The organism is Acerihabitans arboris (genome assembly GCF_010131535.1).
Lineage (GTDB): Bacteria > Pseudomonadota > Gammaproteobacteria > Enterobacterales > Enterobacteriaceae > Acerihabitans > Acerihabitans arboris.
This window is the reverse complement of sequence record NZ_WUBS01000008.1, coordinates 230,687-279,065: the sequence shown is the minus strand read 5'-3', so window position 1 is coordinate 279,065 and position 48,379 is coordinate 230,687. Positions and strand designations below refer to the sequence as shown.

General features: G+C 55.6%; 39 protein-coding genes and 1 pseudogene (1 of these 40 only partly in view). 16 read left to right on the top strand and 24 right to left on the bottom strand.

Annotated elements, in window-relative coordinates:
• Positions 1–203: pseudogene (locus GRH90_RS13285) on the top strand (galactonate dehydratase); the annotation flags it as partial.
• Between the two features lie 303 nt (positions 204–506).
• Positions 507–1,796 carry an MFS transporter gene (locus tag GRH90_RS13280; RefSeq protein ID WP_162366442.1) on the top strand — a complete coding sequence of 430 codons (1,290 nt, stop codon included), beginning with the start codon at positions 507–509 and terminating at the stop codon, positions 1,794–1,796.
• A gap of 171 nt (positions 1,797–1,967) precedes the next feature.
• Here GRH90_RS13280 and GRH90_RS13275 read toward each other — a convergent pair whose 3' ends face one another.
• Positions 1,968–2,345, bottom strand: coding sequence for a winged helix-turn-helix transcriptional regulator (locus GRH90_RS13275; protein ID WP_162366428.1), 378 nt, complete (start codon positions 2,343–2,345; stop codon positions 1,968–1,970).
• Between the two features lie 98 nt (positions 2,346–2,443).
• Between GRH90_RS13275 and GRH90_RS13270 the strand changes: the two genes are divergently transcribed.
• Positions 2,444–3,175: an SDR family NAD(P)-dependent oxidoreductase gene (locus GRH90_RS13270; RefSeq protein ID WP_162366427.1), complete on the top strand. Its 732-nt coding sequence runs from the start codon at positions 2,444–2,446 to the stop codon at positions 3,173–3,175.
• A 93-nt stretch (positions 3,176–3,268) separates the two neighbouring features.
• Here the strand turns inward: GRH90_RS13270 and GRH90_RS13265 are convergent, their stop codons facing one another.
• Positions 3,269–3,571: an RpnC/YadD family protein gene (locus GRH90_RS13265; RefSeq protein ID WP_162366426.1), complete on the bottom strand. Its 303-nt coding sequence runs from the start codon at positions 3,569–3,571 to the stop codon at positions 3,269–3,271.
• Between the two features lie 348 nt (positions 3,572–3,919).
• On the opposite strand from GRH90_RS13265, the gene GRH90_RS13260 reads away from it, so the two are divergent.
• The 6 genes from GRH90_RS13260 (at position 3,920) to GRH90_RS13235 (ending at position 9,734) form a co-directional block, all read left to right on the top strand.
• On the top strand, positions 3,920–4,723 hold the full coding sequence (locus GRH90_RS13260) for a MipA/OmpV family protein (protein WP_162366425.1): 804 nt from the start codon (positions 3,920–3,922) through the stop codon (positions 4,721–4,723).
• Between the two features lie 14 nt (positions 4,724–4,737).
• A complete protein-coding gene (locus GRH90_RS13255; protein ID WP_162366424.1) occupies positions 4,738–5,418 on the top strand; it encodes a response regulator transcription factor in 681 nt (226 codons plus the stop codon).
• Between the two features lie 102 nt (positions 5,419–5,520).
• A complete protein-coding gene (locus tag GRH90_RS13250; protein WP_246236025.1) occupies positions 5,521–6,834 on the top strand; it encodes a HAMP domain-containing sensor histidine kinase in 1,314 nt (437 codons plus the stop codon).
• 92 nt (positions 6,835–6,926) lie between these two features.
• A complete protein-coding gene (locus tag GRH90_RS13245; protein ID WP_162366422.1) occupies positions 6,927–7,844 on the top strand; it encodes a nucleoside hydrolase in 918 nt (305 codons plus the stop codon).
• Between the two features lie 288 nt (positions 7,845–8,132).
• A complete protein-coding gene (locus GRH90_RS13240; RefSeq protein ID WP_312857185.1) occupies positions 8,133–8,768 on the top strand; it encodes a transglycosylase SLT domain-containing protein in 636 nt (211 codons plus the stop codon).
• Between the two features lie 177 nt (positions 8,769–8,945).
• Complete coding sequence (locus GRH90_RS13235) at positions 8,946–9,734, top strand: pyrroline-5-carboxylate reductase family protein (protein WP_162366421.1); 789 nt, start codon at positions 8,946–8,948, stop codon at positions 9,732–9,734.
• A 61-nt stretch (positions 9,735–9,795) separates the two neighbouring features.
• Here the strand turns inward: GRH90_RS13235 and GRH90_RS13230 are convergent, their stop codons facing one another.
• Both GRH90_RS13230 and GRH90_RS13225 read right to left on the bottom strand, forming a co-directional pair.
• Complete coding sequence (locus GRH90_RS13230) at positions 9,796–10,740, bottom strand: DMT family transporter (RefSeq protein ID WP_162366420.1); 945 nt, start codon at positions 10,738–10,740, stop codon at positions 9,796–9,798.
• A gap of 1 nt (position 10,741) precedes the next feature.
• Entirely contained in the window at positions 10,742–12,334 is a 1,593-nt protein-coding gene (locus GRH90_RS13225; RefSeq protein ID WP_162366419.1) for a B12-binding domain-containing radical SAM protein, read from the bottom strand.
• Positions 12,335–12,470: 136 nt separating this feature from the next.
• Between GRH90_RS13225 and ftrA the strand changes: the two genes are divergently transcribed.
• Positions 12,471–13,505 carry a transcriptional regulator FtrA gene (gene ftrA / locus GRH90_RS13220; protein WP_162366418.1) on the top strand — a complete coding sequence of 345 codons (1,035 nt, stop codon included), beginning with the start codon at positions 12,471–12,473 and terminating at the stop codon, positions 13,503–13,505.
• On the opposite strand, the gene GRH90_RS13215 is transcribed toward ftrA, so the two are convergent.
• Positions 13,464–14,372: a LysR family transcriptional regulator gene (locus GRH90_RS13215; protein WP_162366417.1), complete on the bottom strand. Its 909-nt coding sequence runs from the start codon at positions 14,370–14,372 to the stop codon at positions 13,464–13,466. The two genes, ftrA and GRH90_RS13215, sit on opposite strands and share 42 nt — an antisense overlap.
• A gap of 104 nt (positions 14,373–14,476) precedes the next feature.
• Here GRH90_RS13215 and GRH90_RS13210 point away from each other — a divergent pair, with 104 nt between their 5' ends.
• A complete protein-coding gene (locus tag GRH90_RS13210; protein ID WP_162366416.1) occupies positions 14,477–15,544 on the top strand; it encodes an SDR family oxidoreductase in 1,068 nt (355 codons plus the stop codon).
• Between the two features lie 23 nt (positions 15,545–15,567).
• Here the strand turns inward: GRH90_RS13210 and GRH90_RS13205 are convergent, their stop codons facing one another.
• From GRH90_RS13205 to GRH90_RS13115, 19 genes are all read right to left on the bottom strand, one after another.
• Positions 15,568–16,533: a D-2-hydroxyacid dehydrogenase family protein gene (locus GRH90_RS13205; protein WP_246236023.1), complete on the bottom strand. Its 966-nt coding sequence runs from the start codon at positions 16,531–16,533 to the stop codon at positions 15,568–15,570.
• Positions 16,534–16,740: 207 nt separating this feature from the next.
• On the bottom strand, positions 16,741–17,886 hold the full coding sequence (locus GRH90_RS13200) for an iron-containing alcohol dehydrogenase (RefSeq protein ID WP_162366415.1): 1,146 nt from the start codon (positions 17,884–17,886) through the stop codon (positions 16,741–16,743).
• 258 nt (positions 17,887–18,144) lie between these two features.
• Entirely contained in the window at positions 18,145–19,758 is a 1,614-nt protein-coding gene (locus tag GRH90_RS13195; RefSeq protein ID WP_162366414.1) for a methyl-accepting chemotaxis protein, read from the bottom strand.
• A gap of 280 nt (positions 19,759–20,038) precedes the next feature.
• Entirely contained in the window at positions 20,039–21,709 is a 1,671-nt protein-coding gene (locus GRH90_RS13190; protein WP_162366413.1) for a methyl-accepting chemotaxis protein, read from the bottom strand.
• A 455-nt stretch (positions 21,710–22,164) separates the two neighbouring features.
• The gene (locus tag GRH90_RS13185; protein ID WP_162366412.1) at positions 22,165–23,199 is read right to left on the bottom strand and encodes a pyridoxal-phosphate dependent enzyme; all 1,035 of its coding nucleotides are present in this window, start codon (positions 23,197–23,199) and stop codon (positions 22,165–22,167) included.
• Positions 23,200–23,317: 118 nt separating this feature from the next.
• Positions 23,318–24,361 carry an iron-containing alcohol dehydrogenase gene (locus GRH90_RS13180; RefSeq protein WP_162366411.1) on the bottom strand — a complete coding sequence of 348 codons (1,044 nt, stop codon included), beginning with the start codon at positions 24,359–24,361 and terminating at the stop codon, positions 23,318–23,320.
• A 165-nt stretch (positions 24,362–24,526) separates the two neighbouring features.
• On the bottom strand, positions 24,527–25,573 hold the full coding sequence (locus tag GRH90_RS13175; protein ID WP_162366410.1) for a DMT family transporter: 1,047 nt from the start codon (positions 25,571–25,573) through the stop codon (positions 24,527–24,529).
• A 9-nt stretch (positions 25,574–25,582) separates the two neighbouring features.
• Entirely contained in the window at positions 25,583–25,960 is a 378-nt protein-coding gene (gene arnF / locus GRH90_RS13170) for a 4-amino-4-deoxy-L-arabinose-phosphoundecaprenol flippase subunit ArnF (RefSeq protein WP_162366409.1), read from the bottom strand.
• Complete coding sequence (gene arnE, locus GRH90_RS13165; RefSeq protein WP_162366408.1) at positions 25,957–26,307, bottom strand: 4-amino-4-deoxy-L-arabinose-phosphoundecaprenol flippase subunit ArnE; 351 nt, start codon at positions 26,305–26,307, stop codon at positions 25,957–25,959. The genes arnF and arnE overlap by 4 nt, the downstream gene beginning before the upstream one ends.
• Positions 26,304–27,968, bottom strand: coding sequence for a lipid IV(A) 4-amino-4-deoxy-L-arabinosyltransferase (arnT, locus tag GRH90_RS13160; RefSeq protein WP_162366407.1), 1,665 nt, complete (start codon positions 27,966–27,968; stop codon positions 26,304–26,306). Before arnT ends, arnE begins: the two co-directional genes overlap by 4 nt.
• Positions 27,969–27,972: 4 nt before the next feature.
• Entirely contained in the window at positions 27,973–28,869 is an 897-nt protein-coding gene (arnD, locus tag GRH90_RS13155) for a 4-deoxy-4-formamido-L-arabinose-phosphoundecaprenol deformylase (RefSeq protein WP_162366406.1), read from the bottom strand.
• Positions 28,866–30,848: a bifunctional UDP-4-amino-4-deoxy-L-arabinose formyltransferase/UDP-glucuronic acid oxidase ArnA gene (gene arnA / locus GRH90_RS13150; RefSeq protein WP_162366439.1), complete on the bottom strand. Its 1,983-nt coding sequence runs from the start codon at positions 30,846–30,848 to the stop codon at positions 28,866–28,868. The genes arnD and arnA overlap by 4 nt, the downstream gene beginning before the upstream one ends.
• Positions 30,848–31,828, bottom strand: coding sequence for an undecaprenyl-phosphate 4-deoxy-4-formamido-L-arabinose transferase (arnC, locus tag GRH90_RS13145; protein ID WP_162366405.1), 981 nt, complete (start codon positions 31,826–31,828; stop codon positions 30,848–30,850). The genes arnA and arnC overlap by 1 nt, the downstream gene beginning before the upstream one ends.
• On the bottom strand, positions 31,815–32,969 hold the full coding sequence (arnB, locus tag GRH90_RS13140; protein WP_162366404.1) for a UDP-4-amino-4-deoxy-L-arabinose aminotransferase: 1,155 nt from the start codon (positions 32,967–32,969) through the stop codon (positions 31,815–31,817). The genes arnC and arnB overlap by 14 nt, the downstream gene beginning before the upstream one ends.
• 290 nt (positions 32,970–33,259) lie before the next feature.
• Positions 33,260–33,883 carry a TetR/AcrR family transcriptional regulator gene (locus GRH90_RS13135; protein ID WP_162366403.1) on the bottom strand — a complete coding sequence of 208 codons (624 nt, stop codon included), beginning with the start codon at positions 33,881–33,883 and terminating at the stop codon, positions 33,260–33,262.
• A 129-nt stretch (positions 33,884–34,012) separates the two neighbouring features.
• The gene (locus GRH90_RS13130) at positions 34,013–35,422 is read right to left on the bottom strand and encodes an efflux transporter outer membrane subunit (protein WP_162366402.1); all 1,410 of its coding nucleotides are present in this window, start codon (positions 35,420–35,422) and stop codon (positions 34,013–34,015) included.
• Positions 35,415–38,555, bottom strand: coding sequence for an efflux RND transporter permease subunit (locus GRH90_RS13125; RefSeq protein ID WP_162366401.1), 3,141 nt, complete (start codon positions 38,553–38,555; stop codon positions 35,415–35,417). The genes GRH90_RS13130 and GRH90_RS13125 overlap by 8 nt, the downstream gene beginning before the upstream one ends.
• Before the next feature lie 10 nt (positions 38,556–38,565).
• Entirely contained in the window at positions 38,566–39,705 is a 1,140-nt protein-coding gene (locus tag GRH90_RS13120; RefSeq protein WP_162366400.1) for an efflux RND transporter periplasmic adaptor subunit, read from the bottom strand.
• A gap of 268 nt (positions 39,706–39,973) precedes the next feature.
• A complete protein-coding gene (locus GRH90_RS13115) occupies positions 39,974–40,471 on the bottom strand; it encodes a DUF1003 domain-containing protein (RefSeq protein WP_162366399.1) in 498 nt (165 codons plus the stop codon).
• 1,034 nt (positions 40,472–41,505) lie between these two features.
• Here GRH90_RS13115 and GRH90_RS13110 point away from each other — a divergent pair.
• The 5 genes from GRH90_RS13110 to GRH90_RS13090 all read left to right on the top strand — a co-directional run.
• Positions 41,506–42,426: a LysR family transcriptional regulator gene (locus GRH90_RS13110; protein WP_162366398.1), complete on the top strand. Its 921-nt coding sequence runs from the start codon at positions 41,506–41,508 to the stop codon at positions 42,424–42,426.
• 363 nt (positions 42,427–42,789) lie between these two features.
• Positions 42,790–43,758, top strand: a complete 969-nt coding sequence (locus GRH90_RS13105; RefSeq protein WP_162366397.1) for a hypothetical protein — start codon at positions 42,790–42,792, stop codon at positions 43,756–43,758.
• A gap of 117 nt (positions 43,759–43,875) precedes the next feature.
• Entirely contained in the window at positions 43,876–44,823 is a 948-nt protein-coding gene (locus tag GRH90_RS26045) for an Ig-like domain-containing protein (protein WP_218586242.1), read from the top strand.
• A gap of 142 nt (positions 44,824–44,965) precedes the next feature.
• Entirely contained in the window at positions 44,966–45,886 is a 921-nt protein-coding gene (locus GRH90_RS13095; RefSeq protein ID WP_162366395.1) for an Ig-like domain-containing protein, read from the top strand.
• Positions 45,887–47,056: 1,170 nt separating this feature from the next.
• Positions 47,057–48,379, top strand: partial view of an Ig-like domain-containing protein gene (locus GRH90_RS13090; RefSeq protein ID WP_162366394.1) — the start only. It continues 2,352 nt past the right edge of the window; 1,323 of the gene's 3,675 nt are visible here — the first part of the coding sequence; its start codon is at positions 47,057–47,059; the stop codon falls past the right edge of the window.

Below are 48,379 nucleotides of genomic sequence, written 5' to 3'. Positions count from 1 at the left end.
ATTATAATAAAGGCGCCGAACTGCTGGATTACGTTATAAATAAAGACGACTTCAAAATGACCGACGGCTATTTTTATCCGCTAAATAAACCGGGCCTGGGCGTGGAGATTAATGAAGAGCTGGCGATTGAACGCAGTAAAAACGCCGGCGACTGGCGTAATCCGGTGTGGCGTTACCCTGATGGCGCGGTGGCCGAATGGTAACATCTTATTTATCGACAAAAAAATGGCCTTAACCCTGTTTGATATTGAATAGTTTTTATATTTTCAAACGAATCAATAACAATATTTTCGTCTGAGAAATCAGAACAATTTTTTAATTTTATCATTAACTTTATCTTATTAAATTTATCATAAATCTTTAATTATTATTTGACAGCGTTAATTTTCAATTTTCCGATAATGGCTGACTATTATCGCAGAATTTTTCAGCTTTAATTGAATAGCCGATCAACTGACTACCGACCTTACCTTACATGTTTTATTTTACTGAACAGGACGAACAAGATGGATATTTCAGTAACCACCGCGCCCTCCAAACGGCGCTATATTACACTGCTAATGATCTTTGTTACTGTGGTGATTTGTTATGTTGACCGCGCCAACCTGGCGGTAGCGTCAGTGCATATCCAGCAAGAGTTCGGCATCAATAAGACTCAGATGGGATATGTCTTTTCGGCATTTGCCTGGACTTATACTCTCTGCCAAATACCGGGAGGCTGGTTTCTCGATCGCGTCGGCTCAAAAATGACTTATTTCATTGCCATTTTTGGCTGGTCCGTGGCTACGCTCGGCCAAGGATTTGCCAACGGCTTGATTTCACTAATGGGTTTACGTGCCATTACCGGGATGTTTGAAGCGCCCGCGTTTCCAACCAATAACCGGATGGTGACAAGTTGGTTTCCCGAGCAGGAACGGGCATCCGCGGTCGGTTTTTTCACCTCGGGGCAATTTGTCGGTTTGGCTTTTCTGACACCGTTGCTGATCTGGGTTCAGGAAATGCTGAGCTGGCATTGGGTGTTTATTCTCACCGGCGGGGTGGGCATCATCTGGTCGCTGATTTGGCACTTCGTTTATCAGCCGCCAAGAAAAAGCAAAGGTATCAACGCGGCCGAATTGCACTATATTGCAGCCGGTGGCGGCATGATTGACGGGGACGCGCCTACGACCAAGGCGAAACGCATTCCTATGACCGTTGCCGACTGGAAATTGATATTCAACCGCAAGCTGGTCGGCGTTTACCTGGGTCAGTTTGCCGTGACGTCCACGTTATGGTTCTTTTTAACCTGGTTCCCCAATTATTTGACTCAGGAAAAGCATATCGGCGCCTTAACCGCCGGTTTTATGACTACCGTACCCTTCCTGGCGGCATTTGTTGGCGTATTGCTGTCCGGTATCTTTGCCGATCGCATGGTGCGCAAGGGTAAATCAATCGGGTTTGCACGGAAAACGCCAATCATCTGTGGTCTGTTACTGTCAACCTGCATCATGGGCGCGAATTATACCGACGACCCTTTTTGGATTATGGCGCTGATGGCTTTAGCCTTTTTCGGTAATGGTTTCGCTTCAATCACCTGGTCGCTGGTATCGTCACTGGCGCCGGTACGGCTTATCGGACTGACCGGCGGCGTGTTTAACTTCGTCGGCGGATTAGGTGGCATCACCGTTCCACTGGTGGTCGGCTACCTTGCCCAGGATTATGGTTTCGCACCGGCGCTGATCTATATCGCGGCGGTAGCCCTGCTGGGCGCATTATCGTACATATGCCTGGTTGGCGAAGTAAAACGGGTTGGCTAATGTCAAGGCCCATTAAACCCGCCGCCTGGGGAAGGATCCCCAGGGAACCATCAAATCATTGCAATCGACCGGCGGCTGGTTATCGGGTTTTGGGCAGTGCTTGCGCCACGCAGCGAATCACCTATCATCATGCGCAGCAATGATTTTACCCTCAAGAAGCGTGGGCGCGGATCAGGCCGGGCTGCTGATATGCAGGTCGAAATCCCGCTGCGCCCGTTCGATATCGGATTGATGCTCGACGGCCCATGTATAAAGCGCGGCAAACGGCACTTGTAACGTATGCCCCAACGGCGTGAGCGAATATTCAACCGCAATCGGCGAGGTAACGATCACGCGTCTCACGACCAGCCCGCTTCTCTCCAGCCGGCGCAGGCTTTCGGTCAGCGCCTTTTGCGTGATCCCCGCCAGGCGCCGCTGCAACTCATTAAACCGAACCGGCTCCGTACAGATAGCCGTCAGGATCAATACCGACCACTTGTTGGCGATTTGATCGAGGATGGGACGGGTTGCCGATGCTATATCAAGGGTATCGTTAGCGGCCTGGCACATGGTGGTTTCCTTGCGTATACCTACGCGACTCAAGGTGCGTTATTGACAGTAGGTATACAAGATATACTATCATGGCTCAAATTCAACGGAGTATTTTTATGTCGAACTTAAATGGGAAAATCGCCGTGGTCACCGGCGGCAACAGCGGAATCGGCTTGGCTATCGCGCAACGTTTTGTGCGGGAAGGCGCCTATGTTTTTATCACCGGGCGTCGCCAGGAGGAACTCGACAAGGCGGTCGCGCTGATCGGTAAAAACGTCGAGGCGGTGCAAGGCGACGTTACCAAATCGGAAGATCTTGACCGGCTGTACGCAACGGTAAAGGCGAGCAAAGGCAGGCTGGACACGCTAGTGTTATCCTCGGGCGTTTCCGAATACGCTACCCTGGCCGAAATCACGCAAACGCATTACGATCGCATTTTTGATCTTAACGCCCGCGCCGCGCTGTTTACGGCGCAAAAAGCGTTACCGCTGATGACCCACGGCGGCAGCATGGTATTAGTGGGATCCATCGCCGGGTTTATCGGAACCGCCGGTTATGGCGTTTATGCCGCGTCCAAGGCCGCCATGCGCTCTTATGCCAGGACCTGGACCAGCGAGTTCGCCGATCGCGGCATTCGTGTTAACACGATAAGTCCCGGGCCGATTGAGACCCCGATGTTTGATCAGGTTACGGATGAAATCAGGCAATCGCTGACCGCCCTTATTCCGTTGGGGCGCATGGGCAAGCCGGAAGAAGTCGCCGCCGCCGCCCTATTCCTCGCATCTGACGAAAGCAGCTTTATTGCCGGCGCGGAATTATGCATTGACGGCGGGATGGCTCAAATCTAATGGGCGCCGGCGACGGCGCATGTTTTTTTGCCTCAAGAGAACCTGCGGGGGCATGTCAGGCCGTCAGGCGCAGGTCCGGGCAGCCGTTCTTCGTCAGACCAGACGGTCCAGCTCTTCATCGGACATTTGGGTGGAGGCTTTGACCAAAGCGCGATCAGCACCACTATGCAGCAGATGCCGGGCAACCATATATATACCTTCCTGCCGGCCTTCATTCCGGCCTTTCTCGAGACCTTCCCGCAGGCCTTCCTGTCGGCCAATTTGTGCTAATTTTTGCGCTATGGTCATCATGCTCTCCTGATAGCGCGGTGCCTGGTGCGCCAGTTGACTAAAAAAACCCTTGGCATCTTCGGTATCCCCTGCCTGGGAAATATAATATATCAGGCTAGTAATCAACCAAAATAACAACCATTGAAATTAAACAATGAAATATAAAATTTAATTACAGGAATGTTTATTTGGCTGTAGATCAACACCAGGAAGGAATGGGTCTAATATAGATGTAACAGCCATAATCTCGCTCTGCAATTTATATAGGCTGTTTTTGTTATATAGGCTGTTTTTGGCATGGCTATTCCAAATATATATCCCCCCGGCGCATTACCCACCGGTGCCGGCTGACCGCCGTTACGATCAGTGTTAATCGGCATGCTGTAAGTCGGCTGTAAGCCTGCGGGACTTAGAGTGATCCCGTCTTGATCACCTTCTCCTGGCACTATCCAGGCAACCACTGCGAGAAAATCCATGCAACATCGGCTCAGGGTATGGCATGCGTTAGCATCAATCGTGTTTTTTACCGGCACCGCTTGCGCCGCCGATCCCGTCCCGGCAACGGCCGGAAGCGACGTGTCGGGTTTTACGTTTTGGAACGATGCGCCCAACGTCACCCGCTGGGGTCTGGGGGTTGGCGTAGGTTACCGACAGTCGCCCTATAAAGGGGACGATGCCAGCTTTTCTCCCCTGCCCCTGGTCTATTTCGATAATAAATGGATCCATTTGTTCGGTAATAAACTCGATATCAGTATCGGCCGTTGGGACAACGTCAGGTTTACCCTGCGTGGGGAATATGCCCTGGGCGACGGTTATAAGGAATCGGACGCGCCAATACTCGACGGCATGCAGAAACGAAAAGGCGGCTTTTGGATCGGGCCGGCCCTGGCCTGGGATACCGGGTATGGCACGCTCGCGGCAAGCTTCCTGACGGCGGGGAATAAAGGGCAAAAGGCGGGTGTTGATTACAGCAACGCCTTCGACTATGGTGACTTTGCGCTGGTACCCCATGCCGGGATTGACTGGTATAACAGCCGATATGTGGATTATTATTACGGCGTGGAGGATAACGAGGCGCGCGCCGGGCGTGATGCCTACGCAGGCAAAGCCGCTTATAACCTGACGGCGGGAGTACGTTTAGACTATCGGCTCACGCCGCACCAGAGCCTGAGTTTTGACGCCGGCGTCACCCGTCTGGGCGGCGGAATTACCGACAGTCCGCTGGTCGGAAGGACGGTGATCCCCGCAGCCAAATTCGGCTACCTCTATAGTTTTTAACTGGGTAAAAATTGATGCCGCGTGTCGCAGTGATCGAGGATAACCAGCGTCTGGCGGCAATGATCGGCCAGGCGTTGTCGGGTGCCGGGGTGGAAACCGATTTTTTTTACACCCTGTCGCAGGCAAAATACGGTGTTACCCAGGCAAGTTATGCGGTGCTTATCGTCGACCGCGGTTTGCCTGACGGCGATGGCCTGGATTTTTTGCGTGAGCTGCGGGCAACCGGCCATATGACGGCATGCCTGATGCTGACCGCCAGGGATGCGCTGCACGACCGGATCGACGGCCTGGAGAGCGGCGCGGATGATTACGTCACCAAGCCCTTCGCCATGAGCGAACTGGTGGCGCGCGTCAGGACGCTGATGCGACGGCCGGTTGAAACCGCCGGGCTGATCTACGCCTTCGCCGATATTACCGTTGACCCGCAGGAGCAGACGCTGCGCGGCGCAACGCTTTCCGTCCAGCTGGCGCCCACCGAGCTGCAGATCCTGCTGGCCCTGATTAAGGCGCGTGGACAAACGGTCCGTCATTCGGCGCTGGAGCACGCGGCCTGGGGATTAGGCGAGGCGGTCACCCCGAATGCGCTGGAAGTGACGGTTCACCGGTTACGCAGAAAAATGTCCTCGGCGGGCGTGGCGGCCCATATTGCCAATGTTCGCGGTGTTGGCTTCGCGCTCCGGGCGCTGGGGCAATGAAGGTTGACGCACGCGGTAACGACAGGCCTGTAGATGCTTAATCAATATCGTCTTACACCCCGGGTGCGCTATTGGACACATAGCCTGTCGGCAAGGTTGTGGTTGACCAGTATCGCTGTTTTGGCGGTCAGCCTGTCGCTTATCGCGGCGCCCTTCCTCTATGCGCTAAATCAATACCCCCTGGAAATGTGGCAACAGAGCAATAATCAAAGGATCGCGCAACGCGTTGCCGCCGGATTGACCTATAACGAGCGGGGCATGCCGGTTTCAGCCATGGTGGATGAACAGACGGCCTGGCTGTTTGATGTCGCCCCCACGGAGGTGATGTATCGGGTATTTGATAACGCCGGCGGCATCATCCTCAGCGCCGGAAAAGATCACGACGGCCATCCATGGGGCAAGGTCCGGCTGGCGGAGCTGGCGGGAACCCACCAGCAGGTATCCATCAACGGCCAGCCGTTTGATATGGCTACGCTGGAAGTCCTTCACCAGGGCCGGCTGTTCTATGTGCAAACCGCCACCAGCAACGCCTTCGGCGACACGGTGGTAGATATGAAATTCGGGCCGCTGCCGGAGATGATCGCAGTCAGCATTTTAATTGCGACCATAGCGTTCGGCTTGGCGTTTCCCTTTACCATACGCCGTGTGCTTCACCCCCTGAAAGTGGCATCGGACGCCGCCACATCGATTACCCCGGCCAATTTACAGACCCGGTTATCCGACCAGCATGTCCCAAGCGAGATCAAGCCCCTTATCGTCGCCTTCAATGATGCCCTGGCGCGGCTGGAAAAAGGCTTCACGGCGCAGCAGGAGTTCCTGGGAGCCGCGGCGCATGAGCTGCAAACGCCGCTCACCCTGCTGCGCGGACAGATTGAACTCCAGACCGAAATCGAGAATAAAGATCTGCTGTACCGGGATATTGACCTGATGGCCCGGCAGGTACGCCAGCTTCTGCATCTGGCAGAAGTCAGTGAATCGCAGAACTATAGCTTCGGTGAGATTGACAGGATAGCCGTGGTGCGGGACGTCCTGGCCTACCTGGAACGAAAAGCCGGGGGGAACCAGATTACATTACGTCTTCAGGCGCCGGATACCCTGCCGTTGCTCTATGCCGATAAAAGCGCGCTGTTTATTTTGCTGAAAAATATTGTCGAGAATGCTATCCATTATACTCCCGCCGGCGGCACCGTGTTCGTCGTGGCCGACCATACCTCTGTTCAGGTTACCGACAGCGGGCCGGGCATCAAGCCCGGCGAATTGCCTTTGGTGTTTGACCGGTTCTGGCGCGCGCCCGATGCGGTACAGGGAGGCACGGGATTGGGCCTGGCCATCTGCAGGGAAATTGCCGTGGCCCATCGCTGGCGGCTCAGCGTGGAGGCATTGCGGCCCGGCACCCGCTTTATCCTGTGGTTTTGACCGTTTACGTCCGCGAAAAATTTAACGGGGATGACGACCGGCAAAATTGGGTATCATGTCACCTGTCTTCCCTTTTCACCCAAGGCGCGATCGTGGCAACACATAACATTATTATCGACTGTGATCCCGGGGTTGACGATGCCGTGGCAATCCTCCTGGCCCTCGCTTCCCCCCGGGAGATCGAGCTGGCGGGTATTACCACCGTGGCGGGAAACGTGCCCCTGGCACGGACCGAATATAATGCGCGGCGCATATGCACGCTGGCCGGGCGCGAGGATATCCCGGTTTATGCCGGTTGCGCCCGCCCGATGCTGGAAAGCAGCGGCGTCGGCTCAACGGTGCATGGCGATGATGGACTGGGCGGCGTGCTGCTGCCTGAGCCGGGGTTTGCCCTGCGACCAGGACATGCCGTGGACTTTATTATCCGGGCGGTGCTGGATGCGCCCGGTGAAATCACCCTCTGCCCGATAGGGCCGCTTACCAATATCGCCCTGGCCATCGTCAAGGAGCCGGCCATTGCCGGCAAAATAAAACAAATAGTGTTCATGGGCGGCGCCGCCTTTTGTCCGGGTAACGTTACGCCGGTGGCCGAATTCAATATCTATGCCGATCCCTGGGCGGCGCATATCGTACTCAGCGCGGGCATCAGGCAGGCCATGTTTGGACTTGACGTCACGCTACAGGCCACCATCACCGCTCCCTACCTGGATCATCTGCAGAGCCTTGGCCCGCGGCTGGCGAAGATCGCCGCCATGATGCGCGGCTACCAGGCCGGCGACCCCTGCCTGCACGATCCCTGCGTCATCGCCTGGTTAATCGATCCAACCCTGTTCGACGGCGTGCCGGGCCATGCCATGGTCTGCCATCAGGAGGATGCCCTGCGCGGCAATACCATGGTGGCGATAAAGGCGCGGCACCTGCAAAAGACGCCGGCTAATATTACCCTGATGACCGGGGTGGACAGGCCAAGGCTGCTGGCTTTATTGACCGAAAGGTTATCGCATTACTGACCGATAACAACATTTCTTATCGGCTGGCGGATTTCAATAATATTATTATTTTAAAACCCAATATCAGCGTATTCCAGGCGCGGTATTATCCTTACATTTTTTTGATTTTTTGCATATTAATTTAGGACGCGTCTTAGAGACCCAGCGGTGATTTCGCCGCGGCTGGGGAAAGACTGACGAAACGGCGGCAAAAAATGCAAAATGCCCAGCAATTTTAAAAAAAAACATTCAGCTGTGGGAAAAACCTGTATATGCTGAGGGTCGCTCCCGTCGCCTGAGGCATACCCTGTGAAATTAAACTCCCTTTTCCTGATAGCGGGTTTGCTGTTGGCCGGGTGTGCCAAACAACCCATTGACCGGCCCGTCGCCCTCGTCACCCCGCCCCAACCGCAGCAAATGCTGTTGGAGGAAGCGCCCAAGGGGATCTATGGCGGCTATATTCATGACTCCGCCAGTATCTACGGCGTCGATGAAACGCTGGTGAAGGCCATCATTCAGGTTGAGTCGGGGTATAATCCCAGTGTGGTCAGTAAATCCAATGCCGTCGGACTGATGCAGCTCAAGGCCTCCACCGCCGGGCGCGATGCCTATCGCTTAAAAGGCCGTTACGGCCAGCCGAGCGTCCGTGATTTAAAAGATCCCGCCACTAATATCGATCTGGGCACCGCCTATATCAGCATCCTGCAGCGTCAATTGTCGGGCATAAAGAACCAGGAAACCCTGCGTTATGCCATTGCCGTCGCCTATGTAAACGGCGCGGGCGCGCTGCTGCGCTCGTTCTCAAGCGATCGGGACTATGCCATCACCAAGATTAACCAACTGACGCCGGAACAATTCTCCCGGCATATCCAGGAAAAGCATCCCCAGCCGCAGGCGCCCCGCTACCTGTGGAAAGTGAAAAATGCCTATCTGGCCATGCGCTGAGGCCGTCAGCCACCTGCACAAGGTTTGCGGCTCCGCATGATTTCCCCTAGAGCCGCAGCTTGTTCTGCCGGCCTGCGACGGCCGGGATCTTGCCGGCCGCCATTCTCTGCGCCAGGATAGACCACTTCTTCCCCGCCAGGGGCGGTTCAACGGGGCTGTCCATAAAAAAGAGAGGATGTGATGAAAGTACATTTTATCGGCGCGGGGCAGATGGTTGAAGCCATTGTCCGGGCCGCCGTCAACAACGGCAAACTGCGCGGCGGCGACATCAGCATCGAGGATATCGATCCGGCGCGCGTCAGCCTGTTAACCGGGAAATATGGCGTAGCGGCGTCAAAGTCATTGGCGGGCGCGGATCTGGTGGTGATCGCGGTTCGGCCCCAGGACAACCTGGGCGCGGTGGCCAAAAGCATCGTCGACCGCGCCTCCGACGACGTCATCGTGGTGTCTATCGTGGCGGGCGTGACGCTGGCGCACCTGGATACGCTGCTCGGCGCCGGACGTCCGGTTGCCCGGGTGATCCCCAATACCCTGACCGATACGGGTTACGGTTTCAGCGGCGTGGTGCTTAATGAACGGGTCAGGCCCGACGATATCCAGGATTTTCTCGAAAGCTTCGGTAAGGTGCTGTACCTGGAGGAACGCATGCTGGATATTTTTACCGGTTTTGCCATCGCCGGTCCTAACTATATTTATTACTTTATCGAGTCCCTGACCGATGCGGGCGTATTGGCCGGACTGCCCCGGGCCCAGGCCACCGCCGTGGTCATGGAAAACCTGGTTGGCGCGGTGGAGATGTTAAAACGCAGCCAGCTGCACCCGCGCCAATTGCTTGATATCAACAACTCGCCGGCGGGCGTCGGCATGCACGGCTTGTATGAACTCAATAACAGCGATTTCGCCGCCGGACTGCAGCGCAGCGTGCTGGCCGCGGTAAAACGCACCACCCAGCTGGCTAATGAGTAACGGACGCGCCCCACGCCGGGTAAGCCCGCCGGCGGCGCGCTGAGGCCGGGCGTGTTAAGGGTTACCGGATGGGCCCCTGCCGGATCGGTAATTTCGGTTGGATGGCGGATTTGTCCGTCTTCACCCGGTTCGACAGCATTACACCGGAAATAATCACGACTGCGCCTATCCACTGCACCAGGCCGGCCGGTTCCTTCAGCACAAATACCGACAGGAATACCGTGATGAAGGGGACTAAATTGATAAAAGACGCTGCTTTGGTCGCCCCGATTTCATCTATACCTTGATTGAAAAATAAATATGCCAGCACCGAGCCGCCGATCGACATAAATATTATCGAGGCAATGCTGATAAGGGTGATCGTCCGTCCGGGATAACAAAAGGCCACCTGGTGATACGCATCGGTAAATACCCAGGGCAAAAAAGCCAGGCTACCGTACAAGAAAAGAAAAAACATACGCACCATGCCCGAAATGGGAATGTTCCATCTTTTGATTAACACATTATAAACACCAAAGCATAAGGTACTGATTAACAGCATAATATCTCCGATATTATAGGACGAGTCCTTAACACTATGCCAATTACCGCCGCTGATGGTAATCGCCACCCCGAGGTAGGCAACAATCAATCCCAGCAGTTGCCAGGGCTTGACACGTTCCATGCCGGATAAAGAAGCAATCAGCAGCGTAATCAACGGAATGGTCGCCTCGATAATACCGGCATTAAACGCGCTGCTGGTATTCAGGCCGTTAAAGTAAAAATAATAACACAAGGTCACGCCAAAAATAGCCGTCACCAGCATACGCACATGCGTAACCCAATTGATATGCAGCAGCTGTTTTTTATTATCAATTAAAATAAAGATTATCGCCGCGGCCAGGAAAAAACGGATAAAGGTGACGAACGAAGGAACGAATACCGCCAGGGCATATTTACCCGCTATTGCCGAGCCGCCCCAAAAAAAGGCGGAAAGGGATAAGGTAATATAGACTTTCATACGCATGTTATTTTGTCCCATAAAACATGAACAGCTTCTTCATGTTTTGTTCCAATCGTGCAATATAGGCATATTCAGCCCGCAGCAAACGATCGGAAATAATATCCTCGGAGGATAATTCGCCAATCAGGCCCACGATAAACTCCACCGTATCGCCCTGGATCGTGCTGATGTGCTGATCGAAGGCCTTCTCCCGGTGGGAATAACCGGTGATGCCGCAGTAAAATTGCGCCACTTTTATTGAATCGCGGATCTCGCGCAGCATGCGGTCTTCCAGGCGAATAATTTCATAGCGGTCGATTATCCGACGGATGAAAGCATAGAGCGTGGCCACTTTGTCATCCTTGAAGTGATAATTTTCCACATCCCAGGGCACATGCCGATCGTGCATGCGCGTCTGGTTATTAAGACGAATGCCGGGCAGCGTTTCGGCGCGCGAGGCGATATTCCATAACGACGCCAGCCCGACGCCGTACAAAAACAGCACGGTATTTTGTATTTGCCGCAGCGTTACGTCCTGGAAGAACGTAATACAGCCGTTGGTAGACCCGGTCATGCCCAGGGATTTAAGGTAGTGGAAAACCCTGCTTGATTCGGACGGGACAATTTTTTTGTTATACAGATCAAGCTGCTCGTTATCACCGGCCTCCAGGCCAAGATAGGTGCTGATAAGGCCGACGCTTCTTAAACGCAGCAGCAGGTCCCGGTCCCTGGGTTTGTTGATGTCAAAGCTGTCGGCGCGGATAAAGGCGTCCAAAGGCAAGGATAACGATCGCCGCTCCATCTCGTCGCAAAATTCCTCAATCCATGCGCGGTTTTCCCTGGCAGGCGTCACAAAGGTGGCATCGTAGATATGCAGATACCCGCGGGTTTGCTTCACCAGCGATTGCATCGAGGCGATCTCTTTCACGACGTTGGCGGGCGAGCGCGACCGGATGCCCGTGGACTCATTGCCCAGAAAACGCTGCGCGTTGCAAAATACGCAAGGGTAAGGGCAGCCGCGTTTAATTAAAATGCCGGTTTTAACCGGCCTGGCGGTGCGTACGCTTTTCAGCGCAATATCATGGGCCGCGAAACACAGGTTATCGAGATTATTATTCGCCGCCCGATTGGCGTTAATATGGATCTCGCCGGTCGCCCGGTCCCGCCAGGTGATGCCCTCGATATCGTTGAGTGGAAAGTCGTTGCTGATGGCGTCGACCACCCGGTGGAAGGTAATCTCCCCCTCTCCCCGGCAAATGGCGTCTATGGACGGATAGGCCGACAGAATGCCGACATCTTCATACGACACATGCTCGCCGCCCAGGACGATAAAAGGCTTGGGATCGGCAAACAGCGCCAGCCGCTGGCTTATCCTTAACGCTGAATGCAGGGTGGCGTAATTAACGCTAAAGGCGATCAGGGCGAATTTTTCCCTGGTAATCAGCTGGGCCATATCGCTTTCCGTTAAACCGTCCACCCGCAGATCGTAGAGCTCCACGCTGTGCCCGACCGGTCGTAGCTGGGCGGCAATCAGTGCCAGCGCCAGGTTTTCATATTGATCATACAGTTCGCGCATCCCCACCGTTTCCGTCTCCGGATTGATCAGAGCGATCCTCATGCCACCTCCCCTATGCAACAGCAATAAAATGCCAGTGAGCCATACCCTTTAAAACGGGTTTATCTTCTATACGGCCCACTAATAGGGATATTATGTAATTATACCTATGGGTCTTGATAGGATAGGAAGGGACAACATGCGTATAAATCATGCCAAAAAAGGCCACCATGTCGTGGCGGTGGCCTACGATCGGCTGCGGACCTTCGAGTTTGGCTGCGTGGTGGAATTTTTTGCCGTGGAACGGCCTGAATTGAACGTCGACTGGTATCGATTTTCGGTCTGTACCGCCGATAAGCACCTGATTCATGCCGTCGGCGGCATCCGCATGGAGATAGAAGCCGATCTGGATTTGCTGGCCGCCGCGGATACGATCATCATCCCGGCCTGGCGGGATATCAACGAAACTCCCCCAGAGCGCCTGTTGCAAAGCCTGCGTGACGCCTACCGGCGCGGCGCGCGCATTTGCAGCATCTGCACCGGGGTGTTTGTGCTGGCGGCGGCGGGCCTGTTGCATGGCAAAAGCGTCACCACCCATTGGCATCACGCCAGGCTGCTGGCGCAACGTTATCCCGACACCATCGTATTGCCCTCGGCGCTGTATGTCGATCAGGGGCAAATCATGACCTCGGCCGGGTCGGCGGCCGGGCTGGATATGCTGCTGCATCTGGTCAAGAACGACTACGGCCACCGGGTCGCCAATATGGTGGCGCAGCGTCTGGTGATCCCATTCCACCGGGAAGGGAGCCAGCAGCAGTTAATCAAAACCAAGGTGGTGGAAAAAGGGGAAAACCGCATTTCCACCCTGGTGGACTGGCTGCGGAGCAATTTGATACTGACCCATACGGTATCCTCGCTGGCAAAACGCGCCATGATGTCCGAACGGACGCTGCAACGTCATTTCCAGGAAGCCATGGGACTGCCCGTTATGCAATGGCTGGCGCAGTGCCGATTGGATTATGCCAAGGAGCTGTTGGGCGCCGGGTCGCTGTCCATCGCCAGGATAGCCGAAGTCTCCGGCCATAGCTCGGAGGCTACGTTTCGTCATCAGTTCAGGCTGCATGAAAATATCTCGCCGACCCAGTTTCGCCGCCAATTCGGGCAAAAGTACGGCGACGTCTCCGCGCATGCCCTAGCGGATGCGCAACTGTTCGGCGAAGGTTTGCAGCAGTAAGTCAATCTTGGGCGTCAATTGCTTGTTCTTGGGCCAGATAATGTGCAACGGCAGGCCGTCAACCGAGACCTCGGGCAGGATCCGCACCAGTGTCCCGCGGTTAAGGCTATCGTTCACCAGCCAGGTGGCCATTTGCGCGATGCCCGCTCCCGCCTCAAGGGCCGCCACCTGCGCTTCGCTATCGCCGAGCATCATATGATGCGCCACCGCCAGCGGCTCGGCCCGTTCGCCGTCCGCCGGCAGCGACCATCGCGCGCCCGCGCCGTCGCCTTTGCCATAAACCACGCAATCATATTCACCCAGTTGATCCGCGCTGAGCGGCACGCCCCGCTTCGCCAGGTAAGACGGCGCGGCGCAAAAAACCAACCGTTCGGTGCCCAGGTAACGATGGCCGACCGTGGGCGGTAAATCGCCGATACCGCCGATACGCACCGCGACATCCACCCCTTCGTCCGCCAGATCGACAAAACGATCGGTAAAGGTGATATGCGGACGCAGATTCGCATGCCGCCGGCAAAATTCAATCAGCACCGGCATCACGATCATACGGCCGAACGAGGCGGGCAGATCGATGCGCAGCCGCCCCATCGGCGTATGGGCGTGCGACGCCAGCACCGCCTGCGCCTCGGCCAGATCGTTTAATACCCGGGTACAGGTTTCATAAAACGCCTGCCCGGCGTCGGTAAGCCTGAGCCGGCGCGTGGTGCGCTCGAACAGCCGCGTGTCCAGCCGCTGTTCGAGACGCGCCACGCTTTTACCCACCGCCGAGCTGGTGAGGTTAAGCTGCTCGGCGGCAGAGGCAAAACTGCCGTGCCTGGCGGCATAGACAAACGCGGTCAGGCCTTTGAGGCGTTCAGTAGGAATCATAGGATTATGGAAAAAAAGTCCTTAATATCGATAAATATTAGCCGGGATAAGAATTAAATTCCAGCTTAAGCTAAAGGCCAACATAGTCGAGAGGAGGTTACCCCATGCAACATAACGCATTAATCGTAGGGGCCAGCGGCGTTATCGGCAGCGCCCTGGCGGAGAGATTGCTCAACGGCCAATGGCGGGTATACGGCCTGTCACGCGGGCGCACGCCGGTGCCGGCGGGATGCGAATCCATGGTGGCCGATCTTGCCGACGCGGAGTCCGTGGCGTCGGCGTTAAAAAATCTTAAGGTCGATCGGGTATTTTTTACCGCCTGGGCGCGCCAGGATACGGAAAGAGAGAATATCCGCGTTAACGGCGCCATGGCCAGCAACGTGCTGGACGCGCTGGGCGGCTCGCTGGAGAACGGTCACGTTGCGCTGGTCACCGGGCTGAAACATTACCTGGGGCCGTTTGAATCCTATGCCACCGGCGCGGTTCCCGCCACGCCTTTTCGCGAAGAGCAGGGACGGCTGCCGGTGGACAATTTTTATTACGAACAGGAAGATCGGCTGTTCGCCGCGGCTAAACGCCATGGCTTCACCTGGAGCGTCCACCGCCCGCACACCATCGTCGGTTACGCCATCGGCAACGCCATGAATATGGGCGTGACCCTGGCGGCCTATGCCACGCTGTGCAAACACACCGGCCGGCCGTTTATTTTCCCCGGCTCCGCCACCCAGTGGCATGGCATGACCGACGTGACCGATGCCCGGCTGCTGGCAAGCCATCTGGAATGGGCCGCCACCCACGGCCAGGGGCAAAACCAGGACTTTAACGTGGTGAACGGCGATGTCTTCCGCTGGCAGTGGATGTGGTCGCAGATTGCGGACTATTTTGGCCTGGACGCGGCCCCGTTCCCCGACCAAATGTCGCCGCTCGGCGATCGCATGCAGGACGCGGCGCCGCTGTGGTCGGACATCGCCGGCCACTTTGGCCTGCGGGAAGCCAATATCGACAAGCTGGCCTCCTGGTGGCATACCGATGCCGATCTCGGACGGCCGATGGAAATCCTTACCGACATGGGTAAAAGCCGCAAGGCGGGTTTCCTTGAGTATCAAAATACCCGCGACGGTTTTATCGATCTGTTCGATCGGCTTAAGGCGGAACGGATCATCCCGGCGTAATGACCCGATCCCCGCCGCCGGTTTTATTGCAGCAGCCTGATCGGCCGGCCCGCGTGCCAGGCCAGGATGTCCTCGATCATGTTGCCGAAGAACAGGGCATAGCTCTCGCGGGTCACGTAGCCGATATGCGGCGTCGCCAGGACATTATCCAGGGTGCGAAACGGATGTTCCGCCGGCAGCGGCTCCTGGTCAAAGACATCCAGCGCCGCGCCGGCGATACGCCGCGCGCGTAGGGCGGCAATCAATGCCGCCTCGTCGACAATCGGCCCTCGCGCGGTGTTGACCAGGTAAGCGGTGGGCTTCATCAGCGAGAGCAATGGGGCGTCCACTATCCCGCGGCTGCGCCCGCCCAGCACCAGATGTATGGACAATACATCCGATTGTGCAAATAAAGCCGGTTTTTCGACGTAGGCCACGCCATGCTGCGCCGCCCGTTCGACGGTCAGGTTTTCGCTCCAGGCGATGGTGCGCATGCCGAATGCCTGCGCATAGCGGGCCACCTTCTGGCCGATCTTGCCCAATCCCAGGATGCCGAGCGTCCGGCCGTGCAGGCCGACGCCCAGCCCATGTTGCCAGCCGCCCGCCTTCAGTTGATTAGCCTCCGCCAGCAGATTACGGGTCACGCTCATTATCAGCGCCCAGGCCAGCTCAGGGGCGGCATGGGGATTGCCATCGGTACCGGCGACGCTTATCCCCAGTTCCCCGGCGGCGGCAATATCGATGGCGGCGTTACGCATGCCGCTGGTCACCAACAGCCGCAACCGCGGCAGCTGCGTCAGCAGCGCGCGGTCAAAACGGGTACGTTCACGCATCGCGCAGACAACGTCGTAGGATTGCAGCCGTTCGGCCAAACGCGCGGTGTCGGCGGGATATTCGTGCAAAAAGCTCACCTCGCCGACCGGCGCCAGCGCCGACCAGTCGGCGACCTGACCGGCAACGGATTGCCAATCGTCGATAACCGCGATGCGTATAGGGAACATTTGGCTCATTTTATCTCCTCGAGTGGAAACTGACGGGGGCAGGAAAATATCATCGGCCTTTCCGGCCGGTCATGCCAGTTGAAATAAGGCAGGCGGCACGGGGTGGCAACGCGGGAATAAGCAGGCGGTCGGGCGACCGCCTGGATTTGATGGCAAAACGGCGCTGGCGGCTACCCGCCTCAGGCCCGTGCGCGGCTTTGACAACCGCGCCGTCGGTCAATCACCATAATAAACATGCTGATACAATGATTTAACATCGGCCACCGTCGGCTTGCCCGGGTTGGTCAGGGTGCAGGGGTCCGCAAAGGCGTTGCCGCTCATGCGATCCAGCACGGTATTGAATTTAGACTCATCAAGCTCCACCTCATGACAGTCCTTTAAGGTGCGCGGAATATTCAGCCGGCGGTTAAGATCGTTGATGGCGCTAATCAGGCTGCCGATGCCCAGCCGTTTTTCCAGGCGACGATACTTATCGGTAAAAAGACTATTATATTGAATAATATACGGCAGCATAATGGCGTTGGCCAGGCCATGGGTAATGCCGAACTCCCCGCCGATTTTATGCGCCATGGAATGCACCAGGCCCAGCGACGCGTTGGTGAAGGCGATGCCGGCCAGCGCCGAGGCGTTATGCATATTATACCGCGCCGATATATTAGCCGGCTGCAGGTAGGCGGTTTCCAGGTTCTCGAATACCAGTTGGATGGCTTCCACCGCATAGGGGTCGGTAAACGAGGTGGCCGCCGTGGAAACATAGGCCTCAAGGGCATGGGTCAGCACATCCATGCCGGTATGGGCGGTAACGGCGGCAGGCATGGCCGCCGGCAGGCGGGGATCGAGAATGGCGATATCCGGCACCATATCGGCCGCCACGATCGGATACTTAATATGCTTTTCCGTATCGGTGATCACCGAAAAAGCGGTAATTTCCGAGCCGCTGCCGCTGGTGGACGGGATGGCGACAAAGCGCGCCTTATTGCGCAGCGGCGGCATGGAGCCGACCGGGATGATATCCGCAAAATCCAGGTGCGGGTGTTCGTAAAAGCACCACATCACCTTGGCGGCGTCGATGGCCGAGCCGCCGCCGATGGCCACGATCCAGTCGGGCTGGAATTGTAGCATCGCGCCGGCGCCCCTGCGCACGGTCGCCACCGAGGGATTCGGCTCCACGTTATCAATAATCAGGCACTCAAACCCGGCCTGTTCCAGCAGTTCACGCGCGCGGGCCAGGAAACCCAGGCGTTTCATGGAACTGCCGCCGGTCACCAATGCCGCTCTTTTACCGGTTAACCGCGCCAGGTGATCGAGCGAATTCTCCCCGTAGATAATGGTGCGTGGCAGGGCAAATGTGGATATGGTCATAAGAGACTCCTCAAGGATTAGATGCAAAGATTGTTCAACGCTAACGTGACCGGACATCCGCCCTTTTCGGGCCTGATGACGATCGCTTCTAATCCCAGCATACTCCTGTCATCTGGCCAAAAATGACTGAAGGTAGACACAATTGGCTATTTGGTACTGCGGCAACTAACGGTTTGCGCGGCGGTTGCGTCTTACCGCCGCCCGACAGACCGCGTACTGGCGGCATCAGGCGGGGAAGATAAACATCGTCGGGATAGGTCAGGCCAGGGCGAACTTACTGACGCTTTGCCGCAAACGTTGGGAATGGCCGATAAGCGAATCGGACGCCTCGGCGCAGGCCACGGTCAGCAGGCTACTTTGCGCGATTTGCCCGTTGAGCCGCTTGATTTCATCGGCGATGGCGTTGACCTGCTCGCTTTGCGTCGCGGCATTGCGCTGCAACTCGTCCAGCAACAGCGCCACTCCCTGCACCGCATGGATAATATCGTGATAGACCGCGTCCAGCGCTTTTACCCGGCTGAAACCGCTGTCGATATGCCGATGGGTCGATTGAATCAGCGTATCGATATCCCGCGTCGAGCTGCCGCTCTTTTGCGACAGCAGGCCCATCTCCCTGGCCACCACGGCGAAAGTATTACCGTATACCCCGGCGTGGGCCGCCTCGATGGCCCCGTTCAGCGACAGCAGTTTGGTTTGCATGGAGATGCCGTCCAGGAAGGTGACGATGCCGGCTATTTTTCCGGATTCAGCCACGATCTCGTGCATTTTCTTATCGACCTCGGTCACCATCTCGCCGCAGCGGCGGGTCAGCGCCTCGGCGTCGCTCATTTGCCGCGTGGCATTGCCGGCAAACAGCGCGCCGTTTTCCGCCTCCTGCGCGACGGTGTTTAAGCGGTCGCCGATGATGTGGAACGCCCGCGTCTGATGCCGGTTATGTTGGCTAACGCGCTGGTTATGCCCGGCAATATCGCCGGCGCCCTGCATCACCAGACTGGAGATTTCATTGATTTCATTGACGATATGCTGCAAACCCAGCTGCATCTGGCCGATGCCCTGGTTCAGGGCCAGGATTTCCCGCGACTGCCAGCGGGAAGCCGGCACAGGTCCGGCGATATTGCCGGTGGCAATCTGCGCCATATGGCGCAGGGCGCGATCGAGCGGCATGATAACGGCATAGGAAAGGGCCAGTCCGGCCAGCGCCAGCAAACCCACCAACAGCGCCGAAACCCCAAGCGACAGGTTGCGGCTGGCGGTCAGGGAGCTCAGTATCGACTGGTTAAAACGTCCGGCGTCGCCGGTGTCCTGGTTCAATTGCTGATAAAACGCCGCGTTGAATTGTTCCTGGAACGCCTGGATGGGCACCATGAAAAAAGAGTCGAGATTATCCGCGCGCAGGCCTTTTAGCTGTTCGTTTAGCCCGTCGGACACCAGGGCAAAATTTTGCCGGAGAGCGGCGTCGTTATCTTGCGCCGTCCCCAGTTGCTGATATTCGGCAAAAAAAACCCGGGCGGATTTCAGCGCGGCATCGGCGCTGTCCGCCAGCGCCTGCCAGCTGTCGACGGAGCCGCTTTGTTTATCCTGCATAAAATAGATGCCGGCGCGGTTGATATTATCGCTGGCGGTCAATAACTCTATTCGGGATTTATTCATTAACGACTGACGTTCCGTCATCGCATGGGCGGTGGCGATATTGGTTTTGGTATGGGCCACCAGATGTGACAACAGCACGACGGCGGCGCATTGCAGCAGGCAAAACAGCAGCAGGAACAGGATAAAGCCGCCGCGCAGGCTGGTCATCCAGTACGGCAGGATAAACGGCGGCACCCGCCATGTTTTACCCTTAAAAAATCCCCGGCCGATAATCAACATCATTTTATCCATAATAAATAAAATGCAGTATTCGGTAGCTTGATGTCACTTGTGTTACAGCCGCGCAATCGGCAGGGTAAATATGCGTTTAACCGCCGCTAAGTCAAATAAACCACAGGATATGCGGCTGGTTTGCCGCGCTGATATGCGCTAACCAGGCAGTATCTTCGGCGCCTGACGCTAACAAGATGGAAGGAGCGACGTCGGTCGCGGGGTTGTGCGCGCCTGCCGGCTGCCGGTGAGGTTCCCGCGGCCAACAGGCGTTACCGGGCAGGGATTGGCGTTAAAAGGTTTCCCAATTTTCGTTAAGCTTATCCCGGCCGGCCGGCGTTTTAACGACGGCTACCGGCGCGCCGGCGGGAGGAAGCGGCGACGTATCGGGTCTCTCCAATCGGCTTGCCCCGGCCGGCAGTTGGAACACCGATACGGTTTCCGTTAGCAGTCGGGCCTGTTCTTCCAGGGACGCCGCGGCAGCCGCGGATTCCTGCACCAGCGACGCATTCTGCTGGGTCACCCCGTCCATTTCCGCCACCGCGGTGCTGACCTGGCTGATACCCCGGCTCTGCTCTTCCGAGGCCGATGAAATCTCGCCCATCAAATCCGTTACGCGATTTACCGCCTGCACGATGCTGTGCATGGTCTCGCCGGCGCGGGAGGCCTGGACGGAACCGGTGCTGACACGTTCAACCGACTCCGCAATCAGGCCTTCGATTTCTTTCGCCGCCTGCGCGCTACGCTGGGCCAGGCTACGGACTTCACCGGCCACCACGGCAAACCCCCGGCCCTGCTCTCCCGCCCTGGCCGCTTCCACCGCCGCGTTTAACGCCAGGATATTGGTCTGGAAAGCGATGCCGTTGATCACCCCGGTGATATCGGCGATTTTTTTCGAGCTGGTGGTGATGCTGCTCATCGTGGCCACCACTTCATCGACGATCTCACCGCCTTTCCTGGCGGTATTGGAGGCTTCCTGCACCATTTTGTTGGCCTGGAATACATTTTCGGTGTTTTGTTTCACCGTTGCGCTTAACTGCTCCATGCTCGCGGCGCTCTCTTCCAAGGCCGCCGCCTGCTGCTCGGTGCGTGAGGAAAGATCGGTATTGCCCAGGCTGATTTCACCGGCGCCCTGATAGATGGAGGCGGAGCCGTCGCGTATGGCGGTGACCGTGCGTATCAGGTTTTGCTGCATTTCCTGCAGATAGGGAATCAGCAGGCCCACGTTGTTACGGCCGAATTCGGTGATGGTATCGCCCAGTTGACCGGCGGCAAGCGTATGCAGCTGTAGCTTGAACCGATCCAAGGGTTTAATCATATAGCTGACCAGATAACGGTCGGTCATGGCCAGGATAATCAGCCCGGCAACGATGGCCGCAATCAATATTTTTTTGCACAGGTCGACGACCACCGCCACCTGCTGCGCGCTTGCTTGCGACATGGCTTCGTCTTTGAATTTCTCCGCGGCGACGCCGAAGGCTACGCTAAACGGCGGCGATATGGTCCGGTATATGCGGCGATATTCATCAAGGTTTTTGGCCTGGGCCGCCTGTAATAAGGGTTCCATGCCCTGGTTGATAAGCTTCGACCAGCTGCTGATGATATTTTCAGTCACCGCGGGGTCAATGGCCGGATGCTGGCGTAATTTAAACTCGTCAAGGGCCGCTTTGGTGCTCTGCATCGAGGCGACAGCCGTGGCCAACACCTTATCGGCATCCGCCACTTCGCCGGTCTGAATATAATCCATGGCCCGGGCCAGACGCGTGACGGTGCGGAAATACTGGTCGTTGCCGTGGGTGACAATATCGATATCTTTTTTCTGGTCTTCACTGATCGCTAATAAATGGTTCACTTGATTAAGCGAGGACAGGGTAAAAGCGGAAACCCCACCCCACAGCACCAAAAAAAAACCAAGCGTTATTAATAGTATAACTCGAATACTGGTATTTTTTAGAACACGCATAGGTACTGCTCCTGTTGATTATTTCTATGCTGGCTTCTGCGCATATGTTTGGAAAGCATGGAGGATGGGAGGACCGTAAGAAATTTTTGTTGCACCATTCATGCCCAGTCAAAACCTGAGATGATTTATGCGCTCTGATCTGCACGTACGTTGGAATCAAATATCATCCACGCCCTGTGAAACGACTTATCTGAGATTTAAGGGTTATCGGTCAGCATTGACAAAACTTTAATTGAGCGGGGAGAAAAATCAGATCAAAAACAGAGGCTTAGATTGGCGTTCCGCCAGTCATGAATAGTGGATGAATGAGTAAAACAGGGTGCCGATTACCAGCATTGGAAACTGCTATTCAATTCATAACACTAATAAATAAGGGGTTTAATGGATAATTTCCCTTGTTTTACGTAGCAACAGTATACGTATTATCTTATATCCTGAAACAATGGGCGGTGGTTTTACCCTCTCAACGCCAACGGCCGGCGCTGATGAAAAAAGACCTCGCCTTTCTCACGATCGCCATCGCTTCCGGCGTCGGCAAACAGCGTCACCACCTGTTCATCGGAACCCAGCGTTTGCGCCAGATGACAGGCGCCCTTCCAATTGGCGGCCGAAGAGGCGCCAATGCGTATGCCGGTAAGGTGATAAAATTCATACATCGCCGCCAGCGATCCCTGCCAGTCAAGCTGATAAAACGGCAACCTATCGACTCTCATGCGGGAGATGAACGGCTGGCGAAAACCAAAACCCATCCCGCCGGCGCCGGCAAACTTATCCAGGCCATTGGGCGGCGCCATGGTGCCGTAGGGCAGTTCCTTCGGCGTGACGCCCAGTACTTTTAGCGCCGGATTATCCTGCGCCAACGCCGCGTACACGCCGGACAAGGTCCCGCCGGTGCCTACCGCAGACACCCAGCCGCCGGCCTTGCCGCCACGCAGCTGATGGCGGATTTCCTGACCGGTGCCGTACTGGTGCACCGCCACATTCACCAGGTTCAGGTGCTGCGCAAGCAGCGTCCAGCCGGGATCCGCCAGCGCAATTTCCTGGGCGCGGGCAATTAATCCCAGCAGGAAATGCCGGCAATCCACCAGGGTTAACTCGCCGTTTGCCTCCCGCAAGGTCCTGACCAACGCCTCCGGCGAGGAGTCCGGGATCACCAGGTGCACCGGGATATCACACATATTGCCCAGCATTGCCAGCGCCCGGCCCATATTGCCGCCCGAGGCATCCAGTAATTTCAGCGGCCGCAGATTAAAATCGTGGCCATTAATCGCCTCGCAGAACATGCCGAAAGCGGTACGATCCTTTACCGAGCCAAACGGATTCTCAAACTCGAGTTTTGCCAGGATCCTGGCGCCCCCCTGGGGCCCCGGCACCGGTAATAAGGTGGTTTTACCCAATGAATAATAAAAGGCGGACAGTTGGGGAAACATGTCCAGCGCTTTTGCGGGGTCCGGCGCGCGGTCAAGATGGTTAAATAAATCCAGGTTCATTATCGTTCCTTGAAAGGGTTGATCCTTGCTAAGGGCATAATTATCCTGTGATCCAGGTGTTGGTCAATGTAGATTTAATCAATAAGTTATTTAATTAATTACCGTCACCGCAAGGTTTTTATCGAATACCATCAATGATCCGTTTTATAAATTTGTCCGACATTGCATTAGAATAATCATCACCGAGGGTATTTGTCCACAGGGCGGATGAGCAGTCCCGGGTAGCGTTCATCACCGTCAGTATCCTTTGCCGATCGACGGCACCCGTGATGTTTAGAGTGTAGTCAACCTCATGCTGACTGCAGAATGTGAACGCCGTCTGGGTGTATTTGCCATAAAATTCCATTAACTGTTCCAGTGCGGCAAGATTAGCCTTGGAATGACAGATACCCATGGCGTTCGACACCCCATAAGATAAGGCATGGACCGCGCCTAACGACCCACCGAGTAATGAAAATGCGCTGATGTAATTTGCATAATAGGCTAATTGGCACCATTTGATATCTTCAGGATGATAGCCGCTTTTAACGATTTCGTTGAAGATTGCCACCACATTACGGCAAGAGGCGCGCGAGGTTTCCGTTCCGATGATGCCCTGGAGACATTCAATTGAATGGATATAACCGTCCAACAGGACCGGAATGCCGATATCGGCCTTCAACGAGGCAAAAAAATGTGGATCCACCAGGGCTACCTCCGGCCGAAGGTAAGGCGAATGAATGCCCAGCTTGTAGCCGTCACCGTTTAACACCACGGACGCGCTAAACTCCGCGGCCGTGCCGGGTATGGTGGGCGCGACGATAATGGGCAGACCTGGGCGGGTAACCGTATTCCGGCCGCGCAGCTTTCCCGCGTCGCCGCCGTTGGTCATGGTCACCGCGATGGCTTTGCCGAGATCCATGGAGGATCCGCCGCCCACGGCGATAATATTTTCCGTTTGCGGATATTGTTTCACCGCCGCATTAACATCCGCCACCGTCGGTTCCCTGTCTACCAAAAGGACACTTTTCTGTTTAAACAGACGGAGAGTTTCTTTGATAATTGCATTATTAACAACATTTACATCAATTAATATCAGTGTATTTTTTAGCTCATTTTTGAAGAAATAACTTTGTAATATACCGATGTCCATTAATACATTTGTGGTAATATTCAAATTCATCACGCACCTCTTTATCTCCAATAATAAATAGGGTTCGTCATCCCATCAGAGTCATCATTTATTCTACTGTTTGTTTTTAAAACACACGAACAATGGGTTTTATTAATATAAATATTTATTTACCGTGAAATAAAGTGCTATGAATTAATTTGGACAGAGTCCGGCTCAATGATCGTGCCGGTGATGGGCATCGGGGAAATGAGGATGGGAATGGGTGATGGGGTCATGCCGGTGCCAGTGCCGGTGGACGGTATCCGGCGCTATCGCTTCGTCATGGGGGTGTTGGTGATGTTCATCATGGCGGTGCTGGTGATCGTGCTCCATCGGCTGGTGTACATGCGGATGGTGATGGCGCTCGGTAAGATGCAAACCGATGCCGATGGCCATCAGCGCGCCGGCGCTAAGCATTTGCGCCGTGATCGGATCGCCCATGATGACCGCCAGCAGCGTGCCGAGAAACGGCGCAATGGAAAAGTAAGCGCCGGTGCGGGCGGTGCCGAGATGGCGAAGGCCGATCACAAACAGCGCCAGGCTCACGCCGTAGGCCAGGAATCCGAGCACCAGCGCGCCGGCAATATCAGGCCAGGCGGGTAAGGCAACACCAGCGATAAACGCCAGGGACAGGTTAACCAGGCCGGCGGCCAGGCCTTTCACGGCGGCAATCCAGGTCGCGTCGGTCAACGATACTTTGCGGGTGAGATTATTATCGACGCCCCAGGCGAAACATGCGCCTAAAATAGCCAGCGACGGCCATAATCCCTCAAACCTGGCCTCGCCCGGCCAGCTCAGCACCAGGGCGCCGGCGACGATCGCCGCCATGCCCAGCGCAATACGGCGATCGACGTTCTCCTTAAAGGCAAGCCATGCCAGCAATGAGGTAAATACGCCCTCGGCGTTGACCAGCAGGGAGGCGCCGGAGGCGGGCATGGCGGAAAGCCCCAACATCAGCAGCACCGGGGCGATAATCCCGCCCGCGACAATCGCTCCGGCAAACCAGGGTGCTTCACGGCGCGGCAGGCGCGCGGCCGGGGCGCGCCTGATGATACGGTACAGCGTCAACCCCAATCCTGAACCCAGGTAAAGCAATCCGGCCAGCAGCCAGGGATTGACGCTATTTAACAGCAATTTTGCCAGGGGAGTTCCCGCGCCGAATAATATGGCGGCGCCAAGCGCCGCCAGTACGCCGGGGTGGCGCAGCCCATTTTGCATCATGGTCCCGACCTAAAGTTTATGGCGGTTGACGAGCCATACGCCAAATAAAATAAATCCCACCCCAAGGGTCTTCGACAGGCTGGCCGCCTCGTTAAACACCGGCAGCCAGATCGCGGCGAAGTAAACCAGGGGGTAGCTGATGCTGAGCAGCGGATACGCCAGGCCGAGCGGCAGATAGAGCAACGCGCAAAACCAGCACAACATCGACAGGACGTAACCCAGGATGCCCAGGGCCACCGCCAGCAGAGGTATAACGTAATGGATGGCGAAGGCCGGCGTCAATACGTTTAGCGCCAGCAGGGGGATCTGCTGCATACCCCATTTCATCAGCAGCTGCGCCAGGGTGACCAGCAGCACGCTGGCCGCCGCCCAGGCATATCCCCTCATGGATTGAGACTCATCAGCAAGATCCCCAGCATGATGGATGCCACCCCCCACCAGTGGCGGGGCGTAATGGGCTCGTGGAATATGCCATACGCGGCCAGGGTAACCAGTACAAAATTCACGCTGAGCACGGGGTAGGCCAGGCTAAGCGGCAGGCGTTGCAAAACGTTGAGCCACAACGCCAGCGCCAGCGCCAGCAATATTAACGCCGCCAGCAGCCAGCCCAGCGTCGTCGCGCGCCGGTTTTGCCGCGCTTGAAATTGCCGCCAACGCAGGGCGGCCAGCTTCTGGCATAATTGACCCGCGCAGGTGAGGACGCTGACCACAAGTATCAGCAGATATCCGGTCATGGCCGTTGCCGGTACAACACCAACGCCTGGTGGCCGGTACGCTGCATGATATCCGGCGCGGGCAGGTAAGCGGGCAACCGATTATCATCGGGCAGGCGCAGGATCAGCGCCACGTCCCCCAGCCGGCGGGACGAGGCCAGCCAGGAGGGGAAATCCTGCTCACTGACAAACTGCCCACGCGCATCCGGATAAGATAATCCATAGGTCAGCTCGCCGCGTTCGCGGTACATTTTCACGTCGTCGCGTTTGAGCTCCCAGGCTACCGCGGTCGCCAGGCCCACGCTGTTGCTCAGCACGTATTTGCTGTGGCGCAGCACGTCGGCATTGGCGCGAATCATCTGCTGCGGCAGTTTGTTGTCGATAACGCGCTGCGGGATGGCGTATCCCACCAGCAGGCTGAACAAAATCGGGCATGCCGCCGCCCATAGCCAACGCTGCCCGCCACGGTGCCAGGAGACGGCGGCAAATATCACCCAGCCGGCAAATCCCACTACGGCCAGCGCCACCTTCGGCCATTCATCCCGGTCAAGTATGATGACGCTTGGCAATAGCCCAGCGCCCAGCGCCGCGACGGCCGCCATGCCCAGCAGGCCGAACGCGCCGTTGGCCAGCGCATTGATGCGGAAAATCCGCGAGCGGCCGGACGCGATGCAACCCCGCGCATAGGCGGCCATTAACAAGGCCAGCGGGGCCATACAAGGCAGGATATAGGTTAATAGCTTGCCTTTGGCCATGCTGAAAAACAGCAGCGGCATCAGCACCCAGCTTAGCAGGAAGAACAGCTCCGGCCGCGCCGCACGCTCCCGCCAGCCCTTGAGCAACGACCCCGGCAGCAGCGCCAGCCAGGGCAGCGCCCCAAGGATAAGGATCGGCAGATAGTACCAGGCCGGCGCTTTATGCTGGGCATTGTCGTCGGCAAAACGCTGGATATGCTCGATCCAAAAAAAATAGTGCCAATAATCCGGTTCATGACGGGCAACGGCCAGCGCCCAGGGCAGGCTCAGCGCTATCGCGGCCAGCACCGCCGCCGGGCCAAAAATCAGCAGATCTTTCAGCCGGCGCCGTTGGAGGGCGACGGGCAGCGCGGCAATTACCGGCACCACCAGCGCCAGGAAACCCTTGGTCATAAAGCCCAAGCCGCAGGTGAGCCCCAACAGGATATACGCGCCCAGCTTGTCGCGGGTGCCGGTGGATTCCACCGCCAGGTAAAAACTGGCCATTGACGCCGTGAGCCACAGCGAGACCATGGGATCAATCACGCTATAGGTGCCGACGCCGAACACCAGCAGCATGGAGAGGAACATCAGCGCGGCCAGGCTTGCGGTCCGGCGATGGTTCCACATCATCATGGCCAGGACATAAACCAGAAGCGCGCTGGCGCCGGTACTTGACACCACCCCGAAGCGCACGGCGAAGTTGGAGTCGCCAAACAGTAGCTGGCTGATATTGTTAATCCAATAACCCGCCACCGGTTTTTCAAAATAACGCACGCCCAGCAGGCTCGGCACGATCCAGTCGCCGCGCTGCAGCATTTCGCGGCTGGTCTCGGCGTAGCGGATCTCGTCGGGCTGCCATAATAAGCGGCCGTTCAGGGGCAGCAGATATACCAGCGCGTAAAACAGCGCCAATATCGCCGCCCAGCACCTTTTCACTGGTTTCATGGATTTACTCTACCGGTGCCTGGCAACCCAGCCAGCCTTCCCGCCCGGGGAAAGAAGCGCGGACCACGCGTCCCAGCGGCAGCGAAGACACATCCGCCGGCAGTAAGGCGCTTAATGGGCAAAACGCGATGCCTTGCCCGCGCGCGCGCTTTAATAATTGGGCAAACAGCGCCGACTGCGATCGCCCTTCCACCTCGCTATGGATGGTGTAAACGGGAACCCCGGTATCCAGGGCGATCCGGTTCAGGATATAGTCGTTAAAATCCTGCCGCCGGACCTCCTTGCCGACGACCTCGTCGAAGGTCGGCAGGGTGACGGGAATCTGTACCGTGCCGATATGCTTGCCGTCCAATACCGGCCTGAAAGGATGGCTGCCGCGACAGTCGCTATTGTAATAAAAGCCAAAGCCCTGTTTCGCTTCGAGCACCCGGGTATCGGCGCGCCATCCCGCCGCGGCGGAGCAGGTTACCGGTTGACCGGTGCTGGTCTCCAGCGCCTCCACGCCGCGTTGGATTTGCCGCTCCAGTTCAGCCATGGGCCAGCGGCCAGCCCTGGCTTGCCACCCCTGGTGATCCCAGGCATGCAGGCCGACCTCATGTCCTGCCCCGGCGGTCTGTCGCATCAGCGCCCCCAGGGACGCTGCGATATGCCTGCCCGGCCAGGCGGTGCCGGCCAGCAGGATATCCCACCCATAGAGGGACGCCGCCTGGGAGCGCAGCATTTTTCCTAAAAAACGCGGACGCAGCAGCCGCCACAGATGGCGGCCCATATTATCCGGCCCGACGCTGAAGAAAAAGCTGGCCTTGATATCATGTTGATCAAATAACTCCAGCAGACGCGGCACCCCGTCCCGGGTGCCGGTGAAGGTGTCCACATCAACCCGCAGGCCGACGTTCCTCATGCCGGCAGGCCCTCTTTGACGGTACTGCGCAGGAAGAAATCCAGCGTCTGGTCCACGGTATGACGCATCTCGACGGCCGGCTGCCAGTCAAGCAGGCGCCGGGCATTGTCGATGCTCGGTTTACGATGTTCGACGTCCTGGTAGCCCTTGCCGTAATAGCTTTTGCTTTCGATATCCTTGAACCCGGCGAACGGCGGGAAATGATGGCGCAGCGGATGATGTTCAAAGCTCTCCAGCAGCATTTGCGCCAGTTCGCGGATGCTGGCCTCGTTGGTGGGATTGCCGATATTGATTATCTGGCCGTCGCAGCGATCGTCGCGGTTTTCGATAATACGGTACAACGCCTCGATGCCGTCGCTGATATCAGTGAAACAGCGTTTTTGCCCGCCGCCGTCCACCAGCTGTATCGGCGAGCCTTCCACCAGGTTCAGGATCAGCTGGGTAATGGCGCGGGAACTGCCGATACGCGCCGCATCCAGGTTATCCAGGCGGGGTCCCATCCAATTAAACGGCCGGAACAGGGTGAATTTCAGCCCCTCCTTGGCGCCGTAGGCCCAGATCACCCGGTCCAACAGCTGCTTGGAGACCGAATAAATCCAGCGCTGTTTGTTGATCGGCCCGACAATAAGCCTGGAATGATCCTCATCGAATTCCTTATCATCACACATGCCGTAGACCTCCGACGTGGACGGGAAAATAATGCGCTTTTGGTATTTCACGCAGTCGCGCACTATTTTCAGGTTTTCCTCAAAGTCCAGTTCGAACACGCGCAGCGGGTTGCGGGTATATTCGATAGGCGTGGCGATGGCGACCAGCGGCAGCACCACGTCGCATTTCTTGATATGGTATTCAACCCACTCGGAATGGATGCTGATATCCCCCTCCACAAAATGAAAGCGTGGATTATCCAGGAAACGGCTGATGGCGTCGGAGCCGATATCCAGCCCGTAGATGTCGTAACGATCCTCGCGCAGCAGGCGTTCGGTAAGATGGTTGCCGATAAAGCCGTTTACTCCCAGGATCAGGACGCGGGTCCTGCGCCGCTGCGCGGCGCAGGGTTTGGCCGCCAGGCGCACGCCGGTCATTATCCCGAGATCCCGCGCCAGCCGGCAGCCCTGCATATACAGCCCGTCACCGCTCTGGCCGGCGATAATCTCCAGCGCGCCGTCGCCGCAGGCAATGACGAGCGGATCGGTGGCCAGTACGGTGCCCGGCGGCTTATCGTGCAGGATGTCCCGCGCCCGCGCGCTCCAGACGATAAGCTTGCGCTGGCCGAGGTAGCTGAACGCGCCGGGGTACGGTTCGGTCACCGCGCGCACCAGGTTGGCGATATCACGCGCGGAGTTGTGCCAGAAAATTTCGCCATCGGCGGCGGTGCGGCGGCCAAAACAGCTGGCCTTGCTTTCGTTTTGCGGCGTCAGTCCGAGCGTGCCTGTCTTCAGCGTCGGTAATAGATCCTGTAATAGCCGTCCCGCCGCTTCGCTGAGTTTGCCATGCAGCGTTAACGCGGTGTCGTCCGGCGCGATGTCAACGGCGCACTGGCCGGCGATATCCCCCGCGTCCGCACGTTTGACCATCCGATGCAGCGTAACGCCGGTCTGCGTTTCGCCGTTGACCAGCGCCCAATTTACCGGCGCGCGGCCGCGATATTGCGGCAGCAGGGATCCGTGCAGGTTAAAACCGCCCAGGGGCGCCAGCGATAAAATCGCCTCGCCCAGCATCTGGCGATAATAAAACGAGAAGATGATATCGGGTTTCAGGTTGCGGATACTTTCGACCCACAGCGGATGGTTTACGTCCTCCGGTGCGTAAACCGGCAGTTCCAGGGCCGCCCCGAGGCGCGCTACCGAGGAGAAAAACGTATTCTCGCCGGCGTCGTCGGTGTGGGTAAATACCGCCTGCACGTCATAACCGGCGTCCACCAACGCGTTTAAACCGACGCAGCCAATATCATGGTAAGCAAATACGATAGCTTTCATCATTCTTCTTCCTGGGTAGACGGGGACGGCCTGGCGCCGATAACCTGCTGTACGAAATAACGGGGCCGGGCCCGGACATCGTTGTAAATCCGGCCGATGTATTCACCTAGCAGGCCCATGCCGACAAACTGGGCGCCGATAAAGGTGAACAGCACCGCGAACAAGGTAAACACGCCCTCCGCCGCCCATTCCGGGCCGAGGATCAGGCGCATGGCGATCAAGATGACCGAGAGGGTGAAACCGGAAACGGCAATCACGCTGCCGACCACGCTCAGCAGCCGCAGCGGCGTCGTGGTCAGGCAGGTCACCAGGTCGTACATCAGGTTGATCAACTTCATCAGGCTGTATTTGGAATCGCCAAACTCCCGCTCGGCATGGGCCACCTCGATCTCGGTGGTGCGCCGGGCAAAGGAATTGGCGAGGATCGGGATAAAAGTGCTGCGCTCATGGCAATGCAGCATCGCTTCCACCACCTGGCGGCGATAGGCGCGCAGCATGCAGCCGTAATCCCCCATCGACTTGCCGGTGGCCCGCTGGATAAGACGGTTAATGGCGCGCGAGGCGCATTTACGAAACCAGGAATCCTGACGTTGGGCACGCACCGATCCCACCACGTCGTAGCCCTGCTCCGCGACGCTCACAAGCCTTGGGATCTCTTCCGGCGGGTTTTGCAGGTCGGCGTCCAGGGTGATAATCAGATCGCCGGTGGCCTGGATAAAACCGGCCATGATGGCCGAGTGCTGGCCGTAGTTGCGGTTGAGCAGCACGGCAATAAGATGGTTTTCCGCCGCCCGCGCCGCCGCCGTCATCAGATTGACGGAATCGTCGCTGCTACCATCGTCCACCAGGATGATCTCATAAGGCTGGCTTAGCCGCCCGCAGGCGGCCACGGTGCGCGTAATAAGCGCGGGCAGGCTCTCTTGCTCGTTAAATACAGGTATGACCACCGAGACTTTATTAATGGGTTCAACGCGCGACAAGGTTCAGCTCCACAACAGAAAATAATGCATCGACCACCCGATCGACATCACCGTCGGCCATATCCGGAAATAGCGGCAGGGTGCACAGCCGGGCCGAGTTCCATTCGGTTTCAGGCAAAGACACCTGCGGATAACGTTCGCGGTAATATTTTTGCGTATGGGCGGCGCGAAAATGTAGGCCGGTACCGATGCCCTTATCTTGCAAACGCTTCATTAGTTCGTCGCGATCCAGGCCGCAGCGTTCAGGGTCGACCCGCACCATAAACAGGTGCCAGGCGTGCTCATGATCGTAATCGGGCTGCCCCAGCGGCAGGAAAGGCGAACCGGCCAGGGCGCTGAGATAACGTCCTGCCAGCGCCCTGCGCCGCGCGTTTAATGCCGGCAGGCGGGCCAGTTGCACCACGGCGATGGCCGCGTGGATATCGGAAAGGTTATATTTATAGCCCGGCTCCACCACCTCGGCCTGCGGCTTGCGCCCCTGCTGCAGGCGATCGAAGGCGTCGACGCCCAGGCCATGGAATTTCAGCCGCCGCACGCGCTCCGCCAGGGCGTCGTCGTCCGTGGCGACCAGGCCGCCTTCGGCGCAGGTGATATTTTTGATGGCATGGAATGAAAAAACCGCCGTGCCGGCGGCGCCGACCCATTGGCCCTTGTAACGGGCGCCCACCGCGTGGGCGGCGTCCTCGACCAGCGGTATGCCGTGGCGACGGGCGACGGCGCGCAGCGCATCCATATCCAGCGGCGCGCCGGCGTAATGTACCGGGATGATGGCCCTGGTGCGGGGGGTGACGGCCGCTTCGACAGCCGCCGCGCCGGCCATCAGGGTGTCGCGATCGACATCGATCATCACCGGCCGCGCGCCGAGCAGTTCGATCATATTCAGCGTGGAGACCCAGGTTTGGGACGGGGTGATGACTTCGTCGCCGGGACCGATGCCCAGCGCAGCCAGGACGACATGCATGCCCGCAGTGGCCGAACAAACGGCTATTGCGTGTTTGCAGCCGAAGGCGGCGCAAAAATCAGCCTCCAGCCGCTGGTTTTGTGGACCGGTGGTAATCCAGCCGGAGCGCAGCACCCTTTCCACCGCCGCGATTTCGTCTTCACCAATGGAGGGACGGGAGAAAGGTATTGGTTGACTCATAATTAAGATGGAATCCAATAATGCATTTTAAAGCACTATAATCTCCAATAATTAAACGAAGATTAAATCTGCAAAAGAAATGTCATTGGAATAGTGCGACTGATGCCATATCCTTGGTTGTTAAAACCGGTAAATAAATATGTCATCCCATCATGGTTTTATTTACCGACCATAGGAACTTATAACCATATTAAAAAATGAAATTCTTCATATGGATTTACAGCATTTTTTTATTTATATAATGCCAGTTTTCCGTTAATTATCCGTAGGTAAAATGATTACATATCATATTAGCCGTCCGCCGGTCCTGAGGGAAATACCGTGGTAAAAATACGCATATACAGCTGATAAAGCTGCGCGCGGTCGGTTTTCTGCTGATGCGTCAGCACCCGCAGGGCGGTGCCTTCGCATAATACCGCCATCATTTCCGCCAGCACCGCCGCCCGATCGGCGCTCATCTGGGGATAAACCCGTTGCAGCATCTCGCAGCCCTGGCGATATAACATGGCGTCCGCTTCGCATAAAATCCTTGCCACCCGCGGGTTGCGTGTCGCCTCGGCGGCGATTTCCAGCATCAGGCCCTGGTTGATATCGGCATCGGCGCCGTCCAGCAGCCCGTCGTTGGTCAGGTCGTCCGCCATGCGGCTCAGCTCATTGCCGTTATCCAGCATCAGCTGGATGCGATGCTTGACGATGCGATGGACAATCTCTTCAATAATCGCCTCTTTATTGACAAAATAACGGTAGATTTGCCCGACGCTAAGCTGCGAGAGCGACGCGATCTCGGCCATACCCGCGCCATGAAAGCCATGCCGCCGAAAGCAAATCCTCGCGGCTGCGATTATTTGACCGCGCCGCTCGGCGATACGCTGCTGCTTGCCCGAGAGGGCCCGGCCGTTATCAATCACCTGCATACCGACTTTTCACCAATAAACCCGGCGCTCATGCGCCGGTTGATTAAGAGTTCACCCATTGTGCCTGTGCGCATAGCGTGAAATAGCGCCGCCACAGGCGACAATTAATGCCGCCATGGGTGCCGATGTTTATTTCCAACCGCCCCCCAGCACTTTATATAAGGTTATCTGCTGGTTTAACAGCCCTAATTGTGTGGTGATCTGCGATTGCTGCGCTTCATACAGCGAACGCTGCGCCACCAGGACCGTCAGATAATTATCCACGCCCTGCCGATAGCGCAGGTCTGACGCGGTATAGTTTTGTTGATTAGCCGCCGTATCGAGCGCGCGCGCGGCCAGTTCATCCTGATAGGTAGACTGGCCGTCCAGCGCGTCGGAGACCTCCTTGAACGCCTGCTGGATGGCTTTCTCGTAATCGGCCACCTCGATTTTTTCCGACGTTTTGGCGATATCCAGGTTGGCCTGGTTGACCCCGCCGTCAAAAATCGGCAGCGTCAGCGTGGGCACAAACGACCAGGCCCCGGTGCCGCCCTCCAATAAATGGCCGAGGCTGCTGCTTGACGAGCCGCCGGACGCGGTCAGGGAAATACTGGGGAAAAAGGCGGCCTTGGCCGCGCCGATATTGGCGTTCGCCGCCTTCAGGCTATGTTCCGCCGCCAGGATATCCGGCCGGCGGGTCAGCAGATCGGAAGGCAAGCCGGCCGGCACGGCCGGAAAACGCCAGCCTTTATCCAGCCGGGCGTCGGCCAGCAGGTCGGCGGGCAGTTGCGTACCGACCAGCAACGCCAGCGCATTGACGTCCTGGCGCACCTGGCGGGTGTATTTGGCGATATCGGCCTCGGCGACGCGCACCGTGGTTTCCGCCTGCGCCAGATCCTGGATCGAGCTGACGCCCGCATCATAGCTGCGTTTGGTCAGTGAGTAGGATTGGCGCTGGCTGTCGGCGGTTTGCCGCGCCAGGGCCAGCAGATCGTTGTCGGCGCACAAGGTCAAATAGCCGGAAGCCACCTCAGACACCAGGCTGATTTGCGTCGCCCGCTGCGTCGCTTCGGTGGCGAGATAGCTTTCCAGCGCCTGGTCGCGCAGACTGCGCACCCGGCCGAAGATATCCAGCTCCCACGAAGTGACTCCCAGGCTGGCGTCATACTGATGATAGGTTGCCGGCCCGGTCGACTGGGTACTGTACAGATTGCCCGGCAGATGCTGCGACGTCTGGCTGGCCGACAGATCCACCGTCGGCAACAGCGCGGCGCGCTGAATGCCGAACTGCGCGCGCGCCGTTTCCACGTTCAGCGCCGCCACGCGCAGGTCACGGTTATTGTCCAGCGACAGTCCGATAAGCCGGTTCATGACCGGGTCGGTAAAAAACCGCTTCCAGCCGATATCCCCGGCGGCGACCGTTCCCGTCGCGGCCGGGGAATGCCAGCTGGCGGCCACCGGCAAAGCCGGGCGATGATAGTCGGGCTGCAGCGTGCAGCCCGCCGCCATGGTGGCGAGCAGCCAGGGGATCATGCATCGCAGGATTTGTGGATTATTCATGGGTCGTTACCTCGGTTTGGCGTTCGGCCTGACGGTTTTTCCTGCGACTGAACAGCCGTACCACCACCACGTAGAACATTGGAACAAAAAAGATGGCCAGGAAGGTAGCGGTCAGCATGCCGCCCACCACCGCCGTGCCTATGGAATGCTGGCTGCCGGCGCCCGCGCCGTGGGAAATCACCATCGGGAACACCCCGAGGATAAAGGCCATGGACGTCATGATGATCGGCCGGATACGCAGCCGGGCGGCGTCAATGGCGGACTGCACCAAATCCTTGCCCTCTTTTTCATGCAGATCCTTGGCGAACTCGACTATCAGGATGGCATTTTTGGCCGCCAGTCCGACGGTGGTCAGCAGCCCGACCTGGAAAAATACGTCGTTCTGCAGCCCGCGCAGCAGCACCGCGCCGATGGTGCCGAGTATGCCGAGCGGCACCACCAGCAAGACCGAGATGGGAATGGACCAGCTTTCGTACAGCGCCGCCAGGCATAAGAACACCACCAGCACGGATATGCTATACAGCGCCGGCGTCTGCGAACCGGAAAGCTGCTCTTCAAAAGAGAGCCCATGCCACTGCACCTGGAATCCTTTCGGCAGCTTGGCCGCTATTTCACTTACCGCCTTTACCGCATCGCCCGAGCTGTAGCCGTCCGCCGGCGAACCCATGATCTCCATGGCCGACGAGCCGTTAAAACGATCGTAGCGTGGCGATCCGTAAACCCATTCGCCGCTGCCGAAGGCCGAGAACGGCACCATCTGTCCGCTGGAATTGCGGAAGTACCATTGGTTGAGATCTTCCGGCGTTACGCGCGCGGAGGCGCGGCCCTGGATATAGACCTTTTTCACCCGTCCCTGGTACATAAACTGGTTAACGTAGCTGGAACCCCAGGCGCTGGACAGGGTATCGTTGATATCCTCAAGACTCAGGCCCAGCGCGCGGGCGCGTTCATCATCAATATGCAGTTGGTATTCCGGCTCGTCCTCCATGCCGTTGGGACGCACCGCCGACAGACGCCGATCCCGGGACGCCAGTTGCAAAAACTGGTTGCGCGCCGCCATCAGCGCCTCATGGCCCTGGCCGGCGGTATCCTGCAGGTAAAAGTCAAAGCCGGTGGCGTTGCCCAGTTCCATTACCGCCGGGGGGATCAGGGCAAACACCTTGGCATCCTTCAGGGTGGCGAAATGTTGCATCGCGCGTCCGGCCAGGGCTTGCACCGTTTGCTGCCGGGTGCGCGCGCTCCAGTCCTTAAGCTTGACGAAGGCCATGGCCGAGTTTTGCCCGCGGCCGGAAAAGCTAAAGCCATTGGCGGCGAATACCGAGCTAACCACCGACGACTCGTTTTTCAGCAGGTAGGCGCTCATATCCTCCAGCACCGCCTGGGTACGCTCCGCAGAGGCGTTGGACGGCAGAGTCACCTGCATCATCATCATGCCCTGATCCTCATCGGGCAAAAAGGAGGCCGGCACGCGGCTGAACATATAACCGGTGAGCAAGACAATCACCAGGTAAACCAGCAAAAACAAGCCGCGACGGGAAATTACCGTGCCGACGCTTTGGGTATAGCGCAGGGTGCCGGCATCGAATTTACGGTTAAACCAGCCGGAGAACCCACGATTTGAGCGCTCGCCGGCCGATGCCTTCAGAATGGTGGCGCATAACGCCGGGGTAAATATCAGCGCCATCAGCACCGACAGCGCCATGGCGGACACGATGGTAACCGAGAACTGACGATAAATAATTCCGGTTGAGCCGCTGAAAAAGGCCATGGGCACCAGTACCGCCGACAGCACCAGGGCGATCCCGAACAGCGCGCCCTGGATCTGGACCATGGATTTGATGGTAGCCTCTTTCGGCCCCAGCTTTTCCTCCGCCATGACGCGCTCGACGTTTTCCACCACCACGATGGCGTCATCCACCAGCAGGCCGATGGCCAGCACCATGCCGAACATGGTGAGGGTATTAATCGAGTAACCGCAGGCCGAAAGGATGCCGAAGGTGCCGAGCAGCACCACCGGCACCACCATGGTGGTGACCAGCGTGGCGCGCAGGTTTTGCAGGAACAGCAGCATCACGCAGAACACCAGGGCAATGGCCTCGAACAGGGTCTTGACCACTTCTTCAATAGAGGCGCTCACCACCGGCGAGGTGTCGTAGGGATATTCGACCTTGACCCCCTGGGGTAAGGCGGATTGCAGGCCGGCAATGGTGGCGCGCACCGCTTTGGTGGTATCGAGGATATTGGCCCCGCTGGCCAGGCGCAGCGCCATGCCCGACGAGGGTTTGCCGTTAAACACCGAGGAAATGCTGTAATCCTGCGGGCCGAGGTCAACCCGCGCCACATCGCTCAGCCTGACCTGGGAGCCGTCGGCATTGACCTTAAGGAAGATATTTTCAAACTGCTTAACGCTTTCCAGCCGGGTCTTGCCGATGATGGTGGCGCTGATTTTGCTGCCTTGGATGGTCGGCAGGCCGCCCAGCTTACCGGAGGACACCTGCACGTTCTGCTGGCTGATGGCGGTGGACACATCGCTGGGAATCAGCTGGTATTTATACAGTTTGGCCGGATCCAGCCAGATACGCATGCCGTATTCGGATCCCATCACCATAAAGTCCCCCACCCCTTTGGTGCGGGCGATGGGATCTTCAAGTTTGGACACCAGCAGGTTGCCCAGATCGGCGTCGCTCAGCTTGCCGTCCTCGGAGATAAGGCTGACCACCATCATAAAGTTAGTCTGGTACTTGGCCACCCGCAGACCTTGGGTCGTCACTTCGTCCGGCAGTTGGGATTCCGCCAGGGAGACCTTATTCTGCACCTGCACCTGGGCGATATCCGGGTCGGTGCCCTGGTCAAAGGTGACGATAATGGTGGCGCTGCCGTCGCTGTTGCTTTGCGATTCGATATAACGCAGGTTATCCAGCCCGTTAAGCTGTTGTTCAATCACCTGCACCACGGTATTTTGCACCGTTTCCGCCCCGGCGCCGGGATAGGTTACGGTAACGGAAATGGCGGGCGGCGCGATATTGGGATACTGGTTGATGGGCAGCGACATAATCGACAGTCCGCCGGCCAGCATGACGATAATGGCAATCACCCAGGCAAAAATCGGGCGTTCGATAAAAAACTTCGACATCTGATGCCCCTTATTGAGCCGACGAATCGGTCATGGATGATTTGTTTTGGATCTCGGCGACGGTGGCCGCGGGGCGTTCAGCGGCGGTCACTTTCGCGCCCGCCCTGACGTTTTGCAGCCCATCGGTAATCACCCGTTCCCCTGCGGCAAGTCCCTTGGTGACCAGCCACTGGCCGTTGATCATCTCGCCGGTGCCGATGGCGCGTTGTTCGACGGCGCCGTCGGCTGTTACCACCATCACGTAAGGCGCGCCCTTGATGTCATGGCCGACGGACTCCTGCGGTACCAGAATGCCGTTTTCCTGCACCCCTTGTTGCAGCACGGCATGGACAAACATGCCCGGCAACAGTTCGTTTTGCCCGTTGGGGAATACCGCGCGCATCGTAACGGAGCCGGTGCCTTCATCCACCGTGACTTCCGAGAACTGCAGTTTGCCCTCATGGGCATACTCGCCGCCGTCCTCAAGCGTCAGACGCGCCGCGGCGGCGTTATCGCCGGCGGCCTTCAGATGGCCCTGCGCCAGCGCCTTGCGCAGCTGCAGCAGATTCTGCGAGGACTCGCTGACGTCGACATAAATGGGATCAAGCTGCTGGATAGTGGTGAGGTAAGCGCTTTGGCCGCTGGTCACCAGCGCCCCTTCAGTGGATAACGAACGGCCGATGTGGCCGGAAATCGGCGCGATAACCTTGGTGTAATTAAGGTTCACCCGCGCGGTTTCCATGTCCGCCGCCGCTTCCTTGGCGGTGGCGACCGCGTCGTCATAGAGCTGGCCGCTGATGGCATGGGCCTCGGACAGCGGTTTATAACGCCGCACCACCGCATTGGCATTGTCGAACGTGGCCCGCGCCCGGTCATACGCGGCCTGGTAGGTGGCGGGATCGATTTGATACAGCTGCTGGCCGGCCTTGACTTCGGCGCCTTCGGTGAACAGGCGTTTAAGGATAATGCCGCTGACCTGCGGACGTACTTCGGCGCTCTTCACCGCCGTCGTCCTGCCCGGCAGGCGGGTGGACAGCGTCACCGGCTGCGTGCGCAGAGTGACGACGTTGACGGATACCGGCGGCGGCGCGGCCTGGTTTTCGGCGGACGAGTTCCGGTCACACGCGCTCAGCAGGAGAATCAAACTAATAACGGCTATTTTACGATGCATAATTGACTCGCGTTAAAAATGAGAATGATCGTTCTCGAAACGCCGTTACTATAGCAGCATGCGCCGCGGCGCAAATGTCCGGATTCGGTTAAGAATTATTTCACCGGGTGTGATACGGCAGGACGCGCGGACAGTAAAAAAGCAGCCGGAGGGCTGCTGGGGTTTGCAGGCAATGTTATGCTCGCGGCATGCGGGCGAGGCTAGTCAAAAAACATGCCGCCGGCCAAGCGTAATACAAATTATATCGTCGCGCGGCCCGGATTTATCATCAGCCCTGCTTTTGCCTGATCTCCTCCAACTGCTGGGAAATCTGCGCTAACTGTTCTTTTAATGACCTCATGATGTCCCCTTCCAGGTAATCAATCTTATCGTGCAGCGCATACATTTCCAGATCGGACTTGACATTGACGTTGGAGGCAATCTCGGCGCGGTAGCGGTCAACCTCTCCTTCTCTTTTCTGGCTCATCATAATGGCCGGAGCGGTATAGGCCGCCTGAAATGATAAGAACAGATTGAGTAAAATAAAGGGATAGGGGTCAAAGCCGCTTTTACCGACAGACAGGTTATACCCGGTCCAGCCGATGATGATAATGGTTTGCGTAATGATAAAGGTCCAGGTGCCGATAATGGCGGTAATCCGGTCGGCCAGGCGCTGGCCCAGGGTCCTGGGCGCGGCGGAATCGGAGGACGGCATTAACAGCGTGGCATGTTCGCTTCTGCTGCTGGCGCGTAGTTCCTCAAGCTGTTTTTTTGATCTGGCGTCCATGGTGCTTTCCTTTAATATATACACTTAATTTAGTCATTATATAAGAAAAAATTATAAGTCACTTTTAGTGATTTACCACCGCCGCCCAAGTAGAAATGTATATAAAATTGTTTCCGGGAAAACGCGGATTAGCCCCGGGCAATATCATGAAACGGCCGCATCTGGCCGTCGCCACGCCGGATGTCACCCCCCGGTCATCATTAACGGCGTTCACCGGGCATATTTTTTATCTGCCGGCAACATCGGGCACGGGTTAAGCGAAAAAATCAGAGCGGCTATTAGCCTTATTCCTATTTATAGCGCGTTATAGCGCGGCATCAGTACTTAACTTAAATAAAACTTTACAATTAAGCGTAACACCGCAGTAATGTAAGACGCTGAAATTATTATTTTTATATTAAATTATCGACCATAAATCCATGCCGGGCTTAAAATATTATCCCCTATACCAGACCCGCGGCACTAATAATAGCGCCAGGGATGGCAATGCTGAAAATGAGCATTGCCTTTCACGCAATAAGAGCATTAGGATTTTAACCCAATGCTAATCGTGAGCTGGTTAACATTATCTGCCAATTTCCCTAATTAATCTAATCTTAGGACTTGTCAAATACTATACTAAAGTCGTAACGTTTAAACATACAGTTGCCACGGCCATCCCGCCGGGTGATGGGTCGCTGTCGACCCGATTTTTTATAGGATAAAAAGTATTTATCGCCATCAGGATAATCTTAATCAAGGACAGTTCAACCTATGATATTAAGCACATGACACCTAAGCAAAACAAACGCCTTGCGGTGATTACTATTCTATGGCCGGCCATGCTGGCTGCTCATTGGTAAGATTATTTTTATTGTTATATAACAACTGCTTGTTGAAAACGTTGTAATGGTAAGTTTTATATTTTAAAAATAGTTTACTACCCGATATTATATTAACCCATGGAAGTAAATTACATTTAATTTTTAAAATTGTCTCCTTATTTAATAAAATTTCTCTTCGCGAGTTTTAATGAAAATCACCGGAGGCTTGACATGATTTTAATATCTAAAACACTACGCTATTTTATCATTACCGCACAAGAGCAATCGATACGGTTGGCTTCCATTATTCTTTGCATAACGCCATCGCCCCTGTGCCGCACGATTAAAATGTTTGAATTAAGCCTGGGCCACAAACTTTTTATCCGCACCAGTAATGGTTTGAAACTGACCAGCTACGGCAGCGATCTTTATGCTACCTTACTGCCGGTGTATCAGGAGGTTTGTGATTTAGAGAATAAAATTCTAAAAAAAACCACACGCAATAATAATAGCAGCGCTAATTTTAAGCTAGGACTTGATCATCATGATTATTCCTACTTATCACCTTTGTTTTCATCACCGCTGTTTAAAGAAACTAAAAAAGACATTTCCCTGGAATATTATTCGCCGGATACGACCAATATGGATGAGTTGTTAAAAAATGGACACTGCCAGGTTTTTTTCTCCGATAAAAAGCTGCCGTGCCCTCCCGGCGTGATACATAAGGAACTGTCGGAAGATGCAATCATGCTGGCGGTGAAAAACGACATTGATATCAGGCACAGGCCTTTGGACGAGATCATTGCCGGAAACGTGCTGGTACAATATGAATCACAGCTTAATGAAAGCATTAATCAAGAGATTGAGGAGCATATCGAGAAACATAAGTTAAAATTAAAACGGGTATTTATCCCTGAGTTTTATGTGCAACTTTCCATGATTGAAAAAGGGGATGCCATTGGTTTTTTCCCTGCGTCGATAAATCATGTTATCGATGACCGAAAATATAAGATTAAACTATTGCCATTCGACTTTAATAATAAGGAATTATTGATACAAAGGCATGTATATTTCTTAAAGATTAATCAAGACTTTGTTAATATAAATATATTGCCATTGATATCATCGAGAGAGAAAGAGATGGTTTATTAGTTTTATTTATGATGTTATTTATTTTTATCGAAATTTTTCCAAGGCAATGGGGCTATTGGATCGATTTTTATTATTTATTTTTATCTTAAGCAGTGCGGATAAATAACTTTAGACTTCCTCACTTGAATGCATAATGGAATATCCATAGCCTCTTTTTTTTACTGAAGATTTTAATAAAAGACTAAATAGCGCCCCCCTTCAGCGCTGCTAGTCTTATAACCTTTTTTAGCATAATAGTTCTAATTATTAACCTTGCTTCTGTTTCGGAGTAATTTAACATGTACAAAAGGGCGCAACTTCAAATAGAGATGTATTTGCGCGACATTTCCTTACCCATTTTTTTAAAATTTTCAAGGAGAATGTATGGCGGACTTACCTGCTCCAACATTTCCACAAGCCCTTGGCGATACTATACCAATTGAAAGCGTTACGGCCATTGATGGCGTTTTAGTCAATATTCCAGGGTTTCCTGGTCTAGGAATAAATGATCTCATAACACTTTTCTGGAACGGTATAGCAGTAGGTTTTTACCGGGTCACAACAGCTATCCCACAATTCCCCATTCAATTTGTTGTGCCGTCAACCTTAGCTACAATAGGTAGCTATTTAGTTTATTATACGGCTGACGATTTTGCTAATGCGGTAAGGTCATCCGCCATCGTTAACCTGCAGATAACCCTGTCCGGTCCCGTGCCAATAGGCCAGCTACGGATGATTTTATCCACCAACGCGTCTAATTATGACTGGCCCGCCATTAACGTAAGTCCTTTCAATCGGGGGGTGGTTACCGGGGTTCCCGGCACGCCGGTCATGGTTACCGTCGGGTCTCCTGGGTTGATAGGAGAATCGGGGAGGAATTATTATTTAATGGACCTGGGGCTTAATGGTCAATTGGATTTCAGCATCTTTTCTGAAGAACAGGGTTTGCTTACGGTCAATGCATATTCTGTCCTGGATCCTGCCAACTCGGTTATTTTAACGACCTTTATCGGCCCCTACCGCCTGGGAGGCGGCAGTATCAAATCGGTAAACTACTCCACCGGCGCGCCGGCAAACGGCAGAACCTACAATTCAATTTACCTGAAAACCGAGGCCCTATCCAGCGTACCGGGGCGGCCCATTACCTTTGTGCGCGCCATCATCTCCACCGGTAGCGCCCGCATAGTCGGTTATCCAGGATCATTGGCGGACATTGTGTTAAACGGTGACCAATCGGCCACCATCAATTTAACCAATATGGTGAGTGAGCGTACTGTTGTCGAGCTATCACTGCCGGAACAAAGCGGTTCTGAAAAATTGGTTGAGTCCATATTTGTGCAACCATCTTCTTAGCAACAGGATTTTATCAGCGCCGTAAATTCTGTCTATTTCACCATTGCTCGAGCCTATGATTCTTGTCGAATTCGGGCCTGGCATCAAAAATAAAAAATGGCTGTTCCGGGGGATAAAATGCAAGCAACACCCGACTTACCCATATCACCGGCAATTGATTATACCTTAACCGTAATTATGGTAACGTCGGGCGCGCCGGCAAATGGAATAGCGACGAATAGCGCCACCATAAGGTTAAGTGCCGGGGATGAGCTGATTGATAACGCATCGATTAATTTTTTTATTTCAGGCACCGCGCTGTTCAATCCCACCAGGCAAAACTTTATTACGGTGGCAACCAATAACCAGGGAGAAGCGACCGTTTATTTTACCAATGCCCAAACGGAAACGGTGCGCATCAGGGCCGTTTTCGTCAGTGATTTTGTCGAGGCGGACTCCACGTTCGGCATGCCGGCATCCGACGCCGATCTTCTGTTGGAAGCCCAGGTCTTGACCTCGAATGTCGTGGCAGGCGGCGCAGATCCGCATATTATTGATTATTTTCTGACCAACGCGCTGGGGCAATTTTTCTCCGGCAGGCAAATCAATTATAGCGTCATCGGCGCCGCCATGCTTAATCCGCCCATGATGGATGTCACCAACGGCGGCGGGCAAACACAGTTACGTGTTACCCGAGCCGTGCCGGGGACCGTAACGGTTATCGCCGCGCTGGCATCGGCGCCGGGAATTGTTTACAACCGTACCCGGCTCACGTTTTCACCAAGCGTGCTAACCCAGAAAATATCGGCTGAAGTGCAGGTCGACAGGGCGCCGGCAAATAACATAGCCGCCAACAGGATACGTTATCAGGTCAGGAGCTTGGACAGTAACCTGCCTGTCCCTTTTACACTGGTATATTTTAGCGCCGGCGGTGGCGCGACGCCGATACCTGATTCAAATAGCACAGACGCGTCCGGATACGTGACCATTACATTAACCAGCGGATCCCCTGGTCCGGTGCGGGTCGCCGCAACGTTGGACTCCGGTTTGGGCAGCACGAATTATACCGGCGTTACTTTTATTTAACCAAATATTCGTCACCATGGCAGGTCGGAAATAACCTGAAACCAGATTTGATGGGCAGAGTTCAGAAATACCAGAGCATGGCAGGTCATATTATTATCTTCGTCATATTAATAACAAACGGCTCACCGGCCGGAGGTGCCTTATGCAAGACCAATTTTTCCCTTCTGATAATCATGATAAGGGGTATTCCCTTATCTTGGCCTCATCGCCTTCCGCCCAGGCTGATGGGCGGGATGCCAATTATGCCGTGGCAACTCTCTCGGCCCAGGGAGCACCGTTGTGCGGATATAACGTGACCTTTTGTCTTTCAGGCTGTGCAGTATTTAGCGATGGCAATGGCCAGTGTAGCGCGGCTACCGACGATTGTGGCCAGGCGACGGTGTATTTCACCGACTCCCGGCAGGAAACGGTAACCGTCAGCGTACAATTTGAAAACCTATCGGCGCTAAGCTATTCCACCTTTAGTAATTCGATTAATGCCACAGGTTTGATTATCATCGCACAGGTGCAACGCGATAACGCGCAGGGAAATACCATCGACCAAAATGCCATTCTGTATACTCTTTGGGATGAAGCAATTAATCAAGCTGTCCCATTCCGCCGGCTGCTGTTTAATTCAAGCAGTAGTACGGCCGTCTTTGACCTGGATAGAACGACAGATCCTAATGGGCAAATTCTACTCCTGATAAGCAATTATAGGGATGAACAAGTTGAAATCTCGGCCGTATTAGACGGCCAGTCGGCGGTTAATAATTATACTGTAATTACGTTTTCCGTGGCCCTCACGCATACCATCTCCGCGCAGATGTTGACTGGAAACGTCACGGCCCCCGGCACTCACCAAATACGGTATACGCTTAGAACCGCCGCTGGCGCGACTGTGCCAGGCCAGCTTATGGCTTTTTCATCATCCACCGCGTCAATCAGCCCGGGATATCAAGTCACCGATAACGCCGGGCAGGTTACGGTGAATATCAGAAGCGAGACGCCGCAGACGGCTCGAGTGGACGCCATCTTTGCCTTGGGCAACGCTGAAAACCATATGTACGTCACTTTTAATTGAGAGGCTTGATAAAAGGTATGAAGGTATGAGTAAGTTTCTCATACCTTCGTTGCCGCAGACGTTATTGATTGATAATCCGCAGGCAAGGAAATGGGTGATGCCATGTTCTGTGCAGGAACACGGCCGCTATCACCTCTTATTCCCCAGCCTTATCCACCCGTCATTACGGCATTAAGGCGGCTCGCGCGGCAGGCAATATTGCAACCTTACATAATATCAATGCGGTTTTTCCTCCCGACGTCTTCTTTTAAATGATCATTCTATATTTCCCTCTCCTTAATTATATTACAAAAACAAAATCATCTTTTTTCACCAGATAATAATAAAAATAACTTATATATAATACAGTTAAGAAATATTAACGAAGCCTTTTTATCAACTCTATTGAAAATTTTCATCGCCTATAGTAATGTCAAACCATCTCATCGATGACTCGGTTTTAATTGTGAACTGGGTACCATTGTTCATTTATTTATAGGCTAAAAAGTGATCAGGTAGTGGTATAAAATAAAGTAAACTCTTAGGCTATAAAGTATAGTGGCAAGCTAGCCATGGGAAAAATAGCGACTAAATCCGCGTACATTCTAATATTATCGTTTATCCTGGCCACCATCACCCGGGATGCAGGAGCAAACCTTTTATCGATTGATCTATATCTGTTTTTTACAGAAGCGGCTTTACATACCCTGCACGAAGGGGAAAGGATGGAGGCATACAACGCATTGATAAAGCACTTTATTTTATTGTATTTTTTATTACAGCCAGCACTGGGGAAATCTGTCTACGACGGACTAATCATTCAATAAGCGTTGCCTCACGACTTCAACATAATCATGTCGTGGCGTATTCAACAAAAATAACTTAAGTAATGCGGCTTAACGTAATGAGTATAACTGAGTTTATATGTGAATCAGATCACGTAATACTCGCCGGACATTTAATGCCGGCTACTATTTTTAATCAGTTTTTGCTTTCGATATTGCAATAACTACTTTTATCATCGTCACCAGGATTAATACAATGTCAGGACTGTTAACTTCACGCTTGATAGCGGGTTGGACAAAAGCGTCTCAATATAGCAAAACTTTATGTCTGCCAAGGCACGGCAAGCCCGATATTTTACCCAAAAAACCTTTTTACCTAGTGGCGTGGCTCACTATTATTTGTCAATTGTTTCTTCCATTAAGCATCGCCTTTACGCCGATGGTGATGGCGGCAACGACCGGTCAACCCGTCGTAATTGCCACCGAGCCTTATGTACTGGGCCCGGGGGAAAGCGTTTCTTCCGTTGCGCAAAGGTTAAAAATCTCTCCCGAAAAGCTGCAACAGCTCAATCAGTTCCGCACATTCTCCAGGCCGTTTGCCAATCTGTCGGTAGGCGATGAGATTGACATCCCGCTCGTCACGCCCGGGCCGCAGGCAAAAAATCCTGCGCAACCGGCTGCGCCGGCGACAACCCGGCCGGGCGCTAAAGGTGATCCCGGGCTGTTCTGGCAGCGCGATCGCAGCGCGTCGCTGGCCGATGATATGTCGGCCTTCGGCGCCCCGCAAACGTCCGCGCAAAACGGCGGTTCCGCCACCGGCATGGCGCGCTCCGCCATCAACGGCAAGGTTAACGACGCCGCCAGTCAATGGCTGAGCCGGTTTGGCACCGCGCGCCTGCAGCTCAATGTAAACGACGATTTTCATCTCGACGGCAGCGCGCTGGATCTGCTGGTCCCGCTCTACGATCGGCCGAAAGAGATGCTGTTTACCCAGCTTGGCGCGCGCAATAAAGACAGCCGCAATACCCTGAATTTCGGCCTCGGGGTCAGGACCTGGCAAAGCGACTGGATGCTCGGCATGAACGCCTTTTATGATTATGACCTGACGGGCGATAACCGCCGTATGGGCATGGGATTGGAGGCGTGGCGCGATTACCTGAAGCTCTCGGCCAATAATTATTTCCGGCTCAGCGACTGGCATCAGTCGCGGGATTTCGATGATTATAATGAACGCCCGGCCAACGGTTATGATCTCAGGGCCGAAGCCTACCTGCCCGCCTATCCGCAGTTGGGCGGCAGGCTGGTGTATGAACAGTACCGCGGCGACCAGGTGGCGCTGTTCGGCAAGGACAACCTGCAGAAAGATCCCTACGCGGTCACCATGGGCATCAACTATACCCCGGTCAACCTGGTGACCATCGGCGCCGATTTCCGCCAGGGCAAAGGCAGCGTCAGCGACACCACCATTAACCTGCAGCTGAACTACCGGCTGGGTGACTCCTGGCAGTCGCAAATCGACCCGGCGGCGGTGGCGGCGACGCGTACCCTGGCCGGCACCCGCTACGATCTGGTCGATCGCAACAACGATATCGTGCTTGAGTACCAGAAACAGCAGGTCATCAGGCTCCGGCTGCCCGAGCTGCTTATCGGCCATGCCGGCGATAACGGCGCCATTACCGCCCAGGTCACCACCAAATACGGCCTGGACCGCATAGAGTGGGACACCGCC

Coding starts and splice junctions, on each gene's coding strand:
- GRH90_RS13280 (WP_162366442.1), top strand. CDS start 507: ATGGATATTTCAGTAACCACCGCGCCCTCCAAACGGCGCTATATTACA.
- GRH90_RS13275 (WP_162366428.1), bottom strand. CDS start 2,345: ATGTGCCAGGCCGCTAACGATACCCTTGATATAGCATCGGCAACCCGT.
- GRH90_RS13270 (WP_162366427.1), top strand. CDS start 2,444: ATGTCGAACTTAAATGGGAAAATCGCCGTGGTCACCGGCGGCAACAGC.
- GRH90_RS13260 (WP_162366425.1), top strand. CDS start 3,920: ATGCAACATCGGCTCAGGGTATGGCATGCGTTAGCATCAATCGTGTTT.
- GRH90_RS13255 (WP_162366424.1), top strand. CDS start 4,738: ATGCCGCGTGTCGCAGTGATCGAGGATAACCAGCGTCTGGCGGCAATG.
- GRH90_RS13230 (WP_162366420.1), bottom strand. CDS start 10,740: ATGCGTATGAAAGTCTATATTACCTTATCCCTTTCCGCCTTTTTTTGG.
- GRH90_RS13225 (WP_162366419.1), bottom strand. CDS start 12,334: ATGAGGATCGCTCTGATCAATCCGGAGACGGAAACGGTGGGGATGCGC.
- ftrA (WP_162366418.1), top strand. CDS start 12,471: ATGCGTATAAATCATGCCAAAAAAGGCCACCATGTCGTGGCGGTGGCC.
- GRH90_RS13215 (WP_162366417.1), bottom strand. CDS start 14,372: ATGATTCCTACTGAACGCCTCAAAGGCCTGACCGCGTTTGTCTATGCC.
- GRH90_RS13210 (WP_162366416.1), top strand. CDS start 14,477: ATGCAACATAACGCATTAATCGTAGGGGCCAGCGGCGTTATCGGCAGC.
- GRH90_RS13205 (WP_246236023.1), bottom strand. CDS start 16,533: ATGAGCCAAATGTTCCCTATACGCATCGCGGTTATCGACGATTGGCAA.
- GRH90_RS13200 (WP_162366415.1), bottom strand. CDS start 17,886: ATGACCATATCCACATTTGCCCTGCCACGCACCATTATCTACGGGGAG.
- GRH90_RS13195 (WP_162366414.1), bottom strand. CDS start 19,758: ATGATGTTGATTATCGGCCGGGGATTTTTTAAGGGTAAAACATGGCGG.
- GRH90_RS13190 (WP_162366413.1), bottom strand. CDS start 21,709: ATGCGTGTTCTAAAAAATACCAGTATTCGAGTTATACTATTAATAACG.
- GRH90_RS13185 (WP_162366412.1), bottom strand. CDS start 23,199: ATGAACCTGGATTTATTTAACCATCTTGACCGCGCGCCGGACCCCGCA.
- GRH90_RS13180 (WP_162366411.1), bottom strand. CDS start 24,361: ATGAATTTGAATATTACCACAAATGTATTAATGGACATCGGTATATTA.
- GRH90_RS13175 (WP_162366410.1), bottom strand. CDS start 25,573: ATGATGCAAAATGGGCTGCGCCACCCCGGCGTACTGGCGGCGCTTGGC.
- arnF (WP_162366409.1), bottom strand. CDS start 25,960: ATGAGGGGATATGCCTGGGCGGCGGCCAGCGTGCTGCTGGTCACCCTG.
- arnE (WP_162366408.1), bottom strand. CDS start 26,307: ATGACCGGATATCTGCTGATACTTGTGGTCAGCGTCCTCACCTGCGCG.
- arnT (WP_162366407.1), bottom strand. CDS start 27,968: ATGAAACCAGTGAAAAGGTGCTGGGCGGCGATATTGGCGCTGTTTTAC.
- arnD (WP_162366406.1), bottom strand. CDS start 28,869: ATGAGGAACGTCGGCCTGCGGGTTGATGTGGACACCTTCACCGGCACC.
- arnA (WP_162366439.1), bottom strand. CDS start 30,848: ATGAAAGCTATCGTATTTGCTTACCATGATATTGGCTGCGTCGGTTTA.
- arnB (WP_162366404.1), bottom strand. CDS start 32,969: ATGAGTCAACCAATACCTTTCTCCCGTCCCTCCATTGGTGAAGACGAA.
- GRH90_RS13135 (WP_162366403.1), bottom strand. CDS start 33,883: ATGCAGGTGATTGATAACGGCCGGGCCCTCTCGGGCAAGCAGCAGCGT.
- GRH90_RS13130 (WP_162366402.1), bottom strand. CDS start 35,422: ATGAATAATCCACAAATCCTGCGATGCATGATCCCCTGGCTGCTCGCC.
- GRH90_RS13125 (WP_162366401.1), bottom strand. CDS start 38,555: ATGTCGAAGTTTTTTATCGAACGCCCGATTTTTGCCTGGGTGATTGCC.
- GRH90_RS13120 (WP_162366400.1), bottom strand. CDS start 39,705: ATGCATCGTAAAATAGCCGTTATTAGTTTGATTCTCCTGCTGAGCGCG.
- GRH90_RS13115 (WP_162366399.1), bottom strand. CDS start 40,471: ATGGACGCCAGATCAAAAAAACAGCTTGAGGAACTACGCGCCAGCAGC.
- GRH90_RS13110 (WP_162366398.1), top strand. CDS start 41,506: ATGATTTTAATATCTAAAACACTACGCTATTTTATCATTACCGCACAA.
- GRH90_RS13105 (WP_162366397.1), top strand. CDS start 42,790: ATGGCGGACTTACCTGCTCCAACATTTCCACAAGCCCTTGGCGATACT.
- GRH90_RS26045 (WP_218586242.1), top strand. CDS start 43,876: ATGCAAGCAACACCCGACTTACCCATATCACCGGCAATTGATTATACC.
- GRH90_RS13095 (WP_162366395.1), top strand. CDS start 44,966: ATGCAAGACCAATTTTTCCCTTCTGATAATCATGATAAGGGGTATTCC.